Origin of the sequence: Francisella persica ATCC VR-331, assembly GCF_001653955.1 — a bacterium.
In the GTDB taxonomy this organism is placed as follows: domain Bacteria; phylum Pseudomonadota; class Gammaproteobacteria; order Francisellales; family Francisellaceae; genus Francisella; species Francisella persica.
Map to the genome: position 1 here is coordinate 1,268,773 of NZ_CP013022.1, position 57,671 is coordinate 1,326,443.

Genomic DNA, 57,671 nt, shown 5'->3' on the forward strand with positions numbered 1-57,671 from the left:
TAAATTGATTTAATACCATAAGAATATTCTCAGTAACTACTAGTCAAAACATGCCTAATGACTAAATTAAAATATACTTTGCCAAGGACTTAGTATTATTTTGTCGTTTAAAATATGATTATGTAACCACAATCTTATTTTTTTGTTTAAGCCTTGTTGTATAGCATATAAAATATCTAGCTATTTTATTATAATAGTATTATTCTAATAAGCCAAAAACCAGTTTCATTACCAATTGATTACAAATATTAGAGAGTTACTATCTAATTAATTTGGGATGATAATAGCTTAAAGAGAAAATTTATCTTCCACTATCACAAAAAGTGATGTTTGATCTCAAGTTGCTACATAGGTAAAAATATACTTAGATTAGATCATAGCCAAGTGACTTCAAAGCTCGATCATCATCTGACCAGCCACTTTTGACTTTCACATGAGTTTTGAGATTAACTTGCATACCAACTAATCTTTCAATATCTAGTCGTGAGTCTGTACCAATCTTTTTGAGCTTGGTTCCTTTAGCGCCTATTACAATACCTTTTTGACTTTCTCTCTCAACAAGGATACTAGTATACATATCGACAATGTTTTTTTCTTCATCAACCTTATAGCTATCTATCTCTACAGTTATCTGATATGGCACCTCATTGCCTATAGTACGCATAATCTTCTCACGAATAATTTCAGATACCATAAACTTAATGCTTCTATCTGTAATTTGTCCTTCTTTATAGAAAAAATACTCGGACTCTGGTAAAAGTTTCTCAATTCTTGACTCTAGTTCGTTGATGTTATGTCCATGCTTAGCAGATACATAAATAACATCATAAAAACTTATCTTTTCTTTAACAGATTTGATAAACATTGCTACTCCTAATAATTTTTTCTTATCAACCTTATTAACTACCAAAAATATGGGAATTTGAGAATATTTTAGTTTTTCGACAATATTATCCTCTAGTTCTGTCCATTTACCCATTTCAACTACAAATAGAATAACATCAACATTTTTGACCATTATTGTTGCTGCTTTATTCATAAATTTATTGATGGCTTTAGGCTCTTTGATATGTATACCAGGAGTATCAACATAGATAAACTGCGTATCATCAACGGTCTTAATACCAGTAATTTGATGTCTAGTTGTCTGAGGTTTGCGTGATGTAATACTTATCTTATACTTAAGTATATTATTTAACAAAGTAGATTTACCGACATTAGGTCTACCTATAATTGAGATGTAGCCACATTTTTTCATAAAAAATTACAACGATAAATAATTATTGATTGTAGCATCTATCTACTTTGGTGTCGAAAATATTTATTGCATTTTGACTAAAAATGCAGATTTGCAAACTATTTAGTAACATGTCGATTTATAAATTTAGCTATTCTAGTCATAGCCTCTTCAAGCTCTGGCATTTTATTAGCACAACTAATTCTAGCAAAACCTGATAAACCAAATGCCACACCAGGCATAATAGCTACATATTCTTCTGTAAGAAGTGCATTACATAGCTCGACATCACTATTAAAATTAGTGTACTCAAGTAGTTTTCTAAGATCTGGGAAAAGATAGAAAGTACCATCAGCACTCTTAACATCAATATGTGGCATAGCCTTTAGACACTTAGTGACAAACTGCTCTTTTTGCTTATAAGCCTCTACAAAATACTGTAAGTCTTGTACTGGCATATTCATAGCAGTAATTGCAGCATATTGTGATATAGAACAAGCACAAGTAGCAGATTGCGATTGAAATTTCTTCAGTGCATCATTTAAAAGCTTTGGTGCTATTGTAAAACCAACGCGCCAACCAGTCATTGCAAAGTTTTTTGACACACCACTGGCAATTACATATCTATCAGCTAAATCAGGAACTACTTCTGTTATCAATGTAACTCTATTTTTGAAGTATAGTTGATCATAAATATCATCGCCAATAATCCAAATATTTGGATACTTTCTAAGTAAATTTGCTAAATCTTCGATACATTTTTTTGAATAGATTAGACCTGTAGGATTATTAGGTGAATTTATAATTATAGCTTTAGTTTTTGCTGTAATATGTTTTTCTAAATCTGTAACATCTATTTCAAAGTTATTCTCAAACTTAGTTTCTACAGCTATTGATTTTGCTCCTGTAAGCGCAATCATATCTGGATATGATACCCAGTATGGTGCAAAGAAAATTGCCTCATCTCCTGATTCTAAAATACAATTTAAAATATTATGTAAACTATGCTTAGCTCCTGATGTAACACAGACTTGATCTGCAGCAAACTCAATACCATACTCACGCTTATAACGAGCTACTATAGCTTCACGCAGCTCTTTAAGACCATCAACATTTGTATATTTGGTAATATTTTTGTTTATTGCTTCTATACCAGCGGCTTTAATAATATCTGGGGTACTAAAACCAGGTTCTCCAATAGCAAGAGAGATTATATCATTTCCTTGATCTTTGATTTGCTTTGCTAACGCTGCCATAGCATTAGTTGGTGAAGTCGAAACATTTTGAATCTTTGTGTTAAGTAATGCCATTTTTGTTCCTTATAAACTTTTCTACTTTAAATTCTATTTTGCCTAATTTCAATACAAATATAATTATTTAAATAAATACACAAATCAAATGCCACTAGTGGCTCTAATAATACTATAAAATTATTTTAAAATTTATTTTTCTTTTTAAAATAATGAGCTTCTATAATATCTTTATAGCTAATATAGTATAACAATAGCTCATTACCAATGGTAGAGATTTTTATCGAATACGAAGTTTCATCATTTGAGTAAGCAATACTTATTTTGACATTTTCTTTGAGACCATTTTTTGCCTGAATTTTTGTAATCCATTAATAGATTTTAATATTGCTAATTTTGCATCATTTTTTAGACCATTTGATACTGATAGCAAAAACATTACTTTAGAATCAGTAGAACCAAATCTAGCTTTAAAATACTGTGGTCTTATCAACTGTTAGATTTCTTGTCTTATATCATCAAACTCAGAGATTGAACCATTATGCATAAATAGATGATTTTTAAATACAAATGGATCACAGTTTACACCTAGTAGTTGTCGCAATAGTACTAGCACGTACATGTACCGTAAAATTTCTGCTTTTGATATATTTTTTGCTAATGATATTAAGTTTTAATTATTCTAAGCTAGAATAGATCTTTATAAACTCATGGTTCTTTGTGCAAGCTCTGCTCCTTGTGATGAGTTAATACTTTGATGTATTAAGGAGTTCTCTTGGTCAACGAGTAAATCACTAATTTTGATTTTATCACCATGATACATTTAGCCACATACACATAAACTACTAATCTTTAGTCTGCCAATGACTAGTACTTCTAAGATATACTGGGAATGTTTCTTGAGTTAAAGTACCATTGCATTTTTGCTTTTGATATTGCTTGTAGACATACTCTACTACATTAGCAACATCTATTTTAAAATCATTATTCTCTAATTGTAGTTCTGAGATAGACTCACCAATTAGTTGATAACCAGCATATAGATCTTGAGAATATTCACCTAATTTATAAACATTTTCTGTGATTATCTGATCTGTATCTTTATTATAAAGCCCAAGGTAAAAATCATCCATCTTTGCATCTAGGATAACAGCTACTTTTTGAAATTTAGTTATGACACTTTTTGCTAAGGCAAACATACTAGAAAAGCCAATCACTGGTATATCTAGACCAACAGCAAAACCTTGACAAACTGCTGCAGCAAGCCTAACACCAACAAAACTACCAGGTCCAACTCCATAAGCTATAAAATCTAAGTCTTTGATGTCAACTACTGCCTGAGCGAAAACTCCCTGTATCATTTTAAGTAGATACTTGTTGTGTTGGCGTGGTATCTCACGTGTATCATTATAAATTACACCATTTACAGATAAAACCACAGAACAATACTTACTTGATGTATCTAATACTAAAAAATTCATTTTCTAACCAATAACTTGTTTAACTTGATAATCTTTATCTAAAATTACAAATTCAGCATCAAAGCCTATTTTGATTTGACCTTTTTTAAGTCCTAATGACTTAGCTTGATTTGTACTTGTCATTTTCACAGCATCATGCAAACTACAATTTGTAAATTTCAAGACATTTTCTAATGCCTTATTCATCGTCAAGACACTTCCTGCAAGCACACCGTTTTCTAATCTTGCCTGACCATCTTTGACTATGACTTTCTGACCACCTAATTCAAAAACACCTTCACCAGCACTTTGGGCAGACATCGCATCAGTGATTAGCGCAATATTATCACTACCCTTGATTGCATAGGTAAACTTAACCATATCAGGATGCAGATGTATACCATCGACTATCAACTCTGCTAAAATTTTTTTTGACATCAATAAAGCTGTTGCAGCACCAGGGTTACGATGCTCAATTGGACTCATTGCATTAAATAAATGTGTAGCATGTGAACAACCTTGTTCTATCGCATCTAGGGCTTGAGCCATAGTACAGCTAGTATGACCTATTGAGCTAATTATATTTTTAGAATTACAAAACTCGATTACCTTATTAGCATTTTCAATCTCTGGAGCAATAGTAATTTTTTTGATCAAACCACCACAAGCATTATGCCAACTTGCCATTTTAGTAACATCTGCTTGTTGAAGATAGTTTGGATTTTGTGCACCAATTTTACCTGGTGATATAAATGGTCCCTCAAGATGGACACCAACAATTTTTGCACTATCAATGTGAACTTGAGAATTATAATCCTTGATAGCATGCATTGTTTTGAGTATTTGATCATTTGCTGCTGTCATTGTAGTTGCTAGATAACTAGTTACTCCTTGAGTATATAATGATTTAGAGATTACTGCTAAGACATCAACATCACCATCCATTACATCAGTTCCTTTTGAACCATGGATATGGATATCGATAAAACCAGGTATCACATAATCATCACCTCTTAGCTCAATGATAGGTAAATTAAAAGCTTCTGCCTTAGCATCATCAACTATAGCACTGATAACATTATCTTTAACAACAATATCCTTAGCCTCAAAATCATTTTGGGCATAAATTTTGCCACCTTTTAGAATATAGCTTTGCATATATTAGCCCTAATCGGTAAAATCTTTTCCTATATTAACCAAATTTATAACTTTTATCTACAATGTTACATTGGTTTCCTGGGCATATGCACAAAGCTACTAAAGAATTTCGCAAAAAAATGCCTTCGATTGATATTGCTATTGAGATAGTTGATGCACGCATACCAGACTCTAGTAGTAATCATGTTTTAGAGCAAATTGTTGATGACAAACCGATTATAAAAATTCTATCAAAAAACGATCTAGCAGATACTACAACTACCAAACAGTGGCTAGATTTCTATAAAGGTAGCGCTATCGCGGTAAATACCCTAGAGGATAAAAATATTGTCAAAAGAATTATTGATTTAGCGCAAAAAAAATGTTCACATAGAGGCACAGTGCTAAAACCTATTAGAGCAATTATCTTTGGGATACCTAATGTAGGTAAATCCACAATTATAAATAAACTAGCAGGTCGTAAAGTAGCTAAGACAGGTAATGAGCCAGCTGTGACAAAACTACAGCAACGTATCGATATTAGCAAAACTTTTATGATTTTTGACACTCCAGGTATTATGTTTCCTAGTCCTAAAAGTGAAATTAGCGCTTTTAGAATTGCATCTATTGGCTCTATCCGTGACACTGCGATGGATTATGAAGGTACAGCTTGTTATCTACTAAATTTTTTTAGAGAAAAAAATACAAAAAACTTCTTAGCTCGCTATAACTTCATTAGCCAAAAAGATTTTTTAGAAAAACACCCTCAAGAAATACTCAAAGATATCTCAACTGCTAAAACTAATTCAAATATCAAACAAGCTGTTAAGAATATAGTCCATGATTACCGTGCTGGGCACTTTGGTAAGGTATCATTAGAAGATCCACAAACTGCCCAAGCTGAGAAAGAGCAAATGCTACTAGAGCAACAACAACTATAATAAAATTTCTAATTGGCTTAAATCTAAGCTAAAGCTATTATATAATATAAGTAAATATCTTATTAAAAAAATATTTGTTTATGTCTGAACAAGAGAATATACCTAAACAACCAAAGAAAATGGGCCCTATAGCGCTTACTAAAAAAAATATTATTAAAGCTTTAGTTTCAGTCTCTGTGATTGGTAGTTGTATTTTTGGTATCAATAATTACCTAAGCTATAGACATCAGTTTTTTTTAGAGCGCTATACAATAGCTCTTGCAGATATCCAAAACCAAAACAAAAATGGCTATAAAAACGCTTTTGAAATTCTCAAAGGACTTGCTAAAAAAGATCAATCCACAGCTAAAGACTACTTTTATCTAGGCTATATTTACCAATATGGTTTAGGCACAGAGAAAAATTACTATAATGCTTACAAAAACTATAAAAAAGCAGCTAACGCAAATTATCCAAGAGCTTTTTTTCAAATAGCCACTTTGTATAGAGATAGTTTAGGTGTTAATAAAAGCAATAAAAAAGCCATACAATATTTTAAGAAATCATATGATCTTGGTTACAAAGATTCTGTAATAGCATTAGCTAATCTTATTAATTCTAACAACCATATGATTTCGGTAGTTGAGCCAGAAATATTGTATGATATATACCTAGGCTACAAAGATGGCAGTATTATCGCTAACGATGACTCATTAATGGCAAATAAATATCTTATGACTGCTGCAGCTGAGGGTTATGAACCAGCTATAATTGTTCAAGCGCGTGATTTTACCCAAGCTGGTGATAACTATAAAGCACTAATGCTATGGCAAACATTATTATACAGCTCTAACCCTAAGGTATCAGAACTTGCTAAGAAAGAAATTGTCGATGTTGAAAATCGCGTAAAGCAACAGCGTTTTGAAAAACTTGAAGAGCAAAGACAACAGCAAATAAAAATTCAGATGCAACAACGCAAAAAGCTAATTGAACAAGCCAAAAAACTTAATCAAATTAAACAAAAGAAAGAAGTTGGACTATCAATACCTAAGCAAAAATTTAACAATCTAAATGGTTTGATATATATAAACCTTTTTAATGCTAATAGAGGTCATCTGCAGCAATTCTATAAAGATATTCTTGAGGTCGAAGTTGATACAAACTTTATAAAAACATACAATAATTTAGATAATAGTTATATTGATGACTTTTTAATATTAGCTAAACTCAAAAATAATCAATCATCACTACGATTTGATTTTGCTAATAAAGCTAACAATAACAAATACGAAGGTATCGTCTACTACTATTACAATAACAAAGACAAAATCAGTCAAGATTTATTGACAACAATAATCAAAAACAACAAACCTAAAGCATCTTCGCTATTACCTAAACTTTATGATCAGCTAGAGACTCCAATAAAACAGCCAAAAGCCACTCAAAAACATAACTCATCAAAAAAACAACAAAGCAAAAAACAATCAAAAGCTGAAAAAATCCAACTAACACATGAGGAGAAAATCCATAGAATGCAGGTATTTGCCCAAAAAGGTGATTTTAGGCAATTCTACAAACTTGAGCAAGCTGCCAAAGCTGGTGATGTCTACGCAATATACTATACCGGTGAATACTACTACAATAACAAAGAATATAAAGAAGCACTAAAATATTTCAATGAAGCTGCAGATAAAGGCTATGGTCAAGCATACTACAAATTAGCTTCATTATACTATAACGAAGAGAAAAACGGTGTACCATATAATAAACAAAAGGCAATGTATTATTACAAGAAAGCAGCTGAACTAGGTGTCAGAAATGCTCAGCATATATTGATGTTTATTGAATAATACTCCCAATCAGTTATCAGCTTATCTATCTCAGTAGTATTTTGCTTGATTTTTTCTATATAAAGTTAGTAATTATAGTGAACACAAGGTTAGTTCTGACAATATCTAGACTTGATATCTTTGATAGCTTGAATATAAGTAGTATCCATCTCAGCTCTTGAGCCTACACCACCACCAATCTCATATAGCTTACCATCACCAATACCATAAATAGCTGCATGGATAGTAAACTTAAGACCTTTTGCCCACGCATTTTTGACAACTGTAGTTTTACAAAGATTTAGAGCTTGGTGAAGTGCATTTAGCTCACACATCATATCTACTTTTTTCTTCATATATTCTTCTTGATTATCTTTGTAGCAAGATAGAGACTCTTCGATGAACTGTTTGTTTTGTTCTTTTACTTCATGAATAGATGTTAGCCAGTTATCTATTAGACCATAGCTTTTATCTTTGACTACTGTCTCAACACCACCACAAGCATAGTGACCACAAACTATGATTTTCTTAACCTTTAAAACCTCGATAGCATATTGTAACACTGACAAACAGTTTAAATCTGTAAGTGAAACAACATTTGCAACATTACGGTGTACAAAAACCTCACCTGGAATCAGACCACAAACTTGGTTTGCTGGCACACGACTATCTGAACAACCTATCCAAAGATATTCTGGAGACTGACCTTTTGATAAAGTTTCAAAAAATTCAAGATTTGTTTTTTTGATCTCTTCAGCCCACGCTCTGTTGCCTTTTATTAACTCAGAAATATTACTCATTTTATCTCCTTGAATTATATATTAGTATTAGCTTTTTATACTATATTGTTACTTCACCTTGTAAAGAAACATTAAATGCTTCTTTGACATCTTGTTGTATCATATTTGTCTGGCTTAATAGATAAAATAGTTTGCCTAATGCTGCTTCATCTGTCATATCATAACCAGAAATGACACCTGCTTCAATAAGTCCTCTAGCAGCCTTATAAGCATCCATCCTGACACTACCATACAAACACTGCGTACAGTTGACTATCACAACGCCCCTGTCATTGGCTTTTTTAAGCGTCGCGTGTATATTTAAGTCGTTAATCATATTACCAGCTCCATAAGTCTTGAGGATTAAGCCTTGTAGTGGTGGTTCAAGTATAGCTTCTAAAATATCATTACCCATACCAGGAAAGACATTCAAAATAGCAATCTTTGGCACACCAAAAGTTTCTAACTTATGTTTACTAAACGCATCTACACGCTGCCATAATTTTTCTTGCTTAACAACTATATCTATACCAACCCTTGCTAATGTGGGATAATTTGGCGAAGCAAAAGCATCAAACTCAGTCGCTGATATTTTTGTAGTTCTATTACCACGCATTAGCTTTTGATTAAAATACACACATACTTCCTTGATATCATCACTACAAGCAAATATTAGACTATTAAGAATATTTGATATTGCATCTGATCTAATCTTTGATATTGGAATTTGTGACCCTGTGACAATTACTGGCTTTTGAAGTTCCCCCAGCATAAATGATAATACAGAAGAAGTATAAGCAAGAGTATCTGTACCGTGTAGGATTACAAAACCATCATAATCTTGATAATTTCTAATAATATCTATAGCTAATGAAAGCCAGTTTTTAGGATTAATATTTGATGAATCTATAAGGTTACTATACTCTTTAATCTCAAATTGCGGCATATTATAATGATAAAAATCTCTAATACCTTCAATTTTCTCTCTAAGATAACCTGGTTTAACATCATATCCCTGCTCAGTACTAACCATTCCTATAGTACCACCAGTATACAGAACTAAAATTTTTTTATTAGCACGATTTTCCATTTTATTTCCCTACTAGCTCGGCAATAGCTTTATTTGCTAACGCATCTGCTTTTTCATTACCAGCATTACCACTATGACCTTTTACCCAGCCCCATGTTACATTATGCCTGTTTGTCAGACTATAAAGCTCTTGCCAAAGATCTTTATTTTTGACTTCTTTCTTAGCAGCTGTCTTCCAGCCATTAGCTTTCCAGTTTACCAACCATTGATTAATACCGTTTTGTAGATATTTAGAATCAGTATAAATTGTTATATCACATTTTCTTTTAAGTGCTTGAAGAGTTCTGATTGCTGCCATTAGCTCCATTCTATTATTTGTAGTATTTTTTTCACTACCATATATTTCTTTATCTATACCATTATAACTAAGGATAGCTCCCCAGCCACCAACGCCAGGATTACCCTTACAAGCACCATCTGTGTAAGCAATAACCCTATTTTTCTTTTTGAAAATTTCCATATACTTCCCTAGCACAACCGCCACTATAGATTTTAGCTTTTATTGGCTCGTCGACAAGTTCACTGACATTCAAAGCGTCAACCCTAAAATAATTGTCTTTCTTAAATACTACAACATAGTTTCTACTAATTATTTTCTTAAGCATATTTACTATAAAGTTATTAGTATAGTTTATTAGACTAACTTTTTTACTACTAAAACCATTTGCTAAAAACCGTGATAATAACCCATATAGACTAATACCACCAAGGCAAGCCACTATAACCTCACCATCATCTGCCAAACAGAAATGTAATTGATTAAATAATGCCCTCATCTGTTTTGGACAACTGACAAAACTCTCATCAAGAATAATGAGATCAAAAAACTTATGTTCGAAAGGCCAAGCCTCAATGTCAAAAACACATCCAAGCAGCGGCTGAGTTTTTAGATATCCTGAACATGCAACTAATTTTAGGACATTTATATTATTAAAATAATTACTCTCTGTAGCTGTGATAATAAGAGCTTTCTTATACCATCTTTGACTTAGATATCTGATTATAATGCGCTCTTTGTTTAACATAACTACTCTACCAATGCTCTCATTCTATCAAAATAATCAGGACAAGTTTTGCTTACAGCCGCTGCATTATTTACTATTACACCTTGATATTTTAACCCTAAAAGCGCTAAAGACATAGCGATACGATGATCATTATGACTATCAACTTCAGCTGGCCTAAATTGACTTCTAGCTGGTGAGATTAAAATACTGTCTTGAGTCGTCTCTACATAGATACCAAGCTTAGTAAGTCCCTCTGCCATAGCTGCTATACGATCTGATTCTTGACCACGTGTATGACTAAGACCTGATATATGTGTATCACCTTTAGCAAAGCAAACAATAGCTGCAAGTGTCATGAAAGTATCAGAGAAATTACGCATATTAACTTGTATACCACGAAGTTTATCACTACCTGTAACCTCTATACCATCATCGCAGTAGTTAACTTGGCAACCTATATTTTCAAGTACTTCTAAGAATTTGATATCACCTTGCTTAGACTTTTTAGTAACATACATAACCTTGATAGTTGAACCAGTAATAGCTGCAAATGCCCAAAAGTACGATGCTGTCGAAACATCTGGCTCAACTACATAGTTACTAGGAGATATGTATTGTGATTTTTTGACAGTATAGATATTTTTATCAATATCAACTATCACGCCAAACTCTTCCATAACTTTTGTTGTCATATCTAGATATGGTTGCTTATAATCTGTGATAGAGTTTAATCTTAGACCATGGCGCATAAATGGTGCTGCCATCAACAAACCTGAAGCAAATTGTGAGCTTTTCTCACCATCAACTTCTATATTACCACCACTTAATGATCTAGCTACTATTGTCAAAGGCATAGTATAATTCTTTTGATGGTAGTTTGCTATCATACCTAGCTTTTGAAGTGGTCTTAGCTGATCTGCTAAGGGTCTATTCATCATTCTTTGTTTAGCATATACATAATATTTACCTGTAGGCTGCACCGCTAACATTGGTATTATAAATCTTGTCAAAGTACCTGACTCATTACAAAATATCTTGGCATCATTATTATTAAACTTTGCTACACAACCATTTATAAGTAGCGATTTAGTTGCCTGATTATGCTCAACTTGACAGCCTAAATCCTTTAGAGCTGCAACACACGCTAAGACATCAGCGCTATTGGGCAAATTCTCAAATTTTGTCTGGCCTTGTGCCATAGCTGAGATTATCAGTGATCTATTTGAGATACTCTTTGAACCATCTAAATATACTTGATGACTTATCTGTGATTTTATTTGCGGGATAAAATCTTTCATTTTATTTAGTTCAAAAAATTACATTGATGTCTATATTAACATAACTATTAATATTTTTTTGAATAATTAATTATGTAAACAGCTAAAATTTAAGAGCGGTTCTTGATAGCTTTTTTAAGCTTAGCTAAAGCATCTTCTTCAATCTGGCGCACTCTTTCAGCTGAGATATTATATTTAGCAGCTAAATCTTGGAGAGTTGCCTTGTTATCAAGTAGATAGCGTGACATGATAATATCTTTTGTACGGGTATCAAAACCACTCAAAATATCTTTGACAACCAATTTGAAGTTATTATAATAATCTTGCTGGACAATTTGGTGCTCAATGTTTGAAGATTTATCTTCTAAATATAAACTTTGCTGCGAAGTTTGCTCACCGTCATCATCTATATATGGCAAATCAAGGCTTGCATCACCCTGGCACATTCTTTTCTCCATCTCGATGACAGTTTCTTCTTTGACACCTAACTCTTCAGCTAGCTCTTTGATATCTTCCGAGCTTAACCAGCCAACTTTACCTTTACTACTTCTAAGGTTAAAAAATAATTTGCGCTGTGCTTTTGTAGTAGCAACTTTGACAATCTTCCAGTTTTTAAGGACATAATCATGCATCTCTGCCTTGATCCAATGAACCGCGAATGATACTAATCTAACACCTTGATCAGGGTCAAACTTACTTACAGCCTTCATAAGACCGATATTACCCTCTTGGATAAGATCTGCTATCGAAAGTCCATAGCCTGAAAAGTTTCTCGCTATTTTAGTGACAAAGCGCAAATGGGATAATACAAGTTGCTGTGCAGCATCTAAATCTTTTTTGTATTTATAGCGTCTTGCTAACTGTTGCTCTTGCTCAAGTGATAACATCGATAAAGTATTAACAAAATTTAAATACGCACTTAGATCGTTATCAGATACAACCGGTAGAGTTTTCGTTTTAGTAGCTGGTAATAATTTTTTGTTAGCCATATGGCTCCCTTATACTATTAATAATAGTATGCTTGTTTTAGCTGATTGATTTGAGCTTGTTGTTGCTCTAATGCATAAGTAAAGTCTTGTTGCATCTGCATAATCATAGCATATAATTTAGCTATTTTTTGATCTTGAACTTTCGCATACTCTTCTAGCCTTTTTATTGTATTTTGCTTACAATAAAAGATATTGTAATTATCTTGATTTTCAAAAGTTATTTGTGCAGATACTTTAGAATTCTTATTATCTTTGCTGTAGATATCAACCAACTTGTGTGTATTATCAGCATATTGCTTTTGTGCTGGAGATTGTATTGGCTTACTATAAGACATAGCTAAACTAGAACTTACTCCAAAAGCAAGCATAAAACCTGTCAAAACTATTTTTTTCATTAATACTCCTTTTACTTATTATTCATTATTAATTATACACTATTTAGTAATTAGTAACTACAATAATGATTTAGAGAGAAGTATCTCCTTTAGATATTCGCTTTGGAAGTAAAGATTCTCTATTTAAACCTAGGGCAACAGCCATTACACTAGCGACATATATAGATGAGTATGTGCCTACTACAATTCCCAAGATTAGAGCTAACGAGAAGTTATGTACTGAGCTACCACCAAATAGATATAGTACTACTACAACCAACATTGTTAGTCCAGAAGTTAAGATAGTTCTTGATAAAGTATCATTAATACTTCTATTAACTATATCTACAACACTAATATCATGCATTTTTCTAAAATTCTCACGCACTCTATCATATATCACAACTATATCATTTAACGAGTAGCCAATTACAGCTAATACTGCTGCTAGCACAGTTAAATCAAACTCTAACTGAAAAGCTGCAAATATACCCAAGATAACTATTGGATCATGTAGTAATGCTATACAAGCACTAATACCAAACTTCATCTCAAATCTAGCACTTATGTAGATTAAAATACATATCATCGCTATTATGATTGCTAAAACACCATTACTTACTAATTCTTTACCAACCTGTGGACCAATGTAATTAACACTTTGAACTTTCGCATCTAGCAAACTTTCAACTTGCTGTTTGAGATATTGTTGCACATCTTCTATGTTTTTTGCTTTTATATTAACCTCATCAGGAGCAAACTTAATAAGAAAATTATTACTATCACCAAAAGTCGTAATCGTTGTATGTTCAAAACCAGCTTTGACTAACTCTTTAGTCATAGTTTTAGAGTCTTGTGACTTAGTAGATGTCTGAATTTGTACTTGATAACCACCTGTAAAATCTAGACCAAGATTTAAACCTTTAGTAAAAATAAAAAATAATGACACAAAAATAATTATTACAGAAAAAACTGTTGTATATTTCTTAATTCCTAGAAAATCTATGTTTGTTTTTTGTTTAAAAAATTCCATTATAAACCCCACCTAAAATTATATGCCTATAGAGATTTTTTCTAATTTCTTTCTCTTACCGTAAACAAAATTTGTCATCGCTCTTGAAACAGTAACAGATGTAAACATAGATGTCACAATACCTATCATCAATGTGATTGCAAAACCTTTGACTGCACCACTACCGATGAAGAAAAGTATCACCGCAACAATAAAAGTTGTAATATTTGAATCTACAATTGTTGTAAACGCTTTCTCATAACCAATATATATTGCACTTTGACGAGGCATACCAGCACGAATCTCCTCTCTAATGCGTTCAAATATAAGTACGTTGCCATCTATTGACATACCCAAATTTAAAACAATACCAGCAATACCTGGTAGTGTCAAAGTAGCACTAGGAATAATAGACATCACGGCTACAATTAAGATTAAGTTCATCACTAACGCAATATTAGCTATAACTCCAAAAACGCGATAATAAACTAATATAAATACTACAACAGAGATAAGCGCTATCACGATAGAGAGCATACCCTTTTCAATATTGTCCTTACCTAGGCTTGGACCTATTTGCTGCTCTTGAACTATATGTACAGGTACTTGTAACGCTCCTGATTTAATCATTAAGGCAAGATTATTTGCTTCTTTTTGATTAAGACCAGTGATCTGGAATTGTGAGCCTAGCGCAGATTGGATTGTAGCAACATTGATTAGCTTCTCTGTTTTACTAACTACACTCTTCTCTTTACCATCTTTATCTTTGACTTTCTCGTAAGTAGTATTAACAAGCATTACACCCATTGGGTTACCAATATTCTTGCCTGTAATCTGTCTAAAATGCCTTGCTGAGCTCCTATCTAGCTCAACCATCACTATCGGCGTCCCAGTCTGACGATCAATAGATGGGCTAGCTCCGATAATATCAGCGCCACCAGCAACAGCAGCGCCTCTTAGGATATAGTAGCTTTGATAACCTCTACCATTATCTAGATCATAAACTTTATAACCCTGCTCTTCAGCTGCTAATCTATCTGCAACAGGACTTACTAAATAGAAACTTGCTGTAGAAGTACCTCCTAAAATTTGCTTAGCTTGGGTAGCATCTTGCAAGCCTGGTATTTCGATGACAACACGATTATAACCTGCCTGAGTAACAGATGCCTCAGCCACACCTAAAGCGTTGATACGATTACGCATAACTGTCACAACTTGAGATATTACATCTTGCTTAAGCTGGAGAATCTTAGCACTGTTATAAGAAATAAATACTGTATTACCCTTGTTGGTGTAGATTATATTAGGATCTTGTGTCTTACTAAAATCATTAATTAAATACTGTTTAAGTTTATTAACATCAGTGGAATTTGCTAAAGTTACAGACACAAAACCATTATTAAAATAATTTTGTGGTGCTTTGATAGTTGATTTTTCTTCAGCTTTTGTTGAGCTTAATACATTTATACGATTATCTTTAGCAGTACTTAGAATTATACTTAAGGAATTATCTAGTTGAGCATCAATAGCTGTTTTTGTATCAGCTTCTAGCATTAAATACATCCCACCACGCAAATCTAGTCCTAAGTTCATAGGGTTAGCGCCTAATGCTGATAACAAACTAGGTAAGTTCGAGAGCATATTTATAGCAATAATATAGTCATTACCTAAACTATCTTTTAGTACTTTTTTAGCTTTTAGCTGCTCTTCGATGTCTTTAAATGTTATTGCAATATTACTTTTATCATCAGATATACTAACTCTTTGATAGCTAAGCTTATCTCCAGCTAGTATTTTCTCAACATTTACTAATAATTGAGTAGTCACATCACCATCTTTTTGCGATATCTGCAAAGCTGGACTTTTACCAAAGATATTAGGCAAAGCATAAAAGATCGCTAATCCTAAGACAATTATGATCAAAAGATTTTTCCACAGTGGAAACTGGTTTATAGGTAGACTTCTGTTATTACTCATTGAAAATTCCTTTATTTAAAAAGAAAAATTAAAAATCTTTGTAGAATAGTTAATTAAGCTTTAGTAGCACCTTTAGGTAGAATATTTGCTACAGCATTTCTTTGGATTTTTATAGTAACATTTTCTGTAACTTCTAAATTAATAAACGTCTCATCTATCTTAGCGATCTTGCCTACTACACCACCATTAGTTACAACTTCATCACCTTTTGATAGTTCAGATAGCATTTTACGTAACTCTTTGTTTTTCTTTTGCTGAGGTCTAATTAGCAAGAACCAGAATACAGCAAAAAATACCACAAGCATTAAAATTGAGCTTAGTGGGCTACCAGTACTTTGCTCTGCCCCTTGTGCAAATGAAATTGATACAAATAATACAATTGCAGATAGTGACAATAATAATTTTTTCATTTTTTCTCCTAAGGATTTTAAATGTTTAAACGTAAAAATTTTACCTTAGTAATAATGCTTTATCAATTAAAGACTAATAATAAACTAATAAAAGTATTTCTAACCCTTAAAGTTTTAAAAATATAAGATCAAATTATCTTAATCAGTATACTACTAGATTTCTCTTTATATAATTACTTTATAAATCAATTTATTGATTTATTGCAAATACATTAAAAGTATTAGCTATAAAAGATATATTAAAATGGTAGAAACACTCACATTATTACTACTATAAAAGTATATATACAAAGGTTAATAATAAATACATTTTCTTTTTGACTAGCACTATGTAATACTACTTGGGAAGCTGCATTTAAAACACCAGAAAAAAAGAGCGGTCAACGCATATTATATTAAGGCTGTCCACTACAATTCCCTAAAATTAGGTCAATCCCTAAGAAACTAATTCAATATACAGGTAAAGTTAAAATGATAATTCTTCTTTGCTTAAAAAATATAAAACGTATAATAGAAAATATTACTCAAGCAAATATCGATCTCTAACCACTAGGAATAAATCTTTGTAAATGAAGAAATACTTACAACCTACCACATTAAGATACTGCCTCCAATAAAGCTAATAAACATCAATAAATAAATACCATTAAACAAGTTATTTATAGAAAACATATTTTCCCCATTTTTTGAAAAATTATAGTAAATAATACAAACATTGCATAATTATACAAAACATATTATTTTTACATAAAAAGTAATGTTTTACTTATCAAAAGGAATGAACTACCACCATTAAATTTCATTACCTGTTTTTATAGTGGTGATAAAAACCAAAAGCTATACCAAAGCAGCTGAAGAACTTTTTATGACTCATTCAGCAGTAAATCAATCTATCAAAAAATAGAAAAGCACCTAGATAAGAAACTCTTTTAAACACAAAAAAGAAAACTAATAATCACAGATTTAGCAAAAGAATATTATGTAAAAATTGAGCCTTTAATAACCGAAATATATCATTCAACAAAAATTTTCAAAGAGCCAAAAACAAAAATTAGCTATAAACTATATATGACTACCTTATGTGCAAACTGGCTAATACCAAGGTTTGATAGTTTTATAGAAACTTTTTAAAATATATAGATGCAATTAATAACAATAGTAAGACAAGTTAATTTATGTATTTGTGATATAGACTTAAGTATTGAATATGGTATGGAAGTTAATTTAATAATTTAAGTAATATATAAGCTCGCTGATGGTGAATTAGTTATAGTATGCAGCAACAAATTATAGAGGGAAAACAGTCACTGAAATAATAGCTCACCAAAATCTAATTTATGTTGATGATAATATTCGTATTAATGATTATAGCAAGTGGCATAAAGTAAATAATATAAAATTTCAAAAGTATCAGCACAAAAAGTAAATTATCTTTTAAAATTTACTCCAAGCAATTAAAGCTTGTTTATCATGAATTGGCTTTTTTGTAACAGAAAAACTTTTAATAGAAGAAATATATCCAAAATAATCTTTATATATTTCAAAACAGAAAAGCCTCCAACAAAAAGATCTTACTACTTGCAAAAAATTTAGAATCTGATTTATTTATAAAAGCCATCTGCTAATTTCATTTTTAGATAAATAACGCTATTTATAGTTTACTAAAAATTCTTTTCTAAACTCTACAAATTTATACTCATCTAAAGCTTTACGAATAGATTTCATAAGGTTTTGGTAGAAAGTTAAATTATGAATAGTATTTAATCTGGAGCCTAAAATCTCTTTAGTTTTGTCGAGATGATGTAAGTAACTCTTAGTGAAATTTTTGCAAGTATAGCAACCACAATTTTGATCTAATGGTGAAGTATCATCCTTATACTTAGCGTTTCTAATCTTAATCTCCCCCTCTGAAGTGAAAATATGACCATTGCGAGCATTCCGTGATGGCATAACACAGTCAAACATATCTATACCACGATATACTGCCTCAACTAGATCTTTTGGCGTGCCAACTCCCATTAGATATCTTGGTTTATCTTCAGGCATTTGATGCGCAGTATGATCAAGTATTCTAATCATATCCTCTTTAGGTTCTCCAACAGATAAGCCACCAATAGCAAAACCATCAAAATTAATTTCTTTTAGCTTAGCTAATGACTCATCTCGTAAATGCTCATACATACCACCTTGGATAATACCAAATAATGCCGAAGGATTTTCATCATGAGCATCTTTTGATCTTTTTGCCCAGCGCATAGATAGCTCCATAGATTTTTTAGCTTCTTTTTCAGTAGCTGGATATGGAGTACATTCATCAAAACACATTACAATATCTGAACCTAAATCTCTTTGCACTTGTATTGATATCTCAGGTGATAAAAATACTTTAGAACCATTAATTGGTGATTTAAATGTTACGCCCTCTTCTGTAAGCTTACGCATTTTGCCTAAACTAAATACTTGGAAACCTCCAGAATCTGTCAAGATTGGTCTATCCCAACCATTAAATTGATGTAGTGAACCATGTTTTTTAACAATTTCTGTTCCAGGGCGTAACCATAAGTGAAATGTATTACCCAAAATAATCTCTGCCCCCATCTCTTTTAGCTCGACAGGAGATAGTGACTTAACAGCACCATAAGTACCTACTGGCATAAATGCAGGTGTTTGAATATCACCACGAGGAAAACTTATTTTTGCTCTTCTAGCTTTACCTTCTTTCTTAAGCAATTCAAACTTCATTATTGTCATAAAAATCAACCATTTAAAGGTATTGATAAGTTAAGCTATTAATCCTACAACAAAGCAACAAAAATAGCTAGCTAAGATATTGTCTAGATAGTATTATCTTCTATAATAGTTTAAATAACTTTAGAATCGTAAAGGAAGATTATGAATTTTTTAAATTTCAGTATCTTAATATTTGCTTACTTGTTAGGATCTATAAACAGCGCTATTATTGTTTGTTACATATTTAGGTTACCATCGCCTCGTAGTGTTGGTTCTGGTAATCCTGGTACGACAAATGTTCTTAGAATTGGTGGTAAAGTCCCAGCTGCAATTACGTTAATATTTGATATTCTCAAAGGTTTAATCACTGTAGTTATTGCCAAAGTCCTAACAGACAATGAGTTTATCACCGCATGTACAGCACTTTATGCAATTCTTGGTCATATTTTTCCGATATTTTTTGGCTTCAAAGGTGGTAAAGGCGTTGCAACACTTATAGGTGCGCTATTTGGTTTTAGTTGGATCTTAGGCTTAATTTTTGTGATCACATGGTTATGTGTAGCTATAGTTACTCGCTATTCATCATTATCAGCTTTAGTAGCTACTGTTATAGCAAGTTTCTCAGTAGTATTTACATCAGACTTACAAATAGCTGCGCCATTTCTCCTAATAGCGATAGTAATACTTGTAAAGCATAAAGAAAATATACAAAGACTAATTAATGGACAAGAAAGTAAAATTGATGAAAAAGCAAAGGCAAAAAATGATTCAAATTAAAAACTTTAAAAGAATATAAAACAAATAATACTAGTAATCTTGTTCTAAATAACATCAATCTAGAAATCAGACAAGGTGAGATATTTGGAATAATTGGCAATAGTGGCGCCGGTAAAAGTTCTCTTATTAAGGTGCTTAAAATTTACTCGAGCAGTCTACTGACGGCTAAATTTTTATAGCCGATAATAATATCACTAAGAAAAACTCAAAACAGCTGCGTTCATTTCGTAAAAAAGTAACGATGGTATTTCAACATTTTAATATACTATCATCCCGTATTTGCTCTACTTAAAAGACTAAACAAATAGCTTGGTTTAACAATAGTTTTAATTACTCATAAAATGGATATAGTCAGAAAATTTATGATCGTGTTGCGATTATTGATAAAATTATGATTTCAGAAATGGGTAAGACTTTAGAAGTATTTCTATATCCTCAAGCATCTGTTACTAAATCATTTGTTGAGACAAGTATTCATCATGTAAAAGTTCCTGACTTTATTGCTAAAAAACTTCGGGACATTCTTATAGTTAAGATAATACATATCCTGTGGTGCAACTGACTTTTTACGGTAATAAAGGAAAAATGCCAATTATTGCTGAGATTTCTCGTCAGTTTAATGCCATAGTGAGTATTATTCAAGCTAATATTGAAATTATATCCAAGATCAAATTATTGGAATTGCAATTTGTTGTATTACAGGTGAATGCCAAGACTTGGAAAATGCGCTAAGATTTCTCTCAAATCAAGATGTTAATTTAAAAGTGTTAGGTTATACCAACAGTAGACAATATTTAGTTTACATGAGCTTAACCAAATAGCTCAATCAACTTGGAAAATTATTTTTATGGTTTTAATCGCCACTTTAGTAGCTGTAATTGGTGTATATATATTAGGTATTTTATTTTATATCACTCAAGATAGTAAAAATGTACTTGGTTAAAGGCTTTAATAAAACTTTTAGTGTTATCATAAATATAACTAGAAGTATTCCATATTATTATCCTACTGATTTATATTATATCCTTAACTAGTATTAATCGTTGGAACAACAATAGATACTACCGCTTCTATAGTACATATTGCTATAGCAAGTACCTCCTGCGCGCTTAACAGAATCAGCTCTTCGTGAAGTTAATAATGGTCTTATTGACGTCAGCAAAAGCAATGGAAGCAACTAAAAAACAGATAATATTCAAAGTACTGTTACCAGAATGAAAAAACCTCTTAATAGATACTGCTACTTTGACATGTATTTCATTAATTGATTTCTCTACTATGGCTGGTATCGTCAGTGGTAGCGGTCTTAGTGATCTGACTTATTTAAAGGTTATAACTATGATAATTATACGCTACTATTAGGTGATGTATATTATGCTAGTTATACTTTTGCAACTAACGCAATCTTTTGGTAATTACCTTGTCTTAGCCAAAAAGCTAACCTCACTTTGGATTGTCACTGTATTTTACTAGTTACTAGCGCTACTCAATTGTATCTAAATGCTATAGCGATAGTTAGTTATAATGAAATACTATAGGCTATATCACAAGTCCACCACAAGACAAGATTATGCAGCTTACTAAAAAATGGCTAAAGACAAATACAATCTTGATGTAAATTTAGTAACTTTCGGTGATTATAATATTCCAAACAGAGCTATTATGGTGAATAGTAGGCAAATGTATTCCAGCATATTTCATTTCTAGAGAATCAAATCATACAGTTCATTTAAACTAATTGTATATAGGTAAAACTTTCTTGTATCAAATAAATATAATAAAGTATTAAAAAAATTCGAGATAGTTCAACTATCGCAATTCTTAATGACTATACAAATAAATGTAAAGCTTTGATGATTCTGCAAGATACTGGTCTAATCAAGCTAAAGGATGATATCACATGGAAAGCTACTCCTAAGAACCTAAAAGAATACCCAACAACTTAGGTGATGTAGATATCAGTGTAGTTAATAAATGATTATATCCATAAAGCCGGCCTAAGCTTAAAAGGTACTCTTTTTGTTGAGCCTAAAGATTCTCTATTTGTGAATGTAATTGCTGTTCAAGATTCCAAAAAAAACAATCCTAAGCTCAAAGAATATGTGAAAGCATTTAACACTAATAAAATTAAGAAATTAGCTGAAAAACTTTATCCAAATGATGCTGCTCTATACTAGCTTGGTAACATTTACTTTGATTTATTATTTTATAATCTTGTAATAATATGCTTTAATTTACTCAAACTTATAAAACTAGCTTTTGTAGTATTTTGTCAAGTATAAACAAACAAATTGGTTGTATATTCCTGATTATAGGAACTTCGCTTGGAGGAGGTATCCTTGCGATACCAATAATTCTATCATACTTCGGTACAATTATTGGCTCTATAATTATGTTTTTGATGTGGCTGTTGATGACATACTCAACACTTGCAGTTGCAGAAGCATGTTTACATTTTGAAAAAGGTATTAGTTATCTAGGCTTAGCTCATAAACTTTTCAAAAACCATGGTATTGTTTTAGTCTATATTTGCGCATTTGGAATACTTTATGGGATGTTAACAGCATACATATCGGCAATAGGTTCATCTTTTCAAAGCTTATTAAACATAAACTACATAGTTATTGAGATAAGCTTTGTTATTATTTTTGGTGGCTTTATTCTGAAAGGTACAGGTTCTGCTGAATGGCTAAATAGGGTTTTTCTAAGTGTAAAATTAATAATCATACTTTTTACTATAATATTACTGTTTAAATCAATACGCTTAACAAATCTAAATAGTTATAGTTTTAGTAATTTCAAACAACTAATAATAGCACTACCAATTCTAGCTACGACATTTTCAGCACATATAATAATCCCTAGTGTTATAAATTATTTAGGACCACATCCAAAAGATATTAGAAGAATTATCATAATCGCTTCACTTATCATATTAGTGATATATATATGCTGGATAATATCAATCTTTGGCAATATCGCAATTTATGGTAGTAAAAATAGCTTTGCAGAAATACTTAAATCACTTAGTTCTGAAGATAGTGTCACTCAGCTTATCTACATTCTCAAAGCAAATATAAAATCCTATGAGATTATAAGTTTTATATATGCTTTTATTACAATATCAGTAACTACAGCTTTTATAACCCTTTCATTAGCTCTAAAAGACTTGATATTAGATAGATTTAAGATGACTAGTTTAACAAAGCTTAATAAAAATATCATGCTGAGCTTTTTGCTTTTTATGCTGCCGATAATACTAAATTATTACTTCAAAAAGCTTTTCTTAATTGCGCTATCTGTTGTTGGCTTATTCTCACTAATAATGCTTGTATCTTGCCCTTTATATATGGTCAGAATTTTACGTAAATGTAACTATCAAATAATTTATAAATCCATGCAAAATAGCAAACTCAATAATTTTGCACTGTTTAGTGCAATCATAATAATTATCTTTCAAATAATAGATTATATACTTTAATTATTCTCTTTAAGCAGATAAAAATATAAAATATTTAATAGTTGAACAACCGCAAAATTATAAGGTGAAAATTATGCAGCACTCAGCAGGATTTTTAAAATTAGTAGATGAAGCAAAATCTAGAATACAAGAATGTACTATTGATGATATCCAAAAAATGAATGAGACACAAACACTCGATGGCTTACTCATAGATACTCGTGAAGAGTCAGAAGTAACTAATGGATATATCCCAAATGCTATTCATCTAAGTAAAGGAATTATTGAAGGTGTTATTGAGTCAGTCGTTCCTAATAAAAATCAAAAAATGTATTTCTATTGTGGTGGTGGCTTTAGATCTGCTTTAGTAGTAGATAAGCTTCGCAAGATGGGTTATAAAAATGTTATCTCTGTTGATGGTGGATGGAGAGTATGGAATGCTAAAGGCTATCCTACTGTCCCAGCTAATCAGTCCAGACCGAACGAGTTTTTAAAGCTTGTCAATAATGCAAAAACTCAGATAAAAGAATGTTCTACAACCGAACTTTACAATAAAGTTAATTCTCAAAGGCTTGATGGCATAGTTTTTGATGTTAGAGAAGACTCTGAATTTAATATGTTCCATATTCAAGGAGCCACGCACTTAAGCAAAGGGCAAATTGAAGTAAAAATTGAAAACTTAGTAACTAACAAACAACAAAAAATCTATTTATATTGTAGTAGTGGTTTTCGTTCAGCTCTAGCTGCCGAGAGCTTGCAGCATATGGATTATACAAATGTAGTTTCTGTAGCAGGTGGAATCAAGGATTGGCTAGCTAATAACTACCCAGTAGTATCTCCAGATTAAGGATAAAAATAATGTCATTTTGTATAGGTCATGGCTATGATGTCCATAAATTTACTTCAGCAAAGCAGAATATTATTATTGGTGGAGTGGAAATTGCTTACCATCTAGGTCTTGAAGCTCATTCTGATGGTGATGTACTGATACATGCTCTCTGTGATGCGATTCTTGGTGCTTTAGGGTTAGGTGATATTGGCAAACATTTCCCTGATATAGACAATCAATTCAAAAATGCCGATAGTAAATTTTTTTTAGCTAAAATAAAAAAAATACTTGCTGAAAAACAATACTCCATAAGCAATATTGATTGTACTATAATTGCTCAAGCACCTAAGATGCTACCATATATTAAAAAAATGAGAGCATGCTTAGCAAATATTCTTGAAATACAAATTAGTCAAATAAATATCAAAGCGACTACAACTGAAAGATTAGGATTTATTGGTAGAGAAGAAGGTATTGCAACCCATGTAGTTTGTTTGTTGTACAGATAAATAGTTATTTTTTTTGTACACTCTTCAAGATAATTTGCTACTTTTTCAAGTTCAGCTTGACAGCAGAAAATTGCCATATCATTACTTTCTAGCTTTTCAACCAAATACTTAACACCTTCAAGCTCACTATAAGAAATATGTGTTTTATAAATATCATAACCTTTATCTGCTAAATCCTTACGAATTAATAATGGCAGCTCTAAAGGCTTAGCACCACGCAAATATTTTTCTGTCTCTTTTATAACGATAAAGTCCAAATTATGTTTAAGAACTATATTATTAATGCCAGAGATTAAATACTTACGATCACCAGTTGTACCAATCATCAAGTATTTCTTACCACCTTTATCATACGCTTTTACCATATTTAATAGAGCTTCTATTCCAGCTTCATTGTGCGCATAATCAAGTACAGCGACTTTATTATCCCACTCAAAAATATTAACTCGACCCATATTAACTTTTGTATCATTCAAATAGCTTTTAAGCGCTTTTTTTATAACATCAAAACTAATGCCTAACTTAAATGATAAAGCTATAGCAATCATAGCATTTTCAATATTATGTTTAGCAAAGCCTTTAACAGTTAATGGTACTTCCACAATTGGTAATATTACTTTTTTATAATTCGCTTCAACCCAGACAAAATTACCATCTTCAACTATACAAGCATAATCTGCTTTTGACAAAAAATAGTCCATATCGTGCTGTTGTGGATTCTGAGTAACTATTATTTTTGCACAGTTAAACTTATCAAAGCTTTGCTTCATATATGAGTTATCAAGATTGATAACAGCATGTGAACCCTCACCTAAAGCACAAAAAACTATTGATTTAGCTTCAGCAAGTTCTGCAACTGTATCAATACCATCCTCACCTAAATGATCTGCTGAAACATTTGTGACTGCTGCAGCATTTACATAGGTTTCTATCAAACCTCTTTTTAGTAAGCCGCCTCGCGCAGATTCTAAAAGTGCTACTTCAACTTTCTTATTTGTAAGAACAAATTGATGACCAGTTGGACCCGAATAGTCACCTTCATCAATTAGCTCATCATTTACTTTTACGCAATCTGTAGAGGTATATCCTGTAAGTTTACCTGCCACACGACAAATATAATCTGTAAGTCTAATTGTAGTAGTTTTACCATTTGTACCTGTTACAATAACTACTGGGATATCATAAATATCATGCCATTGGATATTATCTATCGAGTCATTGTTTAAATCGAACTCATAGCAGCCTTTACCAGAACCAATAAAAGCTTTGTTCTTATCTCTAAAAGCTTTAAAGCCTTTAGATTTAGCTAGCTCATAAAGCTTACGATATGTAAGGTTTTTATCCTCATCTATCAATGGAATAAGCTTGTGCTTTGTCTCCTCAATAGTTTTAAATACTCCTGTTTCAAAACCCTCTCGAGTAGATAACCATATAAAATCAATAACATCACAAGCAGGCATAGTTATGTCTATAGGAGCTGTCATTGCAAATCTAATACCATTATTAAAAAACTTATGATTGATTTTAATATCTTGCCAATCAAGAGCTAATAAAATTCTATTAGCTTCTTGATAAAAAAGTTTTGTAAGCCTATACTAATGGTATATCTAATACTGTTCCAGTTTCTTTAAAGAACAAATTAGGACCAACTAATCTGCGTGGATAACCTTCAGGAATCATACAAGTCTCCTTCTAAAAAGAACTATTTAATCATTATCTTCTTCATAATACACAACTCTAACACCACTATCATCGGAAATTATCCCAGCTTTTATCACCTGTGATATTTCCTCTGATAAACTATGGTCTTGAGTTATTACAGAAGTAGAAAACATTTCTTGTTTCTTAAGTTTTTTATATTTACTATCAAATAATTCTTGATCCTTATTGAAGTATATAATCTGCTTCTCTTTTTAGCTTATCAGCAAATATTACTACTAAGTCACCTTCTTCTGCCATAGCTAGTGCTGCATCTACCGCTTCTTTTTCACTTTCTATAGTTTCAATACTATCTGCAGATATACCTGTTTCAATTAATGCTTCTTTTAATATTCTTGGTACCTCATCTGGTGCTCTACCCCTAGTATCATCATCACGCTTACAGATAAAGTAGTCATAATAAGGCGCCGCAGTTCTTGCTAATTCGACAACATCTTCATCTCTTCTATCTCCTGGTGAAGCCAAAACACATATTTTTTTTACCGGCAAATTCCATATTACTAATCATTTGACTAACTAGCTTGATAGCAGCTGGATTGTGACCATAATCCATTAGTACTTTAAATGGGTGTTCTTCAAACTAGTTCATACGTCCTGGAGCTTGATAAAATGATGTTACGAAAGTTCTTAAACCATCTCGCATATCATCTAAGCTCATTCCCATACTGTAGCATATAGCTATAGCAAACATTGAGTTTTGAACATTGTGAATAGCCTTACCTTCCATAGTTGCTGGGATTAGATGTGTCCATAGATTATCAAAGATTGTAATCATATCTCCATTTAAACCCTTTTCAATAATACATGCCTTACCACCTACACGTATATGTTGCTTAACTAAAGCATGCTCTGGGTTAATTGTCACATAGAAAATATTCTTAGCTGTAACCTTAGCTGACATTTTTAAGACATTAGGATCATCAGCATTTAAAACTGCTACATCTTTTGCAGCCTCAACAACTATACTTTTTACTTTAGCCAAATCTTCTAGAGTATTAATACCTTTCAAGCCTAAATGATCAGTAGCGATATTTAAGCAAGCTCCAACATTACAATAGTCATAACCTAAACCACTTCGTAATAACCCGCCTCTTGCTGTCTCTAAAATAGCCATTTCTACAGATGGATCTTTTAAGACCATATGTGCTGAAGCTGGTCCTGTGGTATCTCCAGCTACTGTAAGTTTACCATTAATATAGATACCATCAGTAGTTGTTAAACCAACAACTTTACCAGCATTTTTCCACATATGTGCTACCATACGTGAAGTTGTAGTCTTACCGTTAGTACCAGTGATTGCAGCAATAGGAATTCTAGCATTGCCATACTCTCTAGGTATAAGCATATCAATAACAGCGCCAGCAACATCTCGTGGCTTACCTTCACTTGGCGCCACATGCATCCTAAATCCTGGCGCAGCATTACATTCACAAATTGCTCCGCCAATATCATGATATGATTGTGAAATATCATCAATAAGGAAATCTACACCACCAACATCTAGACCGATTGCCTTAATAGCTCTCTCAGCCATATATCTGTTATCTGGATGAACTATATCTGTCACATCTATAGCTGTACTACCAGTTGATAAATTAGCTGTAGATCTTAGATAAAATACATCACCAGCTTTAAGAATAGTATTTTCATCATAACCAGCAGCTCTTAATAATGTTTTAGCTTGATAGTCTAACTCTAGCTTTGTTAGAACCTTCTCATGTCTTCGTTGACTATCTCAACTAATTCTGCGATTGTATTTTTACCACCACCAACAACATGACCAGGCACTCTCTTTGCAACAGCTACAAGCTTACCATCAACAACAAGCATCCTATGATCAAAGCCTGTTATATATTGTTCTAATAACACATAACGTGAAACCTTATTAGTCTCAACAAACGCTTCATTTATTTCTTCGATTGTCCTAAGGTTTATCGAAATACCTCTACCATGATTACCATCTAATGGCTTAACAACTAAAGGGAAACCTAAAATTTTAGCTGCTCTTATAGCACCTTCTTCTGTTGTAACCATTCTTTGCTTTGGTACAGGTAAACCTAAACTACTCAATATTATATTTGTTTGCTTTTTATCACATGATAGATCCACAGCAATACTAGTTGTTTTACCAGTAATTGTCGCTCTAATTCTTTGTTGATATTTACCATAACCAAATTGAACTAAAGATTGATCATTTAGACGAATGTAAGGTATATCTCTTTTCTTCACCGCTTCTACTAATGAAGCTGTACTAGGTCCAAACTCTTTACTTTGAGCAAATTTTATAAATCTAACTTTCTCATATTCAAAGTCAAACTCTTCATTTGTAAATTCTACTTGTTTTTTTAAGGTTTTCTGGCAATAGGGATATTAATAAGTCTCTAGCCAATTCCATAGCTCTTAGACCAACATCCTTTTGTTTGTATTCATAAACCATATTGTAGTTACCAACTTCCTCAGTTGATCTGGTACGACCAAATGTTACACTACTTCCAGCCATACTTTGTAGCTCTAAAATCACATGCTCCCAAATATGCCCCATACAAGTACCTTCATCCTCACTTAATCTACGGATGAATCCGCCTTTTTCTCTATAAGAATAACCATGCTCTTTTAATCCTGGTAAGTTCTCTACAAGTCGATTTACAAACTTGTCACCAATCTTTTGCAGAAGGCCAATTTTCCAGTACACCTAGATTGATTTCATGTCTGATAACTGGAAAATTAGCATAAATATTAGGTCCCACATAAACATTAGTAGATAATAATTTTCATTTAATGCTCCTTAGATATTTACTCTTATATGCATAAGATATATACTTAATAAACCATAATACATAAAAATATGATCAAGAATAGCTGATTTTGATAAAACCACAAAAATTTATAAGGAACATTATGAAGTATGACTTTGGGGTTATCGTAATTGGTGATGAAATAACTGATGGTGATATTGTCAACACTAATTCAAGTGTATTTGCAAAATATCTTGTTAAAAAAGATTTCCACGTTGGTTTTCATCTAAGCTGTAAAGACAGTTACGATGATATTATAGCTAGTTTAGACTTCTTAAAATCAACGCACAAAAATATCATAACTATAGGTGGTTTGGGACCGACAGAAGATGATCTAACTAAAGAAACAATTGCAAAATATTTTGATAAAAAACTCATACTTGATCAGTCTTCTTGGAAAAATTTAGAGCAACGGACGCTCGCCAAGTATGGCAAAATAACTTTAGGAACTAAAAAGCAGGCCATGTTCCCTGAAGGTTCACAAATTATGATAAATAAAAATGGTACAGCTAATGGTTTTAAACTAGAATTTGACACAGGTAGAAATATCTATGTTTTTCCTGGTCCTCCTCAAGAATGTATCACTATGCTTGAAGAATTAAAACTAGCAAATACGCAACAAAATAGAAAAATTATACGTAAAAAGTGGAATATTTATAATATTTGTGAAAGCTTATTAACAGAAAAATTACAAGTAATCAAAGATGTTTATTCTTTTGTTACATTCAAATATCGAATCACTGATGGCTTTATAGAACTAAAATACTTCTATCCTGAAGGTTGTCCTTATAGTCAAAAGATAACCATAACTGTAGAAGAAATTCTCAAAGATTATTTATAAACTTAAATTTAGCTGCTCTTTTTTATCAACGAATATCGCGTCTATACCCCATATGAGTAATTGTTTAACTTCAGAATTAGTATAAACTGAATACACAAATATTTTGTTAAATTTGCGTTTTAAATAATTGACTCTTTGCTGGTTTAAACAACTGTAGTTAATAACAATCGCTAGATAATCATTTCGTTTATAATTCTTATGTAATTTTTTGTCAATATAATCAAAGTGCCTAGGCCAATTTATTGTATAAAAAAGTTTCACTTGAGGATAGTTTTTATATTTTATTAAAGCTTTCATTACAAAATTTGAAAAGTTTGATATTAATATATTTGTTTTTAGCTTAGGATACTCTTGAAGTATTTTAAAAACCTTTTCTATAGCTTTTGCTGGTAATTTTTGTCTTGAGTAGTTATCTTAAGCTCAAGATTGGAAAAAACATCATTTTCACTAGCCCAATCAAGATATTCTCTCAGAGTTGGAACCTTATTTTTTATTTTTAAACACTAGGTGAATAAGTTGTATTTGCTTTAGCTCATTTAGTGATATTTTTATGACATTTTTATCACAATCAGCAAATCTCTTTGGTGTTTTATCGTGAAAAAGAAACAACTCGTCATCGCTAATCATTTGAACATCTGTTTCAAACCAATAAAAACCAGTATTCTTAGCAATTTTAAAGCTTCGAGTGTATTCTCAATGAAATAACTATTAGCACCTCTGTGAGAGATAAATTTATCTACATGCATATATTTTGATATTATTAAATTACGTCGCTGATTATACATCAAAAACTATAATTACAGAAGATATTTTAATTAATTTAACTTAAATATTTTGTTTTTAAAAAATTACTTTTATCATGTTATAATTTTTCTACTATTTTGAGATTTATGTTTATATAGATGATTGAAAATCCAAATATTTGTAAAAAACTTGCTTCGCTTTTACTTCACCGTAAGCTTATCACAAAGCAACAGCTTGAAGAAATAAGTCACGATAAGTATTTAGCAAAACAGGGCTTTTTAGAATACTTGATTGAAAATGAGATCATTGATAGTAAATCTTTCATGATAGAGTCCGCAACATTACTGCGTTTACAATATATCGACTTAACAGCTATAAATGTAAAATTTTTACCTCAAGAATACTTTGACATTAATTTTTGTCGTGAAAATCAATGCTTAGCACTTTTTACACGTAAAAAGACTATTCATGTCGCAATTGCTAACCCTATTGAAAGTCAACAAATTCTAAAAAAACTCCGTAGTAAATATGATTGTGCATTTATTCCAGTAGTTGCTGAGCTAAATCATCTTAAAGAAAAAATTGAAGAATATGAACAGTATCTCAAAGATGAGGGACAAAGAGAAGATGACGCAAAGCTAAATGAAAGAATTGCAGGATCTGAACTTGATATAGACTTCGTTGAAGATGGAGAACGCGAAGGCGATGCGATAATAAGTAGCGGTGAAGATGATGAAGCTCCAATCATTCGTTTTATTAATAATACTATAGTTGATGCTATCCAAAAAGGTGCTTCGGATATACATTTTGAACCATATGAAAAAAACTTCCGTATTCGCTATAGGATAGATGGTCTTCTAATTGAAACTTTTAATACTAAGAAGAATTTAGCTCCAAAGGTTATTTCTAGACTTAAGATCATGTCAAATTTAGATATTGCTGAAAAGAGAATTCCTCAAGATGGTAAATTTAAGATATCTCTCTCACGTGAAAAAGCTATCGATTTTCGTGTAAGTACATGTCCAATTAGTTTTGGTGAAAAAGTTGTATTGCGTATTATAGATTCAAGCTCAACACAAATACCAATAGAACAATTAGGTTTCTCAGAATCACAAAAAGAAACCTATATTAAATATATTCAACAATCTCAAGGCATGGTACTAGTAACAGGGCCAACAGGATCTGGTAAAACTGTTACTTTATACACTGGTATAAATATTCTTAATGAACCAGAAAAAAATATCTCAACTGCCGAAGACCCAGTCGAGCTTATTGTAAAAGGTATTAACCAAGTAAGTGTTAATAATAAACAAGGGCTTACCTTCGCAGCGGCACTTAAGTCTTTCTTACGTCAAGATCCAGATATAATCATGGTCGGTGAGATTAGAGATATTGAAACAGGTTCTATCGCAATCAAAGCCTCTCAAACAGGTCACTTAGTTATGTCAACACTACATACTAACAGTGCTCCAGAGACATTAAATAGACTTGTTGATATGGGATTACCTAGGTATAATATTGCTACATCTGTAACATTAATTATCGCGCAACGTTTAACTCGCAAACTATGTCCTAAGTGCAAGTTACCAGATACAGATACAGAATTTTCACTTCTTGTAGAAGATAGTGGTCTTAATGACGAAATATTATCACAAACATTTGGTGTGACACTAGATAAAGTAAAAAATGCAAAGATTTACAAAGCTAATCCTAAAGGCTGCCCAAGGTGTTTCAAAGGTTATAAAGGAAGAATTGGTTTATATGAAGTTATGCCTGTATCTAGGCAAATATCAAGAATGATATTAGAAGGTAAGAACACTATAGAAATTGCGGTACAAGCTCAAAAAGAAGGAGTGGCTACTGTACGACAATCAGCTCTAGTTAGAGTTGCTGAAGGTTTGACATCAATGGAAGAAGCATACCGCGTAAGTTAAAAGGAATAAAATTAATATATGCTATTTGGTAAAAAAGATAAAAATAAAACAGCTATTACATCATGGAATTATAAAGCTAAGCTAAAAAGTGGCAAAAAAACTAAAGGTAGTATTGATGCTGATACCAAAGAGAAGGTAGAAATTCAATTAAGACAAAAAGGCTACTCTGATATCAAAGTCAGAAAACAACCTAAAGATCTACTACCTAAGAAAATATCTTATCAAGATATTACAGAGATGACGCGCCAGCTAGCGACAATGACTAAAGCTGGTATTCCCATAATTAAATCATTTGAGGTATTTATTATGGGTATTCGTAAGCATCCACGCCTTAAAATATTAGCTATTGAAATAAAACAAGCAATTGAAAGTGGTGATTCATTTTCAAAAGCTCTCAGTAACTTTCCTAAAATATTTGATAAATTATATGTTGGTCTTATTACTGCTGGTGAAGAATCAGGAAATCTTGACCTGATGCTTAACAAAATTACTGATCAGCGTGAAGCATTACAGGGTATTAAAAAGAAAGTAAAAAAGGCTCTATCTTATCCAATTATAGTATGTATTATCGCTGCTGGTGTGACTAGTATATTATTAACATTTGCTGTTCCAGCGTTCTCAGCAATGTTTATAAATTCTGGTAAGCCATTACCTGCAATTACACAATTGACTGTTGATGCCTCTAACTTTATGCAGAATTCATGGTGGAAAATTATTCTAGTAATATTTATCACAATAATAGTCTATAAATCATTAAAATTTAGATTTCCTAAAATCCAAATTGCTCAAGATCACTTTATGTTAAAGATACCTATAATTGGCGAAGTTATATTTAAATCATCACTAGCAAGATTTGCCAGTACTTTAGAAATAACTATTCAATCTGGCATGAGTTTGACACGCGCCCTAGATATGGTATCTCTTGCAACAGGAAATGCAAAGTATGATCAAGCTGCTCTAGATATTAAAAAGAGTATTAATGAAGGTACATCATTTAAAGAAGCTATTATTGAGACAGGAAGCTTTCCATTTTTGGTTGAACAAATGATTGCTGTAGGTGAGGAATCAGGTGCTCTAGAAATTATGTTAGATAACCTAAAAAGAGTATATCAAGAAGAAGTAGACACATTAGTAGGAAGTTTAAGCTCAATACTCGAACCTTTGATTATGATTGTTTTAGGTGGTGTTGTTGGTTTCCTAGTAGTTAGTATGTATATGCCAATGTTCCAAATTGGTGATGTGATATAATATACTAAAAGCTTTTATTTTAAAGGCTTTTATAAAAGTAAATCCTTTATTGTGTGTACCTATAAGTGCACAGAGTTTTAGTATTATTATCTAGATACCTAGTGTAACCGGTATCAGATTCTGCTACAGTTATTCTATCTAGTATCAAGAGCTTAAATAATCAGATTATACAGAAGATAAATCAACATCAGTATTTGGTTAATCCTGAAAATACAGAAATAACATTACTTCTAGATATATTTAAACAACTACTTCATTATAGTTTTATATTTACATTAAATCTTTGAAAGTAAAAAAAGACTAATTAAACAAATACCTATTATGTTAATTTCTATTTAACCACTTCAAGCTTGTTAACTAGTTTTTAAAACTAGCTAGAAATTATATCCACTTTAAACTGTAGAATTAAATAACAAACTCTCAAATAAATGCAATGTAATTAATAAGCAAATATTACAAATAAAAACCTAAATAGAGTTAAAGAGTTATAAGATTTGTAAATTTAATAAGTAAGTATTATGTAATAATCAAAACTTAAATTTAAGAATTATTTATCTTATTTAAGAGGAGATAATACACTAGCTTCTACACGCTGGTTACGCGGGTCAGATTTAGGAATACCTCCTAAAGTATAATAGTACCCAAAACCTTTAGTGACTATCTTCTCACTATCTAAGCCTAGTTGCTTCATGTAGTCAGCGACAGCTTTTGCTCTTTTTTCAGAAAGTTTTTGGTTATATACACTAAATTCACTACCAGTTTGGCCTTGAGAAGCATAACCTTTAACTGTCACAGAAGCAATATTACTATCTTTGATAAACTTAACAAAAGATGCAATTGCTTTTTTACCTTTAGCATTTAAAGTAGCTTTATCATAAGCAAACTTAGTATCTAAGTAAACTGTTACGTAATCACCATTAACTGTATAGCATGCAACACCATCTTCAGTTAGATTAAAGTTACCTTCACACTGCTTAATACCTGCAGGTAAAATATACTTAGACTCATCAATAGTAGGCATAGCAACAGTTTGTGCAGCTGTAGTTGCACCATTATCTTGGACTTTACCAGTATCATTATTAGTATTGTCTTTGCCATCAAAGAACCACGTTAATCCAGCACCAATCATATTAGTACCTGCTCTACCATTCGCACCAGAAATATTACTAGGTGCCATTGTTTGAATATATCTGTAGTCAACACTTGCTTGAACATTTCTAGAAAGTTCAAACTTAAGACCACCACCAACATCCCAAGCCCCAGTTACTTGACCTGCTAAGCTTGCCCAACCAGCACCACCTGCAGCATATGGAGTAAACATAGTACTATTACTAAAGTTGATAACTCCTTCTCCTAAACCAGAAAAATCTCTACCAACTAACTGGTTATATTGAATTGCAAAATATTTGCTGATATTGTAACCTAAGATAAAGTTAACTCCTGCACCTGATGGTGAATTAGGAGTTCCTGCAAGGCCATTAACCTGAACACCTAAGTACCACTGGCCAGTTCTATCTTGAGGACCCCAAGTATTATCTTTATTTGTTAAAGAGCTATAAGTATTTGCAAAAGGAGCAATAAAAGTACCAGAAGCAAAACCACTACTTTGAGTAGTAGCTAAATTTGTGTTTACTGACATATCTATATTATCAGAATCTGCCGCTATTGATGCTGTAGCTGTACCTAGTAACATAGATGTAGTAATAACAATACTTTTAAATCTCATCAAAAACTCCTTTAAATTCTTTTTATTCACATGCCAAAACATAAGACTAAGTCAGTTTACATTAATAAAAAATATTTTCCAAGAATTTTTTATAGCTTTATGATACTAAGTTTTTTATACTTATCTAAAAGCTGTTGTTGCGTTTCTATGTTATTTGGATCTATGATTATACATCTAACTGGGCAAACTTTAGTACATTGAGACTCATCAAAGTGCCCAAAGCATTCGGTACATTTTTTTGGATCAATCTCGTAGTATTCTTCACCTTGTGATATTGCCTCATTAGGACACTCAGGTTCACAAATATCACAATTAATACATTCATCAGTAATTAGTAATGCCATAATTTTCAGTCCTTAGAATATTTAAGCTTTATCTCATGGAAGACACACTTAGGCACAAACTCATCCACACGCTTATAGTTATGTATTGCTACCGCTCTAATCAATGTTGAAGAAATACATGAAAACTTCTCACTTGGAGTTAAGAATATAGTTTGAATATCGCTATTAAGTTTATTATTCATACTTGACATCTGAAATTCATAATCAAAATCAGATACAGCTCTGAGACCTCTAACTATTGCACAAGCATTATGTTTTACTGCTGTATCAACAAGTAGACCTTGAAAGCTTACAACTTTGACTCTTTGATTATCTTTAAAAACTTCTTTTATCATTTGCTCTCTAGTGCAAATATCAAAAAGAGTATTTTTACCATAAGCTGTAGATACTGCAACAACTATTTGATCAAAAATATTTAGCGCACGATCAATTAAGTCAACATGTCCATTGGTAATAGGATCAAATGTGCCTGGATAAATTGCTATCTTATTCATAAAATAAATTGCTAAAATAGTCCTAACTCTAACTTAGCAACTTCAGTCATCATTTCTGAATTCCATGGTGGATCAAAAACCATCACTATATCAACCTTATCTACATTAGGAATCATTGCTACTCTTTTTTCAACATCTGCCATAAGCACTGGCCCCATACCGCATCCAGGCGCTGTTAATGTCATATCAATAATTACATGAAAATTACCATTCTCTAGCTTTCTAGTCAAAATATTATAAATTAAACCAAGATCAACAATATTGACAGGAATTTCTGGATCATAAACTGTTCTCATTTGATCCCAAATAGCATCCATATTTATAGGATCACCAGGCTTTATATCATATTCTTCTATAGGATATTTAATAATTTGTTTACCTATAGCATCAGCATCTTTTCCATCTAAATGAAGTAAATTACCATTTACATTTAGAGTAAAGCTTCCTCCCTTATCTTGAGTTACTAGAACTTCTTGACCAGGCATTAGCTCGACCTCATTACCAAATGGCACAGCAGTTGTTTTTACTTGCCTTCTTACTATTGTTACATCTGTTACTTTCATTACTATACATATTCCTAAACCGTAAAACTTTCACCACAACCACAACGTGCTGACTCGTTTGGATTTGTATATTCTAACTTATATAATCCAAAATCATGTTTAACGTAATCAATTTTTAGACCATTAAGAAAATCCATAGATTTGTTAGATACAAAAAAACTAATACCATGCTGCTGTACTTTCTGTGTATCTTCAGGTTGCTGTTTAACAAAATTAACATCATAAGCTAAGCCAGAACAACCCATAACCTTAGTTCCAACATAAATACCTATATAACCATCATGCTTTTCTAAATGTTTCTTGAAGTGTTTAGCTGCAGCATCTGTCACTTCTAAAACACTACTAGCATTTGGATCAAAAACTTCTACCATACTTGCCTCTTTTTGCTAAATTATTTTAATTGAGATATTACTTTTTTCAATGCTATTATGAACAAATCTATTTCTTCAAAAGTATTATACATCCCAAAAGACATACGTACTATTGATGTAACTCCCATTCGATACATCAAAGGATGAGCACAATGCTTGCCAGTTCTCACACATATCCCTTTGATTGCTAGTAGCTCACCAATATCACCAGCGTTACAACCTTCAATACTAAAAGTTATCACCCCTGCTTTATGTTTTGCTTGTCCAATTATATTTAGACCATCAATTTTATTAAACTCACTTGTCGCGTACTTTAACAATTTTTGCTCATGTTTCTCAATATTACTCATACCAATTGAATCAACATACTCAATAGCACTACCAAGCCCAATAGCACCAACAATATTTGGTGTTCCTGCTTCAAACCTATATGGTGGGAATGCAAATGTGGTTTTGGCTATAGTTACTTCTTCAACCATATCGCCACCATAATTATAAGGTGGAAGTTGTTTTAGCAGCTCATATTTACCATGTAGAATACCTACTCCAGTTGGACCGTACAGTTTATGCCCAGAAAAAACAAAAAAGTCACAATCTAAATCTTGAACATCAACCTTGGTATGAATAACTGCTTGAGCACCATCTACCAAGACGACTATATCTGGATTAATTTCTCTAACTTGTTTGATAATATCTTTTACAGGATTAATTGTCCCTAAAACATTAGAACATAATGTAATTGCTAAGATTTTAGTTTTAGCAGTAACTAAAGCTAATAAATTCTCAACATCTAGCTCACCATTATCTTTAACCACAGCTACTTTAAAAGCTAGATTTTTGTCTTCACAAAGCATCTGCCATGGTACAAAATTAGCATGATGCTCCATTTCTGTGACAATTATCTCATCATTAGGTTTAATAATACTTTTACCAAGACTGCTAGCAACTAGGTTAATAGCCTCTGTAGTTCCTTTTGTTATAACTATTTCATCTGTTGATTTAGAATTTAAGAACCTTTGCACAATTTGACGGACATTTTCATACTTCTTACTAGCCTCTTGGCTAAGATAGTATACTCCTCTGTGTACATTAGCATAATTATATGCATATGCTTCAGTTATAGATTCTATAACAGCTTGAGGTTTTTGTGCTGAAGCACCTGTGTCAAAAAAAAGTACTGACTTGTTATTTATTTTTTGTGCTAAAAAAGGAAAATCTTGTCTAATTTTATTTACATCATACATATCAAAAATCTTGTAGAACTTTTACAGCTTAAACTATACTAGATCAGTATAATTTTGTCAAATTAACTTAAAACTTAGATGTTTCAATACTATAAATTAACTAACATACAGGAACATTAGTAGCTAAACCTCCTAAAGAAGTTTCTTTATATTTACTAGACATATCTAAACCAGTTTCATACATAACCTTAATTACATAATCTAAACCGACAAAGCGCTTCTCACCTGTATCAAGGTATGCAAGTTTAGCTGCATTTATAGCTTGCACAGCTCCCATAGCATTACGTTCTATACATGGAATCTGTACCAAACCGCTAATAGGATCACAAGTAAGTCCTAAATTATGCTCCATACCAATTTCTGCTGCTGACTCAATAGAATCGAGATCTCCTCCAAGTAAAGCACAATATCCAGCAGCTGCCATTGAGCAGGCAACACCAACCTCTCCTTGACAACCTACTTCAGCTGCTGAAATTGACGCACCTGATTTATACAAAATACCAATAGCTGCACATACAAGCAGGTATTTATTAACTACCTCTTTAAGATCTTGTTGATTTACAAACTCATGAGTTTGTAAATAATACTTAAGTACAGCTGGAATAATACCTGCAGCACCATTAGTAGGTGCTGTGACTACTCTTTCACCACACGCATTTTGCTCATTTACAGCTATTGCAAAAGCATTTAGATAATTAAAATCAGTATTGACAATATTTTTCTCCTTAAGCTTTCTAATCATACTTGGAGCTCTTTTTCTGACTTTGAGACCTCCTGGTAGTGTTGCTTCAGCACAAGTTAAACCTTTTTCGATTGATGTTTCCATGACATGCCAGATCTCAGCTAGCCTATCTAATGATTCCTGCTCACCATAAGCTGTCTTTTCATTTTCAAACATTATCTCATCAATCGTTTTGCCATCTCGCTGGCAAAGCTCTCTTAATTCAGCCATAGCTGCAAACTTATAAGGTTTGTCGCATGGAACTTCTGTAGGAACAGTATCTTTTTTAATTTGTTTTTTATCGACAATAAAACCACCACCAATTGAAAAATATTCTTTTTCACAAAGTAGCTTGCCACCATTAAAAAGTGAAAAACGCATACCATTAGAATGCTCTGGTAAAAACTCGTTATAATGAAATACCAAATCTTTATTATAATCAAAATCAATTTCAAACTTTTGACTCAAATTTAGTTTCTTATACCTTAAGCAGTTCTCATAGAGTCTTTTTGCTAATTCAATATCTACTGACTCTGGTAAAAAACCCATAACCCCTAAAACAACAGCATAGTCTGTTTTATGACCTTTACCAGTTAAAGCAAGAGAACCAAATAAATCAATCTTAACACGAGTAGTTTGAGGCAATTTATCTTTATACAAACTTATAAAATCACAACCAGCTCTCATCGGACCTATAGTATGAGATGAAGATGGACCAATTCCTATAGAAAAAAGCTCAAATGTACTTTCCATAACATGCCTCCAAAAAGTTTTAAAAATGATGGTAGCTAACTAACTAATTATACTCTATTTTAGACTTTTTTCTCTAACTTTCCAATCAGGCATATAGCTAGCTACATAGGTATAAAATTCTTTTGAATGATTTGGATGAGTCAAATGGGCTATCTCATGTAGAACCACATATTCAATTGCTCGAATATCTCGTAAAACAAGATTAAAATTAAGGTTGATATTTTTTTTGACATAGTTACATGAGCCCCACCGAGTCTTTGTTTTTTTTATTGTAACCCTATTGATCTCTTGATTAGTAATCTTGAGATATTTAGCTACTAGATTATTAAGAATAATATCTGCTTGATCTTTATAAAATTCCTCTAATAGCTGTAACTTAAATTCTCTATTTGCAATAACACTTGGATTTAATAAAAACTGTATATGATCATCATGATAATTTACAATGTTACGCTTTGACTCAACAAATTTAATTGGATATTCGCATCCAAGAAAATAAATACTATCACCATCATTCAAAGTATAGTTTTGGTAATCATATTTTTGATTAATTGATAATCTTTTAGCATGTTTATCAAGCCATGCTTTTTTAGACTCAAGAATTTTGAAAATTTCTTTTTGAGTTAGACTTTTCGGTGATATTACTGTTACTAAACCATCTTTATTTAAAGAAATCTTTAGATTACTAACATCCCTATAAATAATATTAACTTTATAACTCATTATTTAGTTCTACTTATAAAATCTTCTAACTAAAATGATAACTCTTATAAGAACCTAAAACTTTAAAACTGTGTTTTTTTTTTAGAACCTCTAGTAATGCCTACTGTACACTAAGATCATCATCAAAGCCATCAAAATCGATAAAAAATAAATAGTTCCACGCCCTATTTCTTGATGGTCGAGATTATGTATTTGATATCATCATAACCTATTAATAGAAAATCGGGTATAATTTAACCTCCCATCTTCAAATTCATGCTTAAAAATCTTTAAACTATAAGTTTTAGCTGCTAACTCTCCAGCAATAGCTAAGTGATTTCTTTTATTTTTCTCAAAAATATACTTAGCAGCTCCTGCTGTATCGACAAACTCCTCAGAAGTAAGCTTTATTTTTTTTAGACTATTAGTACACTGTGATAATTGGGTACGAGATATAACACTTTCAACTTCTGAGATATCAATACCATCTAGCCCCATCAAGCGATGTTTTATTTAAAAGATGATCTTAGCTTTAACCATTAGATTACTCTTAATCAATTCATCATATGCTTGTACAATAAAACCAGCTAAAGAGTTTTCTATTGGAATCATTACAAAATTTGATTTACCAGTTATAGTATTCGATGGTATTAGAAAAAGACCAGCACAGAACTGTTTGAAAATCTTTTATATTCTGCTGATATAAGCTAGTTATTGCTTGCTCAGAGTAAGCACCGTGCTCACCCTGAAAAGATACTTTAATCATAGTATATTTAAAATTGGTTTAACTAATAAATATAATATATTATATTATGAAATATAAGATAAAAATAGAAATATTTATTTAGATATAATTATCATCACTAATAGCTTTTCGGATACCATCTCGCATATCAGCTGCTGGTAAACATAGATTTTTTGCGATTGTAACAACAATAAAACTAATTACTAATATTATTGCAGAACTCCAATATAAATCTAAACCACCTCTACCGCCAAATGAGCTAAAATATGAAACTATTGTCACTAAGATGATATACACCCAAAACCATATTGACTCTCTAAAATTCCATTGTATTTCTTCAGATCTATCTTTTCTAAAAGTCCTATATATACCGAGCATTGCTAAAGCGATAATCAAGGCTATACCTACTTTTGAGACTATTGTCCAGCCACTCCATAAAAATACTAAAGTAGCAGCAAACATCCCTAAAGTTGATAATAGATAAGCTCCTCTAAGCCTAAATGGCCTATGAAGCTCTGGTAAATGATGTCTAAGCGCCATCGTTGATGTAGGACCGGTAATATAAGTAAGAGATATCAACGATGTTAGGAAAGTTGCCATCTCTTTCCAACCAGGAAATGGCGCAAACATAATTAATGCTATAAGGAAATTTAAGCCAATAGCATAGATCGGTTTTTTCATAATTGGACTTAATTTACCTAAAATACTGGGTAAATAACCATTATAAACCATAGCTCCAAGAGACTTTAATGCAATACTAAAATATATTAATCCTGCCATTAAAGGGAAAACGATCGCTCCGAAATAAAGTGGATACATCACCCATTTAACTCCAAACCCTTGAGCCATTATGGCAAAAGGTCCAAAACTAGATGAGCTTGTACCTGGCATAACTACACTATGCCAATTATTATTATGGATAAACTTTGACATTACTAGCAAATAAGCAAACTGTAAGAATAAAAATATTATTAGACAAATCAATACTGCTCCTACAGTTGCTATAGGTATAGATTTTTTAGGATTTTTTGTACTTCCAGCCAACTCAACGATAGTTTTAAATCCAGTAAAAGCATAAGCAATACCACCAACAGAAACAGCTGCTAAAACACCATTAAAACCAAATGGTATTAATGAAAGCTCTTCAGTTTTTATATCCTTTAATGTGGGCAATATAAAACAAAAAACTATAAAGACAATCGATATAAATATTGGTATAGCAACCTTAAATAAAGTTACGATATTGTTTATTTTTGCTAACCACTTAAGTGAATAGAAATTAATCACACAAAAGCCTAAAAGGAAGAAAATTGCCAAAGGTAAGCCTGCTATTGATAATGCACCATCTCTACTTGTATCAATTAATGATGGATAAAAAACAGCCAAATACTGAATAACTGCTTGAACCTCAATTGGTGCTAAAACTAAATATGATATCCATGTAATCCATGCTAGCATATAGCTTGTTATCGTTCCATGCGTAATATGTGGAATTCGTGATGTAGAACCTTCAACAGGAACAATTGTGCAAACCTCAGCAAATATCAAAGCTATAAAAACCATTAAAATTGCACCTATTATCCATGAAATGACAGAGCCAGGACCAGCCTCTTGCGATGTATACTGTGCAGCAAACATCCAACCAGAACCCATAATAGCACCGACACCCATAGCCACAAGACTAAAAGTAGAAAGACTCTTTTTTTCCATTATCACCCTTTATCTTAATAAATTAACAAATTCTAATAATGAGTTTACTGTGATTAATTCATTAAGTAAACACCTTAGATTATTATATGACCTTTCTTATTACACGATCATTTAGCGTACTCATGATATCATATTCGATTGTATTTGTTTGTTTTGCTATTGAAAATACACTATTTCGATTGCGTGGAATATCTGATATCAGCTCGACTGTATCACCTATTTTAACATCATGCTCATTTATTCCTAAAGATACTGTCAGACCATCCATACTCATTCTACCAGCCATAGGATACATGACATTATTTATATTGACAAAACCTATATCACCTAATTCACGAGGAAAACCATCACCATAACCAATAGGAATCACAGCTAGCTGCTCACCCTCAAAACCTCGATAAATCAATGAATAACCAACACCATCTCCCTCTTGCAGTGTAATTATCTTAACCACTTCTGAAAGTAATCTTGCGATAGGTTTTATTTCTCTTATAGCTCTATCAACATAAAACTCTGGTAAAAAACCATAGCTTAAAATCCCTGGTCTTACCATATCATAACAGATTCCTTTTTGACCTAAAAAGCCATAAGAATTAGACAAGTGACAAATAATATCTTGAGATAATCCTTTGGTAAATTCAACAATATTGTCAAATCTCTTTTTTTGTTTAATATTTGTTGGGTGATCTCTATTATCAGCACATGCTAAATGACTATAGATCCCTTCTAAAATTAACCAATCAGATTCATAAGCTCTCTGTATTGTTCTATAAGAATCATTGTAGTCTACTCCCATACGGTTCATTCCCGTATTGAGATTAACATGAACAAAAGGCTTTTTATTGTAGTACTTAGCAAATTTTTCTAACTTATCAATATCATTATAATCTTGGATACTAACTCTGATATTTGTATTTAAAATTCTATCAATATAGTTATACTGGATTACTCCAAAAATCATAATAGGTTTTTCAACGACATCTAAGACCCTAAAAGCCTCTAAAACATTAGCCACAGCAAAAAAATCAACCAGATCATGACTATGTTTAACTATCAACTCTAAACCATGCCCATAAGCGTTTGCCTTAACAGGAAAACAAATCTTAACATTACCAATATACTCTTTTATTGTCTTAATATTATTTCTCAGAGTTTGTGCGTTAATCTCCAAAACATTCATGTTTTATCCTTTAATAATTATATATCTTTCTTTTTATAAAAAACTTGTTATCCTAAATCAGATTAGAAAAACTATCACTCAAACTTTAAAATATTTTACAGCTAAAAAAATATTATAAACTTATTATTTATAGTAAAAACTAGAATAATATTAGAAATTAATATTAAAAGAATCTTGAATATTTTTGATGAAATTCTCAAGCTTAAGGCTTACCAAAAAATTTGCTCATCTTTTGCCACAACTGCCATCTAACATATTTATAAATAAACTAAATACCACGATATCTACTAATGAAATCCTACCATTTAAAAATATTCTTATAACCCAACGACTATATAGTTCAACCAAGTACAAACTATCTTTACATAGCCTTATAAAAGCACAAGCTATAGCATTTTGCTCAGCGCTTAGATACTAATCTAAATTAAGTTGATGTTGTTTTCCTAACATCACAATTATAAGATTACTATCACATAGTTTCTATATAAGGTATTTTTACTGTTGGCGACTTGTGTTAAACTCAAGACCAAAGTAATTTTGATAATTTAAATCTATAGTTTTAAATATAATTCAAGTTTTAAGCAAAAAGGATTACAACTATAATTTCTGCCTTTTAAGCTTTAGTAGCTGGTGTAGATGAATCATTATAATTTTCCTTACCCACCAAGGCTTATGCAGTGAAGTATTAGCAGCTAGCTCAGATATACTAATTTCTTTTACAATCTCAGCTTTTTAAAAACTCTAAAACAACATCATCATCATCAAGCCTACCATTTCTAATAACTATATAACCTATGTATCTGTGATCTGAACTTTGTGTATTATAGTCAAATGAATATACTCGATAAAAAAACTAGTCTTTTATTTTCAAATTGCAAATTGATATTACATAAACAAACAGTATCATCAAGTAAATCCAAATTGTAATTAAGTGCTGTACGCTCTGCTATGCTTATAGCATATTCTTTTGCGCCATACAAAAAAACATCCCGCTAGAAAAATTAGCGTGTACAAAGCTATTGACATACTAGCACCTTAAAATCTCTATTAAAAGACTTTTATATGTTAAAATCTATCCGTTTAAAACATAACAGTTTAGATTACTTTGAAAATTTTAAAATACTTTTATGGATCTTCGTTTATAACACTAATTGGTGTTGCTATCGCTGTATTTATTTATCCAACTGCGCCATTAGAGACAATATACTCAGTGTTAATTCTAGCAATACTTGAAATATCACTTAGTTTTGATAATGCTGTAATCAATGCAAAAATTCTTGGCCAAATGCCACAAAAATGGCAAAAGATTTTTATTTATTTAGGTCTACCTATCACTGTCTTTGGTATGCGTCTAATATTTCCAATCTTACTAGTAAGTGTGACTAGTGGTATTAATTTTACCAGTGTAGTTATGCTTGCTTTAGATAACCCACAACAATACCAAACAATATTAGAGCATTCGATGTCTTATATTTGTAGCTTTGGTGGTAGTTTCTTACTCATGGTTTTCTTAAACTTCTTTCTAAGTGAAAATAAAGGACACCATTGGATACCACTTATTGAAAATAACATAATTACAAAAAAAATTCGTAATTATGATGGTGGTTACATTCTTTTTGCGATTATCGTTGGAGTTATAACAATCTACTATGCTGACTCAAACTATCAAGGTAGTTTAGCTATTGCTTTTCTCTTGGGAATAATAGTTCATGAGAGCATTGGTCTGCTTAACTCATTATTTGACACCACTAAGGTTAGTACTACAGATGTCGCTCGCAATGGCTTAATCGGTTTTATTTACTTAGAAATAATAGATGCTTCATTTAGTTTTGATGGTGTTATTGGTGCATTTGCTATCACTGCGAATATCATTATTATTATGATTGGTTTAGGTATTGGTGCGATGTTGGTGCGATCTTTGACTATACTATTTGTTGAAAAGAAAACTCTAGCAAAATATATCTATCTAGAGCACGGTGCTCATTATGCAATTGGTTTTCTCGCAATGGTATTATTACTAAAAATATTTATGCATCTTCCTGAGTGGTTTAGTGGTTCGATTGGTATATTAGTACTGATCGTGGCTTTTATTCATTCTATAGTATCTTATAAAAAATTACATAATTAAACTTGCTAACTCAGCAACATTTCTAGCAACATATTTAGATAAATTTGTCACTTTTTGTCTCTCAACATGTTCGATATAGGCAATAAACTTAGCTACATAGCCTTTTTCATATAACTGATAATCAGTATAGCTATCACCAATTGCTATAACCTCACCATTAATTAAACCTTTAGCTTTGTCAAAAGCGCTTAACTTAGAATCACAAGCTCCATTAGAGTTATCAAACGCTTTGAAACTACCATCTCTATTCCAAATAGTCTCAACAGCAAAAATATTTTGTCGAGGAATATTTAAATAGTCTGTAAATGGCTGTACACTTTCGGTTAACCCACCACTAAAAACCCATATTTGAAAGCCTTTGTTTTTGAGATTTTGAACTAGTTCTTTAATACCATCTGTTAGTAAGTTAGGGCAATATTTATCACTAAACTCTTTTATACTCTGTCTAGTTGGACTAGCAATTGCTAATCTCTTTTCTAGAGACTCTCTAAAGTTGATATCTCCTTGCATACCTACGTTAGTTATATCCTCTATCTCTTTTAGTTTTGCTGGAGATTTTTGTAATATTGGCTTTAAGATTAGCTCTAAAGACTCTTTTTTAATTAATGTCGAATCAAAATCAAAAATTATATTTTTCATAAAATTACTACTTTAGGTAAATTCCATGCAATGCCGGTGGAATTAAAATTGGTAAATATGCTTTATATACTAGCGTTAAATCTTTTGTATTTAAATAGACAATATAACTAAGTCTCTTATCCGTATCGATTACATTCATAAAAATTAAACCATCATCTTCGCTTTGAGCTTGTGGATTTGCAATAAATATTGGTTCAGAAACAAAATGACCATCTCCAAAAATACTAATATTAACATTGATAATATCAACTTTAATTACGCTATTAAAGAAATAGGCTTCAGCATCTCTTAGATATACATAGCGATAATTTTTCATTAAAACCTTTTCATTATTTTTTGGAAACTCAACATTATAATCTGCAACCACCCTTTTAGTTAAATGAGCATTACTAATATCTATAGTTGCGCGAACAAGCTCTGTTTTAAACTTACTATCACCATTATCAATATTTCTAAAATAAAACTTTTTGTATGGATCAAAACTATCAGTATATATCAATAAAATCTAAATTAAATCTGGTTACCGACTTCAAAAATTAACACTATGAAGAAAAACCATACTTGGTATTTCTTATAAAATAGCTTTAAATGAATTTTTATTTTAAGAGCAAAAATTTACAACTAGCATTTTTATCATAGCCTATAACCTCGGCAATAGGCTTAGTCAAAAATTCTAAAGGATTTGCTCTAAATAGACCTAAATTATAAGACAACATAATTATCTGTGACGAACAAAATATAATTGTATATAAATTGCTTATCACTAAACTTATAGAACTTTTCTCTTTTATCACTATTTTTAGCAATTTTGTAAAGAGTATATTTACACTTATTTGATATATCGACAACAAAATTAAATTGCTCTTAGGTAATAGGATCAACTAAGGATGGGCACAACTAAATTGTCCTTTGAGCTTGTCTTCAAATCTAAACTCTTTTAGTGTTTTAAGATTGTCACTACTAAATTCAAGTAACGTAGTAACTTCAGTAACTGCTAATAATTTATTATTTATACTAAAAATATTCACATTACAACTTGTTTTTTTCTGCCTTAAGACCTAACATGGTTTTTATTATCGGTATGATTCTACTAGTTTTAGAAGATAGCTTAGTTCCAAATTCATCATATTTCATACTCCCTTTATTAGCCGCAAAATTACTCAGACCTTAGATATTTATTTTTAAAATAGATATCTTTTTTATTACTTTGAAAGCTATATAACATTACTAAACCATCAAACCAGTGATTTAGCTTAAGCTTAATTTTTCCATATTCAAATTTAGTAGGACCAACTCTAAGTATCTGACCACTAAACCAGTCAGGTAAATTTGAAATTTCTGGCTTGAGAAAGTATTGTGAGAATTCTTCGCTTACATTAGCAAATGCTACAGATAGTCATAAGCTTTTAATAAATACTAAACACCAATAATTTTGTATTATACTCTTTTCTATGTTCTATTTTAATATCAAGGAATAAATTGATTAGTTATAAAGAAATGCCGCAAGGTACATTACAGATAAAATATTATTCAAGTCTTCTCAACTGTTGGTTAGCAATGCTAATAGGACTACTTAATTTCTACCTCACAGATCATGGTGGTTTTACAAAAACTCAAGTAAATACTCTTACGGTAAGTTTTTTGGCAATGAACTTTATTACATTGGTGCTTTAGGTGGATTTTTTTTTTAGCTTTAGAGGTTTGTTTCTAGTTATGTATATCTCTACAGGTAGTCAGTATGTTTATGATTGCTGAACATAATAAAACACTGATAATCTATGGCATTACACTATTTATCACTGGTGCTTGACTTAATGTCAGCTATCTTAATTTATGATGTTAACTTAACTATTTAAACCAGAAGATTACAACCGTAGATATACATTTTCAATAAACTATAGCTGTATTAATATAAGTTTTGTTGGTAGCTTTATCTTAGCTGGAGTTATACAGAGTTATGATGCTTTATACTACCACATTTTATACAGCTGCTGCATGCTTAGCACTAATAGTAATTTTACATCTGCTAAATTTTAAAAATGTCAAAGATAAAGGTACATTTTTCCATAACTAATTTTCAAATTCTAAAGCACGTTATCTAGTAGCCACTGGAACAATCTTAATATTCTTTTTATTCTCAATTATTTCTAATTAGATATGCAGAATTTGGTAGTAACTTGTTATATGTGTATTTAATTTCAGTATTTATATTTAGCTTTTATCGCCTTAATAACAAGAACTAGAGTATAGAAAGCACATAATTACCATTTTTGATTTCTTGTTAGCAATATTGTCAAAGCGAAGACAAAAAATAGCACTACACTTTCTTCATGTAGCTTAATCACTAAAAGTATTGGTATTATTAATGTTATATTTCCGATACTATTACTGTTTAATCATTGTAGTAGGTAAAATGTAAATATTACTAGCTATACTTTATTTAGTGATTTAATTAAACTCTATTCATCAGGGAATTTTTACTGGCTATATGTTTGTAAATGTTGCAGTTGGTATTGCAATCTAATCTCCTGTTTCTATTATACCATTGGTAATAAACCAAAAGCTAGTGATATTACTGCTTTAGGCACAAATCAAATGTACTCAAACATCTTTGTTTGCCTAACAATTATTGCTACTATTCTAACCATCATTTTCTTTTTGATTGCGGAAAAAATTAATAAAGTATTTGATAATATTTACTTTTTTTCTATTTAAAAATTGCTTATTATTACACATCTTAACCAACTTTATATAGAACCTAAAGATGCAAAAATATTCAAAAAAACCTTTGGTTTCTATAAAGAACCTATCTAAACAGTTTGATGATGGTCACTTAGCAGTTGACTCTGTAAACCTTGATGTCTATCCAAAAGAATTTTTTTCTTTACTAGGAGGATCTGGAAGTGGTAAAAGTACACTACTTAGAATGCTGGCAGGATTTGAAAGGCCAACTGATGGTAAAATAATTATCGATGGTGTAGATATGTCAAATACTCCACCATACAAAAGACCTGTAAACATGATGTTTCAGTCTTATGCATTATTCCCGCATATGAATGTAAAACAGAATATCATGTTTGGTTTAAAACAAGAAAAGTCTATTAAAAAAGAAGAGATTGAGAAAGCTACAGATGCCGCTTTAAAAATTATTAAGATGGATCATCTTGCTAAAAGAAAACCTCATCAACTATCTGGTGGTCAGCGTCAGCGTGTGGCTTTGGCAAGGTGCTTAGCAAAAAGACCTAAACTAATCCTATTGGATGAACCATTATCTGCATTAGACAAAAATCTACGTGACCGAATGCAGTTTGAACTTGTTGATATCCAAGAGCAAACCGGCAGTACATTTATAATGGTAACTCATGATCAAGAAGAAGCTATGACAATGTCTGCAAGAATTGGTATTATGACAGATGGTTGGTTAGAGCAAGTAAGTACTCCTTCAGAAATTTATGAGTTCCCTAAGAGTAGGTTTGTTGCTAACTTTATTGGTAAAAGTACAATTTTTGAAGGTCGTGTCGAAGAAATTAGTAGAACTCGTAGTGTGATAACTTCTGAACAGGCAGGAACAGATTTTGTCCTAAGAAGAAATATTGAAGCCATTGAAGATCAAGAGATATGGATAGGTTTACGCCCTGAAAAAATAGTTATTAGCAAAGAAAAACCAGAAGGATATAATCCTAACCGTCCTGTAAACTGTATTAAAGGGATTGTTGAAGATATTGCCTATATGGGTGGATTATCTACTTATCATGTAAGGACTGAAAATGGTAGTATAGTCAAATCAACTGACTTTAATATAGAGAGAAATGCTGACCATCCTTCTTGGGATGATGAAGTATATCTTACTTGGGAATCACAAAATATTATGGTGCTTTACTCGTAATGCAAAACTTAGAAAAAAGCTTTAGACATACTTTAGTTTATCTAATTCCTTTTATATGGTTTGTAATTTTTCTACTTATACCATTTTTATTTGTCGTAGGTATTAGTTTTACGTTGCCTGCTGATAGTACTCCTCCAGTTACCTCATTAATAACTTATAAACAAGCAACGCTACACTTTACATTATATTTAAGTAATTATATTGAACTTATTCATTATAATTTAATATTCATCTCTCTACTTAAATCTTTTAAAGTTGCTTTTATAACTACAGTATTGTGTATTTTAATCGGTTATCCGATGGCATTAGCTTTATCAAAAGCCCAAAAAAACATGCAAATTTTCTTTTTAGTTCTAATTGTTATTCCATATTGGACTTCTTTCCTGCTTAGAACTTATGCTTGGGTAACATTACTAGGTAACCACACTCTAAATCAATTTCTAATGAATTTAGGCTTGCCAAGCATGGCTTTACTATATAATGATTTTTCGATGTATCTGGGTATGGTTTATTGCTACTTACCATTTTTAGTATTACCACTATATAGTATTCTAATTAAAATCGATCCTAGCATCTACGATGCAGCTGAAGATTTGGGCTCTAAGCCTATTAATTCTTTCTTTAAGATAACATTACCATTATCAATGCCTGGGCTAATTGCTGGTAGTTTACTAATATTTATCCCTGCTATTGGTGAAGTAGTTGTGCCACAAATTATAGGTGGTATGGATTCGTTAATGATTGGTAATGTTATTTGGGAAGAGTTTTTCACTTCTAATAATTGGGGTATGGCTGCTGCAATATCTGTAGTATTAATAGTTGTACTAGTTTTACCTATCCTATGGATGCAACGCATTCAAGCAAAGAGAACTTTTGTCTAGGAGGATATAAGCGGTGAAGAGATTTTCATTTAGTAAGATAATGCTTATATTAGGTTTGGTATTTTTATATATTCCACTAATAATTTTGGTGGTTTTCTCGTTTAGTAATTCTAAAATTATTAACTTATGGGGTGGTTTTACTTTTGACTGGTATCATGAGGTTATTCATGATGAAGACATTATTAATGCTACTTTTACTAGCCTTAAAATAGCTACAATCACCTCTACAATAGCAACAATAATAGGTACAATAGTTGCTTATGCCATGACTAGATTTAAGTTTTTTAGATCTAGAAGTTTTTTATATGGTCTTGTAGCTACACCTCTTGTACTGCCTGACATTATTCTAGGGGTTGCTTTACTATTAATGTTTTCAACCTTACAACATTTAATCAGCTGGCCACATGAACGCGGTACAACTACTGTTGTGATAGCTCATGTAACTATGTGTACTGCTTATGTAACGATAGTAATGCAATCACGCATAGCTAGTGTAGATATATCTCTAGAAGAAGCTGCTTTAGATTTAGGAGCTGGTCCTATAGAGACATTCTTTAAAATAACTCTACCACAGCTAATACCATCACTAATTATTTCCGCGTTACTTACATTTACATTATCTATTGATGATTTAGTCGTCACAGAATTTGTAGCTGGTAGTGATAACCCTACTTTACCTATGTATATTTACTCAACTGTAAAAAACGGTCCTACACCTGAGATAAATGCCTTAGCCACAATTATGATTGGAATTATCGTTGTTGGTGTCCTACTAGGTATGTTTATTTCTACTAAATTCCAAAAAAGACAACCATTAAAACTATAAATTTAAATACTTTTAAAAAATATTTTTGTCAAAATATCTGTACATAAACATTAGACTGCATCATTTATTTTATTATCAGTTGTCTACTAGTCAATAAAATTATTAAGACAGTTGATTTAATAGAGCTTAGATAAGCTCACTAACCAACTTATCGAAATGTACTCTGAGAAAAGTTTTTATTGATTAAATCAACAGTATATATGTATTAAAAGTATATATAACTTGAATGTAAATCTTCGCAAAATAACTATCACTAAATCATTTATAACTATAGGTTTAGAAGATTATATGGAATTTATTAATAAAATGTTATAAAAACTAATTTATTATTCTTCGATTGAAACAAACTTACGGTTTAAAGCACCACCTATATGGAACTTAACTGTACCATCTTTAAGTGCAAATAATGTATGGTCTTTACCGCAACCAACATTTAAACCAGGATGAGTTTTAGTACCTCTCTGACGTATAATTATTGTACCTGCCTTAACAAATTCACCACCATATCTTTTAACACCTAAATACTTAGGATTTGAATCTCTTCCGTTTCTACTACTACCACCAGCTTTCTTATGAGCCATTGTATACTCCTTAAATTATTTTTTTAAAAATTATAAACTAATAGATGAAACTTTAACAACTGTAAAATACTGACGATGGCCTTGCTGCTTCATACTATGCTTACGACGACGGAACTTCATAATTTTAACTTTCTTATAACGACCTTGCTCAACTACTTCACCAACAACTTTAGCACCAGTTACCGTTGGAGCGCCAATTTTAACCTCACCTGCTGCAGTTTGCCCAATTAAAACTGTATCAAACTCAACTTTCTCACCAATACCAAGGTCAAACCTCTCAAGCTTAACTACTTCACCTTCTTTTACCTTGTATTGCTTACCGCCATTTTTAATTATCGCGTACATTTATTAACTCCATTTATTAGATTTAAATTCTCAGAACTGCCTAAATTAATAAACTTCTGACTTTTTGTTATTATTACAAATAACCTAGCTATAAAACTAGATGATGTATTATAACAAAAATAATTAAAATCGCAAACACTAGTCTTAAAATTAGGCTTATATTTGGATAAAAGTTCTACTAATAACTAATATAAAATCAACGATTAGACATTATTTAAAATAAAATACAATTACTTTACTACAAAAATGTCACCAAAAGCCATTTTCTGATGAGAATTAATAATCGCTCACGACTCTTTTAAGGAATCTATACCGGCTATAGAAGTATGCAATTCTATAGAAAATAGTTTTAAAAAAGTATTTCCTAAACTGAATATATCAAAATTCCTGTTGCTATGGAGGAGAAGGATATTTAGAAGTTATTGCCAAAAATTTACCTCTAGCAGAGAATTGTTACACAATAAATGCTCCATTAGTTAATATTATTTAAGCTAACTACTTGATTAGTAATACAGCAATTATGGAACTTGCCCGAAGCCATAACTATTTGTACTTAGGTGATCTACAAATATTTTAGTTGATAAGGATATAAGTTTAAGCCACTGCTTTAGGCAAGTTCTATAATTGATGCTTTAATCGTGATATATCAAAGTTTGCTTTAACCTTAGATGGTGGTATAAGTAGCACTATGTAGACATTAGCTTACTTTAAGCTTTAGGGATTGAAATAAACCATATCAATAACCTGTTGTCTTTAAAATATTCAAATAGCCACTATTGATTTAAGTTCACTTAATCAGCGCTTAAAACACGCTAGTTTTAAAGTTGCTGGTGATGTTAATAATCCACTTTATGTGGTATAAATTGGTACGACTCTTACTTTTGGTAAACAAAAGGGAACAGCTAATAAACAGCTAAAAGATATAGATGATAAAATACGCAGTTTTGCAAACTTTTCCAAAAAATTATAAATAAAAACTTAGATAATTTATTATGTACTGTAGCTGCTGACGGTGTTGGTTTTGCTCTAGTAACATTTCTAAATGCTCAATTAGTCTCCGGCGCTGAATTAATCATATATACAATCAATTTTGATAACTATTTCAAAAATTGCGAAATTGTAATTGTTGGTGAAGGCAAAATGGATCAACAAAGTTTATATGGAAACAATCCTTTTATTGTAGCTAAAAGAGAAAAAAGCACAATATGAAAAAAGTAATTGCCATAGTTAGGTAGTTATGGAACTTGATGAAAATGATATAAATACTTCAGTTACAGATGCTGTGTTCCCATATATATCTGAGTAAACTGCTACAAAAATTACTAAGTTTTTAGTCTGAGTAATACTAACAATCGACTAAATGATCATTTACTAGTCCCACTGCTCGGTATATAAGCGTAGATGATAGTTTGGTTTACAAAACCCCATAAATAATTACTAAAGCTACTAAACTCTTTTTGAATTTCTAAGAGTACTCGGGCATTATCTTTAGTTGAATAAATTTTTAATTTACTATAGATTTATACTAGGGTTAATTAGTAGAGTTTCAAGCTCTGAGTCTGTCATTATTAGCTATTTTAATTATATCAAAATTGTAAAAAGCGTCATTATAACTTTATCTTTTGTTTAGAATAGTTTCCCAGTTTAAACCAGTTTGAGCTTCTAATATTAGAAGCTCAAAAGCTCTCTATCATAATACTTTGGAATACCCATTTATTATCATGGTAATTAGCATAATAGCTCTTGATTCGGCTTATTTCCAAAACAACGATTTCTATAATCCATCTTATTTAGATACGTTAAATAATATTATTATATAAAATGGTTTGCATCAATTCTCAGTAGTTAGTAGATATAATCAGAAAATAATATTTACTCAACCTTACCATGACACTGTTTATACTTTTTTCCAGAACCACAAGGACAAGGGTCGTTTCTTTTAACTTTTATACCTTCCCTTCTAACTTGATGAACTTTTGGAGCTTCTACTCGCTTGCCTGCATCATGTCTTTGGTTGTTATCAATAACACTTTCATGCTCAGCTTTAATATCACTTATAGACTCTTGCCATTCTTGTTGAGCTCTTTGCGTTTCTTCTTCTGTAGCAATCCTAATCTTAGCAAGTGAAGATATAACTTCATATTTAAAATTATCCAGCATAGTTGAGAAAAGTTCAAATGCTTCTTTCTTATATTCATTTTTAGGATCTTTCTGGGCATAACCTCGTAAGTTAATACTATTACGTAAATGATCGATAGAACTTAGATGCTCACGCCAATGACTATCAAGAGATTGTAATAATGAGAATTTCTCAAATTGTCTCACAGCTTCTGAATCTAAATTTTTAGTTTTTTCTGCAAACTCAATTTCTATTGCTTCTCGGACAAGCTTTTGAAGCTCTTCCTCTCCTAGTATATCATCTTCTTCATAAAGCTTTTGTAGATCAACATCAATCATAAAATCAGATTTAAGAGCTTTTTCTAAACCTTCGAGATCCCATAACTCATGCATAGAACCAGCCGGTACATAATCGTGGAACAGTTGTTCCGCGACATCAATACGGATATCAGCTAAAATATCACTTACATCATCAGCATCTAAGAATGCTTGTCTTTGCTCATAGATAACTTTACGCTGCGTATTAACAACATTATCATATTCTAATAAATTCTTACGAATATCAAAATGATAACTTTCAACCTTACTTTGCGCTTTAGATATTACTTTTGACATAAAACCAAAAGCAAGAGACTCACCGCCTTTTAAACCTTTCTTAACTCTCTCAGCCATGCTTTGAGAAGCAAAAATTCGTAATAAATTATCATCCATAGATAGATAGAATTTACTCTCACCTGGATCACCCTGACGCGCAGCACGACCTATTAACTGGTTATCAATTCTGCGTGAGTCATGTCTTTCTGAACCTATTATACACAAGCCTCCAGCTTTTTTAACAGCCTCATTACGCTTTACCCACTCTGCTTTTATTTTAGCAATATCTTCTTGTGTAGGATCTTCTAGCTGAGCAATTTCAACTTCTAAATTACCACCAAGAATAATATCTGTACCACGCCCTGCCATATTTGTTGCAATCGTTACAGCTCCTGGATAGCCTGCCATAGCAATGATAGCAGCTTCTTTCTCATGCTGCTTAGCATTTAAGACATTATGCTTAATTTTCTTTTTCTTCAACAGGGTTGATAATACTTCAGATGCTTCAATCGACGCCGTGCCAACTAATACCGGCTGATCTTTTGAAATTCTCTCTTTAATATCAACAACAATAGCATCAAATTTTTCTATAACACTACCATATATCTCATCATGATGATCTTTTCTAATCATTGGTTTATTAGTTGGAATAATGATTACCTCTAAACCATAGATAGAATGAAGCTCAAACGCCTCAGTATCAGCGGTACCAGTCATACCAGCAATTTTGTTATATAACTTAAAGAAATTTTGGAAAGTAATAGATGCCATTGTTTGATTTTCAGC

General features: G+C 31.5%; 47 protein-coding genes and 12 pseudogenes (1 of these 59 running past the window's edge). 19 read left to right on the forward strand and 40 right to left on the reverse strand.

What is annotated here, in order from left to right; all coding sequences use genetic code 11:
• Positions 1-364: 364 nt before the first annotated feature.
• From era to nagA, 5 genes and pseudogenes are all read right to left on the reverse strand, one after another.
• Positions 365-1,258, reverse strand: a complete 894-nt coding sequence (era, locus tag FSC845_RS05590) for a GTPase Era (protein ID WP_064461065.1) — start codon at positions 1,256-1,258, stop codon at positions 365-367.
• A gap of 98 nt (positions 1,259-1,356) precedes the next feature.
• Positions 1,357-2,547, reverse strand: a complete 1,191-nt coding sequence (locus FSC845_RS05595) for a pyridoxal phosphate-dependent aminotransferase (protein WP_064461066.1) — start codon at positions 2,545-2,547, stop codon at positions 1,357-1,359.
• A pseudogene (locus FSC845_RS05600) lies at positions 2,534-3,326 on the reverse strand (class II glutamine amidotransferase). Before FSC845_RS05600 ends, FSC845_RS05595 begins: the two are co-directional and overlap by 14 nt.
• 6 nt (positions 3,327-3,332) lie before the next feature.
• Positions 3,333-3,968 carry a tRNA (adenosine(37)-N6)-threonylcarbamoyltransferase complex dimerization subunit type 1 TsaB gene (gene tsaB / locus FSC845_RS05605; RefSeq protein ID WP_064461067.1) on the reverse strand — a complete coding sequence of 212 codons (636 nt, stop codon included), beginning with the start codon at positions 3,966-3,968 and terminating at the stop codon, positions 3,333-3,335.
• A 3-nt stretch (positions 3,969-3,971) separates the two neighbouring features.
• Positions 3,972-5,105: an N-acetylglucosamine-6-phosphate deacetylase gene (gene nagA, locus FSC845_RS05610; RefSeq protein WP_064461068.1), complete on the reverse strand. Its 1,134-nt coding sequence runs from the start codon at positions 5,103-5,105 to the stop codon at positions 3,972-3,974.
• A 62-nt stretch (positions 5,106-5,167) separates the two neighbouring features.
• Between nagA and ylqF the strand changes: the two genes are divergently transcribed.
• Entirely contained in the window at positions 5,168-6,025 is an 858-nt protein-coding gene (gene ylqF / locus FSC845_RS05615) for a ribosome biogenesis GTPase YlqF (RefSeq protein ID WP_064461069.1), read from the forward strand.
• A gap of 80 nt (positions 6,026-6,105) precedes the next feature.
• Positions 6,106-7,854 (forward strand): tetratricopeptide repeat protein, encoded by a 1,749-nt coding sequence (locus tag FSC845_RS05620; RefSeq protein ID WP_064461070.1) that lies wholly within the window; start codon positions 6,106-6,108, stop codon positions 7,852-7,854.
• A gap of 89 nt (positions 7,855-7,943) precedes the next feature.
• Here FSC845_RS05620 and FSC845_RS05625 read toward each other — a convergent pair whose 3' ends face one another.
• The 10 genes from FSC845_RS05625 to yajC all read right to left on the reverse strand — a co-directional run bounded on the left by FSC845_RS05625 (position 7,944) and on the right by yajC (position 16,748).
• Entirely contained in the window at positions 7,944-8,633 is a 690-nt protein-coding gene (locus FSC845_RS05625) for a carbonic anhydrase (protein ID WP_064461071.1), read from the reverse strand.
• A 40-nt stretch (positions 8,634-8,673) separates the two neighbouring features.
• Positions 8,674-9,702 (reverse strand): asparaginase, encoded by a 1,029-nt coding sequence (ansA, locus tag FSC845_RS05630; protein WP_064461072.1) that lies wholly within the window; start codon positions 9,700-9,702, stop codon positions 8,674-8,676.
• A gap of 1 nt (position 9,703) precedes the next feature.
• Positions 9,704-10,162 carry a ribonuclease HI gene (gene rnhA, locus FSC845_RS05635; RefSeq protein ID WP_064461073.1) on the reverse strand — a complete coding sequence of 153 codons (459 nt, stop codon included), beginning with the start codon at positions 10,160-10,162 and terminating at the stop codon, positions 9,704-9,706.
• Positions 10,137-10,727 carry a class I SAM-dependent methyltransferase gene (locus tag FSC845_RS05640; protein WP_064461074.1) on the reverse strand — a complete coding sequence of 197 codons (591 nt, stop codon included), beginning with the start codon at positions 10,725-10,727 and terminating at the stop codon, positions 10,137-10,139. The genes rnhA and FSC845_RS05640 overlap by 26 nt, the downstream gene beginning before the upstream one ends.
• 2 nt (positions 10,728-10,729) lie before the next feature.
• The gene (gene aroA / locus FSC845_RS05645; RefSeq protein ID WP_064461075.1) at positions 10,730-12,007 is read right to left on the reverse strand and encodes a 3-phosphoshikimate 1-carboxyvinyltransferase; all 1,278 of its coding nucleotides are present in this window, start codon (positions 12,005-12,007) and stop codon (positions 10,730-10,732) included.
• A gap of 89 nt (positions 12,008-12,096) precedes the next feature.
• Positions 12,097-12,975, reverse strand: a complete 879-nt coding sequence (gene rpoH / locus FSC845_RS05650; RefSeq protein WP_064461076.1) for an RNA polymerase sigma factor RpoH — start codon at positions 12,973-12,975, stop codon at positions 12,097-12,099.
• 17 nt (positions 12,976-12,992) lie between these two features.
• Complete coding sequence (locus FSC845_RS05655) at positions 12,993-13,370, reverse strand: hypothetical protein (protein ID WP_064461077.1); 378 nt, start codon at positions 13,368-13,370, stop codon at positions 12,993-12,995.
• Between the two features lie 70 nt (positions 13,371-13,440).
• Positions 13,441-14,382, reverse strand: coding sequence for a protein translocase subunit SecF (gene secF / locus FSC845_RS05660; protein ID WP_064461078.1), 942 nt, complete (start codon positions 14,380-14,382; stop codon positions 13,441-13,443).
• 18 nt (positions 14,383-14,400) lie between these two features.
• Entirely contained in the window at positions 14,401-16,338 is a 1,938-nt protein-coding gene (gene secD, locus FSC845_RS05665; protein WP_064461079.1) for a protein translocase subunit SecD, read from the reverse strand.
• A 53-nt stretch (positions 16,339-16,391) separates the two neighbouring features.
• Positions 16,392-16,748, reverse strand: coding sequence for a preprotein translocase subunit YajC (gene yajC, locus FSC845_RS05670; RefSeq protein WP_064461080.1), 357 nt, complete (start codon positions 16,746-16,748; stop codon positions 16,392-16,394).
• An 820-nt stretch (positions 16,749-17,568) separates the two neighbouring features.
• Here yajC and FSC845_RS09035 point away from each other — a divergent pair.
• Positions 17,569-17,652 (forward strand): helix-turn-helix domain-containing protein, encoded by an 84-nt coding sequence (locus tag FSC845_RS09035; protein WP_236940310.1) that lies wholly within the window; start codon positions 17,569-17,571, stop codon positions 17,650-17,652.
• A 743-nt stretch (positions 17,653-18,395) separates the two neighbouring features.
• Here FSC845_RS09035 and tgt read toward each other — a convergent pair.
• Positions 18,396-19,499, reverse strand: a complete 1,104-nt coding sequence (gene tgt, locus FSC845_RS05675) for a tRNA guanosine(34) transglycosylase Tgt (RefSeq protein WP_064461081.1) — start codon at positions 19,497-19,499, stop codon at positions 18,396-18,398.
• Positions 19,500-19,640: 141 nt separating this feature from the next.
• Here tgt and plsY point away from each other — a divergent pair, with 141 nt between their 5' ends.
• The 6 genes and pseudogenes from plsY to ispF all read left to right on the forward strand — a co-directional run bounded on the left by plsY (position 19,641) and on the right by ispF (position 25,053).
• The gene (gene plsY, locus FSC845_RS05680; RefSeq protein ID WP_064461082.1) at positions 19,641-20,255 is read left to right on the forward strand and encodes a glycerol-3-phosphate 1-O-acyltransferase PlsY; all 615 of its coding nucleotides are present in this window, start codon (positions 19,641-19,643) and stop codon (positions 20,253-20,255) included.
• Positions 20,242-21,076, forward strand: a pseudogene (locus tag FSC845_RS05685) (ATP-binding cassette domain-containing protein). Before plsY ends, FSC845_RS05685 begins: the two are co-directional and overlap by 14 nt.
• 996 nt (positions 21,077-22,072) lie before the next feature.
• Positions 22,073-22,432 (forward strand): annotated as a pseudogene (locus FSC845_RS09040) (MetQ/NlpA family ABC transporter substrate-binding protein).
• 92 nt (positions 22,433-22,524) lie between these two features.
• Complete coding sequence (locus FSC845_RS05695) at positions 22,525-23,736, forward strand: aromatic amino acid transport family protein (RefSeq protein WP_064461083.1); 1,212 nt, start codon at positions 22,525-22,527, stop codon at positions 23,734-23,736.
• A 73-nt stretch (positions 23,737-23,809) separates the two neighbouring features.
• A complete protein-coding gene (locus tag FSC845_RS05700) occupies positions 23,810-24,562 on the forward strand; it encodes a rhodanese-like domain-containing protein (RefSeq protein ID WP_064461084.1) in 753 nt (250 codons plus the stop codon).
• An 11-nt stretch (positions 24,563-24,573) separates the two neighbouring features.
• Positions 24,574-25,053, forward strand: a complete 480-nt coding sequence (ispF, locus tag FSC845_RS05705; protein ID WP_064461085.1) for a 2-C-methyl-D-erythritol 2,4-cyclodiphosphate synthase — start codon at positions 24,574-24,576, stop codon at positions 25,051-25,053.
• A gap of 8 nt (positions 25,054-25,061) precedes the next feature.
• Here ispF and FSC845_RS05710 read toward each other — a convergent pair.
• Positions 25,062-26,733 (reverse strand): annotated as a pseudogene (locus FSC845_RS05710) (Mur ligase family protein); the annotation flags it as partial.
• Between the two features lie 26 nt (positions 26,734-26,759).
• A pseudogene (gene cphA, locus FSC845_RS05715) lies at positions 26,760-29,519 on the reverse strand (cyanophycin synthetase).
• Positions 29,520-29,670: 151 nt separating this feature from the next.
• Between cphA and FSC845_RS05720 the strand changes: the two are divergent.
• Complete coding sequence (locus tag FSC845_RS05720; protein ID WP_064461086.1) at positions 29,671-30,408, forward strand: competence/damage-inducible protein A; 738 nt, start codon at positions 29,671-29,673, stop codon at positions 30,406-30,408.
• On the opposite strand, the pseudogene FSC845_RS05725 reads toward FSC845_RS05720, so the two are convergent.
• Positions 30,403-31,154: pseudogene (locus FSC845_RS05725) on the reverse strand (glycerophosphodiester phosphodiesterase family protein). The gene FSC845_RS05720 and the pseudogene FSC845_RS05725 overlap by 6 nt on opposite strands.
• Positions 31,155-31,310: 156 nt before the next feature.
• On the opposite strand from FSC845_RS05725, the gene pilB reads away from it, so the two are divergent.
• Positions 31,311-33,086 carry a type IV-A pilus assembly ATPase PilB gene (gene pilB / locus FSC845_RS05730; protein WP_064461087.1) on the forward strand — a complete coding sequence of 592 codons (1,776 nt, stop codon included), beginning with the start codon at positions 31,311-31,313 and terminating at the stop codon, positions 33,084-33,086.
• An 18-nt stretch (positions 33,087-33,104) separates the two neighbouring features.
• Positions 33,105-34,334 carry a type II secretion system F family protein gene (locus FSC845_RS05735; protein ID WP_064461088.1) on the forward strand — a complete coding sequence of 410 codons (1,230 nt, stop codon included), beginning with the start codon at positions 33,105-33,107 and terminating at the stop codon, positions 34,332-34,334.
• A gap of 556 nt (positions 34,335-34,890) precedes the next feature.
• Here the strand turns inward: FSC845_RS05735 and FSC845_RS05740 are convergent.
• From FSC845_RS05740 to FSC845_RS07515, 13 genes and pseudogenes are all read right to left on the reverse strand, one after another.
• Positions 34,891-36,060: an OmpA family protein gene (locus tag FSC845_RS05740; RefSeq protein WP_064461089.1), complete on the reverse strand. Its 1,170-nt coding sequence runs from the start codon at positions 36,058-36,060 to the stop codon at positions 34,891-34,893.
• An 89-nt stretch (positions 36,061-36,149) separates the two neighbouring features.
• On the reverse strand, positions 36,150-36,404 hold the full coding sequence (locus FSC845_RS05745; protein ID WP_064461090.1) for a YfhL family 4Fe-4S dicluster ferredoxin: 255 nt from the start codon (positions 36,402-36,404) through the stop codon (positions 36,150-36,152).
• A 5-nt stretch (positions 36,405-36,409) separates the two neighbouring features.
• A complete protein-coding gene (coaD, locus tag FSC845_RS05750; protein WP_064461091.1) occupies positions 36,410-36,898 on the reverse strand; it encodes a pantetheine-phosphate adenylyltransferase in 489 nt (162 codons plus the stop codon).
• 11 nt (positions 36,899-36,909) lie between these two features.
• A complete protein-coding gene (sufT, locus tag FSC845_RS05755) occupies positions 36,910-37,461 on the reverse strand; it encodes a putative Fe-S cluster assembly protein SufT (protein WP_064461092.1) in 552 nt (183 codons plus the stop codon).
• A gap of 14 nt (positions 37,462-37,475) precedes the next feature.
• On the reverse strand, positions 37,476-37,832 hold the full coding sequence (locus tag FSC845_RS05760; RefSeq protein WP_064461093.1) for a HesB/IscA family protein: 357 nt from the start codon (positions 37,830-37,832) through the stop codon (positions 37,476-37,478).
• A 20-nt stretch (positions 37,833-37,852) separates the two neighbouring features.
• On the reverse strand, positions 37,853-39,076 hold the full coding sequence (locus FSC845_RS05765) for an aminotransferase class V-fold PLP-dependent enzyme (protein ID WP_064461094.1): 1,224 nt from the start codon (positions 39,074-39,076) through the stop codon (positions 37,853-37,855).
• Positions 39,077-39,176: 100 nt separating this feature from the next.
• A complete protein-coding gene (locus tag FSC845_RS05770; protein ID WP_064461095.1) occupies positions 39,177-40,550 on the reverse strand; it encodes an L-serine ammonia-lyase in 1,374 nt (457 codons plus the stop codon).
• A gap of 54 nt (positions 40,551-40,604) precedes the next feature.
• Complete coding sequence (locus FSC845_RS05775; protein WP_064461096.1) at positions 40,605-41,273, reverse strand: M48 family metallopeptidase; 669 nt, start codon at positions 41,271-41,273, stop codon at positions 40,605-40,607.
• A gap of 25 nt (positions 41,274-41,298) precedes the next feature.
• Positions 41,299-42,018, reverse strand: a pseudogene (locus FSC845_RS05780) (prephenate dehydratase).
• A 78-nt stretch (positions 42,019-42,096) separates the two neighbouring features.
• Complete coding sequence (locus FSC845_RS05785) at positions 42,097-43,707, reverse strand: APC family permease (protein ID WP_064461097.1); 1,611 nt, start codon at positions 43,705-43,707, stop codon at positions 42,097-42,099.
• Between the two features lie 82 nt (positions 43,708-43,789).
• The gene (gene alr / locus FSC845_RS05790) at positions 43,790-44,887 is read right to left on the reverse strand and encodes an alanine racemase (RefSeq protein ID WP_064461098.1); all 1,098 of its coding nucleotides are present in this window, start codon (positions 44,885-44,887) and stop codon (positions 43,790-43,792) included.
• 150 nt (positions 44,888-45,037) lie between these two features.
• Positions 45,038-45,532 (reverse strand): annotated as a pseudogene (locus FSC845_RS09045) (Tom37 metaxin N-terminal-like domain-containing protein).
• Between the two features lie 33 nt (positions 45,533-45,565).
• Positions 45,566-45,913, reverse strand: a pseudogene (locus tag FSC845_RS07515) (DUF3301 domain-containing protein); the annotation flags it as partial.
• 79 nt (positions 45,914-45,992) lie between these two features.
• On the opposite strand from FSC845_RS07515, the gene FSC845_RS05795 reads away from it, so the two are divergent.
• Positions 45,993-47,015 (forward strand): DUF475 domain-containing protein, encoded by a 1,023-nt coding sequence (locus FSC845_RS05795; RefSeq protein WP_064461099.1) that lies wholly within the window; start codon positions 45,993-45,995, stop codon positions 47,013-47,015.
• Here FSC845_RS05795 and FSC845_RS05800 read toward each other — a convergent pair.
• The 4 genes and pseudogenes from FSC845_RS05800 to FSC845_RS09335 form a co-directional block, all read right to left on the reverse strand.
• The gene (locus tag FSC845_RS05800; RefSeq protein ID WP_064461100.1) at positions 47,004-47,654 is read right to left on the reverse strand and encodes an HAD-IB family phosphatase; all 651 of its coding nucleotides are present in this window, start codon (positions 47,652-47,654) and stop codon (positions 47,004-47,006) included. The genes FSC845_RS05795 and FSC845_RS05800 overlap by 12 nt on opposite strands.
• A 7-nt stretch (positions 47,655-47,661) precedes the next feature.
• The gene (locus tag FSC845_RS09050) at positions 47,662-48,153 is read right to left on the reverse strand and encodes a carotenoid oxygenase family protein (protein ID WP_064461101.1); all 492 of its coding nucleotides are present in this window, start codon (positions 48,151-48,153) and stop codon (positions 47,662-47,664) included.
• A gap of 382 nt (positions 48,154-48,535) precedes the next feature.
• Entirely contained in the window at positions 48,536-48,682 is a 147-nt protein-coding gene (locus FSC845_RS09330) for a carotenoid oxygenase family protein (RefSeq protein ID WP_227806671.1), read from the reverse strand.
• Positions 48,683-48,810: 128 nt separating this feature from the next.
• Positions 48,811-49,026, reverse strand: a pseudogene (locus FSC845_RS09335) (carotenoid oxygenase family protein); the annotation flags it as partial.
• A 107-nt stretch (positions 49,027-49,133) separates the two neighbouring features.
• Here FSC845_RS09335 and FSC845_RS09445 point away from each other — a divergent pair.
• From FSC845_RS09445 to FSC845_RS05825, 4 genes and pseudogenes are all read left to right on the forward strand, one after another.
• Positions 49,134-50,369 (forward strand): annotated as a pseudogene (locus FSC845_RS09445) (MFS transporter).
• A 49-nt stretch (positions 50,370-50,418) separates the two neighbouring features.
• Entirely contained in the window at positions 50,419-51,540 is a 1,122-nt protein-coding gene (locus tag FSC845_RS05815; RefSeq protein WP_064461102.1) for an ABC transporter ATP-binding protein, read from the forward strand.
• Positions 51,540-52,421, forward strand: a complete 882-nt coding sequence (locus FSC845_RS05820; RefSeq protein ID WP_064461103.1) for an ABC transporter permease — start codon at positions 51,540-51,542, stop codon at positions 52,419-52,421. The genes FSC845_RS05815 and FSC845_RS05820 overlap by 1 nt, the downstream gene beginning before the upstream one ends.
• Before the next feature lie 13 nt (positions 52,422-52,434).
• On the forward strand, positions 52,435-53,247 hold the full coding sequence (locus tag FSC845_RS05825; RefSeq protein WP_064461104.1) for an ABC transporter permease: 813 nt from the start codon (positions 52,435-52,437) through the stop codon (positions 53,245-53,247).
• A gap of 326 nt (positions 53,248-53,573) precedes the next feature.
• Here FSC845_RS05825 and rpmA read toward each other — a convergent pair whose 3' ends face one another.
• Together rpmA and rplU are read right to left on the reverse strand one after the other, a co-directional pair.
• Positions 53,574-53,828 (reverse strand): 50S ribosomal protein L27, encoded by a 255-nt coding sequence (rpmA, locus tag FSC845_RS05830; RefSeq protein ID WP_064461105.1) that lies wholly within the window; start codon positions 53,826-53,828, stop codon positions 53,574-53,576.
• A 30-nt stretch (positions 53,829-53,858) separates the two neighbouring features.
• Positions 53,859-54,173, reverse strand: coding sequence for a 50S ribosomal protein L21 (rplU, locus tag FSC845_RS05835; RefSeq protein ID WP_064461106.1), 315 nt, complete (start codon positions 54,171-54,173; stop codon positions 53,859-53,861).
• Positions 54,174-54,491: 318 nt separating this feature from the next.
• Between rplU and FSC845_RS10150 the strand changes: the two genes are divergently transcribed.
• Both FSC845_RS10150 and FSC845_RS09065 read left to right on the forward strand, forming a co-directional pair.
• Positions 54,492-54,653, forward strand: coding sequence for a hypothetical protein (locus FSC845_RS10150; protein ID WP_407637682.1), 162 nt, complete (start codon positions 54,492-54,494; stop codon positions 54,651-54,653).
• 486 nt (positions 54,654-55,139) lie between these two features.
• Positions 55,140-55,382: a glycerate kinase gene (locus FSC845_RS09065; protein ID WP_227806688.1), complete on the forward strand. Its 243-nt coding sequence runs from the start codon at positions 55,140-55,142 to the stop codon at positions 55,380-55,382.
• Between the two features lie 136 nt (positions 55,383-55,518).
• Here FSC845_RS09065 and FSC845_RS07530 read toward each other — a convergent pair.
• Together FSC845_RS07530 and secA are read right to left on the reverse strand one after the other, a co-directional pair.
• Positions 55,519-55,958 (reverse strand): annotated as a pseudogene (locus FSC845_RS07530) (DNA-3-methyladenine glycosylase I).
• 87 nt (positions 55,959-56,045) lie between these two features.
• Positions 56,046-57,671 carry the 3' portion of a preprotein translocase subunit SecA gene (gene secA / locus FSC845_RS05840; RefSeq protein ID WP_064461107.1) on the reverse strand. 1,095 nt of this gene lie beyond the right edge of the window, so only the last 1,626 of its 2,721 coding nucleotides appear in the window; its start codon lies off the right edge, out of view; it ends in the stop codon at positions 56,046-56,048.

Coding starts and splice junctions, on each gene's coding strand:
- ylqF (WP_064461069.1), top strand. CDS start 5,168: ATGTTACATTGGTTTCCTGGGCATATGCACAAAGCTACTAAAGAATTT.
- tgt (WP_064461081.1), bottom strand. CDS start 19,499: ATGACAATAATGAAGTTTGAATTGCTTAAGAAAGAAGGTAAAGCTAGA.
- rplU (WP_064461106.1), bottom strand. CDS start 54,173: ATGTACGCGATAATTAAAAATGGCGGTAAGCAATACAAGGTAAAAGAA.
- FSC845_RS05775 (WP_064461096.1), bottom strand. CDS start 41,273: ATGAGTTATAAAGTTAATATTATTTATAGGGATGTTAGTAATCTAAAG.
- FSC845_RS05655 (WP_064461077.1), bottom strand. CDS start 13,370: ATGAAAAAAATAGTTTTGACAGGTTTTATGCTTGCTTTTGGAGTAAGT.
- FSC845_RS05740 (WP_064461089.1), bottom strand. CDS start 36,060: ATGAGATTTAAAAGTATTGTTATTACTACATCTATGTTACTAGGTACA.
- alr (WP_064461098.1), bottom strand. CDS start 44,887: ATGAATGTTTTGGAGATTAACGCACAAACTCTGAGAAATAATATTAAG.
- ansA (WP_064461072.1), bottom strand. CDS start 9,702: ATGGAAAATCGTGCTAATAAAAAAATTTTAGTTCTGTATACTGGTGGT.
- pilB (WP_064461087.1), top strand. CDS start 31,311: ATGATTGAAAATCCAAATATTTGTAAAAAACTTGCTTCGCTTTTACTT.
- FSC845_RS05625 (WP_064461071.1), bottom strand. CDS start 8,633: ATGAGTAATATTTCTGAGTTAATAAAAGGCAACAGAGCGTGGGCTGAA.
- FSC845_RS05720 (WP_064461086.1), top strand. CDS start 29,671: ATGAAGTATGACTTTGGGGTTATCGTAATTGGTGATGAAATAACTGAT.
- FSC845_RS05620 (WP_064461070.1), top strand. CDS start 6,106: ATGTCTGAACAAGAGAATATACCTAAACAACCAAAGAAAATGGGCCCT.
- sufT (WP_064461092.1), bottom strand. CDS start 37,461: ATGAAAGTAACAGATGTAACAATAGTAAGAAGGCAAGTAAAAACAACT.
- FSC845_RS05820 (WP_064461103.1), top strand. CDS start 51,540: ATGCAAAACTTAGAAAAAAGCTTTAGACATACTTTAGTTTATCTAATT.
- rpoH (WP_064461076.1), bottom strand. CDS start 12,975: ATGGCTAACAAAAAATTATTACCAGCTACTAAAACGAAAACTCTACCG.
- FSC845_RS05735 (WP_064461088.1), top strand. CDS start 33,105: ATGCTATTTGGTAAAAAAGATAAAAATAAAACAGCTATTACATCATGG.
- tsaB (WP_064461067.1), bottom strand. CDS start 3,968: ATGAATTTTTTAGTATTAGATACATCAAGTAAGTATTGTTCTGTGGTT.
- FSC845_RS05700 (WP_064461084.1), top strand. CDS start 23,810: ATGCAGCACTCAGCAGGATTTTTAAAATTAGTAGATGAAGCAAAATCT.
- FSC845_RS05815 (WP_064461102.1), top strand. CDS start 50,419: ATGCAAAAATATTCAAAAAAACCTTTGGTTTCTATAAAGAACCTATCT.
- FSC845_RS05770 (WP_064461095.1), bottom strand. CDS start 40,550: ATGGAAAGTACATTTGAGCTTTTTTCTATAGGAATTGGTCCATCTTCA.
- plsY (WP_064461082.1), top strand. CDS start 19,641: ATGAATTTTTTAAATTTCAGTATCTTAATATTTGCTTACTTGTTAGGA.
- era (WP_064461065.1), bottom strand. CDS start 1,258: ATGAAAAAATGTGGCTACATCTCAATTATAGGTAGACCTAATGTCGGT.
- ispF (WP_064461085.1), top strand. CDS start 24,574: ATGTCATTTTGTATAGGTCATGGCTATGATGTCCATAAATTTACTTCA.
- coaD (WP_064461091.1), bottom strand. CDS start 36,898: ATGAATAAGATAGCAATTTATCCAGGCACATTTGATCCTATTACCAAT.
- nagA (WP_064461068.1), bottom strand. CDS start 5,105: ATGCAAAGCTATATTCTAAAAGGTGGCAAAATTTATGCCCAAAATGAT.
- rpmA (WP_064461105.1), bottom strand. CDS start 53,828: ATGGCTCATAAGAAAGCTGGTGGTAGTAGTAGAAACGGAAGAGATTCA.
- secD (WP_064461079.1), bottom strand. CDS start 16,338: ATGAGTAATAACAGAAGTCTACCTATAAACCAGTTTCCACTGTGGAAA.
- FSC845_RS05760 (WP_064461093.1), bottom strand. CDS start 37,832: ATGGTAGAAGTTTTTGATCCAAATGCTAGTAGTGTTTTAGAAGTGACA.
- secF (WP_064461078.1), bottom strand. CDS start 14,382: ATGGAATTTTTTAAACAAAAAACAAACATAGATTTTCTAGGAATTAAG.
- FSC845_RS05765 (WP_064461094.1), bottom strand. CDS start 39,076: ATGTATGATGTAAATAAAATTAGACAAGATTTTCCTTTTTTAGCACAA.
- FSC845_RS05800 (WP_064461100.1), bottom strand. CDS start 47,654: ATGAAAAATATAATTTTTGATTTTGATTCGACATTAATTAAAAAAGAG.
- FSC845_RS05595 (WP_064461066.1), bottom strand. CDS start 2,547: ATGGCATTACTTAACACAAAGATTCAAAATGTTTCGACTTCACCAACT.
- rnhA (WP_064461073.1), bottom strand. CDS start 10,162: ATGGAAATTTTCAAAAAGAAAAATAGGGTTATTGCTTACACAGATGGT.
- FSC845_RS05785 (WP_064461097.1), bottom strand. CDS start 43,707: ATGGAAAAAAAGAGTCTTTCTACTTTTAGTCTTGTGGCTATGGGTGTC.
- aroA (WP_064461075.1), bottom strand. CDS start 12,007: ATGAAAGATTTTATCCCGCAAATAAAATCACAGATAAGTCATCAAGTA.
- FSC845_RS05745 (WP_064461090.1), bottom strand. CDS start 36,404: ATGGCATTACTAATTACTGATGAATGTATTAATTGTGATATTTGTGAA.
- FSC845_RS05640 (WP_064461074.1), bottom strand. CDS start 10,727: ATGTTAAACAAAGAGCGCATTATAATCAGATATCTAAGTCAAAGATGG.
- yajC (WP_064461080.1), bottom strand. CDS start 16,748: ATGAAAAAATTATTATTGTCACTATCTGCAATTGTATTATTTGTATCA.